The organism is Gluconacetobacter sacchari (assembly GCF_014174255.1).
In the GTDB taxonomy this organism is placed as follows: Bacteria; Pseudomonadota; Alphaproteobacteria; order Acetobacterales; family Acetobacteraceae; genus Gluconacetobacter; species Gluconacetobacter sacchari.
This window is the reverse complement of the sequence record NZ_JABEQJ010000005.1, coordinates 110,351-162,929: the sequence shown is the minus strand read 5'-3', so window position 1 is coordinate 162,929 and position 52,579 is coordinate 110,351. Positions and strand designations below refer to the sequence as shown.

69 protein-coding genes and 1 tRNA gene (1 of these 70 only partly in view) are annotated in these 52,579 nt (G+C 64.5%); 31 read left to right on the top strand and 39 right to left on the bottom strand.

The genetic code is table 11. The annotated features are described in order from the left end of the window. The 29 genes from HLH48_RS05995 to HLH48_RS23755 form a co-directional block, all read right to left on the bottom strand. Positions 1-716 carry the 5' portion of a DNA circularization protein gene (locus tag HLH48_RS05995; protein ID WP_182996579.1) on the bottom strand. 592 nt of this gene lie to the left of the window's left edge, so only the first 716 of its 1,308 coding nucleotides appear in the window; its start codon is at positions 714-716; its stop codon lies beyond the left edge, outside the window. Further along, complete coding sequence (locus tag HLH48_RS05990) at positions 717-2,609, bottom strand: phage tail tape measure protein (RefSeq protein WP_182996578.1); 1,893 nt, start codon at positions 2,607-2,609, stop codon at positions 717-719. It lies immediately after the preceding gene. Positions 2,610-2,726: 117 nt separating this feature from the next. After that, positions 2,727-3,401: a phage tail assembly protein gene (locus tag HLH48_RS05985; protein ID WP_182996577.1), complete on the bottom strand. Its 675-nt coding sequence runs from the start codon at positions 3,399-3,401 to the stop codon at positions 2,727-2,729. Continuing rightward, positions 3,398-3,775, bottom strand: coding sequence for a phage tail tube protein (locus HLH48_RS05980; protein WP_182996576.1), 378 nt, complete (start codon positions 3,773-3,775; stop codon positions 3,398-3,400). The genes HLH48_RS05985 and HLH48_RS05980 overlap by 4 nt, the downstream gene beginning before the upstream one ends. A gap of 9 nt (positions 3,776-3,784) precedes the next feature. After that, a complete protein-coding gene (locus tag HLH48_RS05975; protein ID WP_182996575.1) occupies positions 3,785-5,281 on the bottom strand; it encodes a phage tail sheath subtilisin-like domain-containing protein in 1,497 nt (498 codons plus the stop codon). Beyond that, complete coding sequence (locus HLH48_RS05970; RefSeq protein WP_182996574.1) at positions 5,278-5,460, bottom strand: DUF2635 domain-containing protein; 183 nt, start codon at positions 5,458-5,460, stop codon at positions 5,278-5,280. The genes HLH48_RS05975 and HLH48_RS05970 overlap by 4 nt, the downstream gene beginning before the upstream one ends. Before the next feature lie 12 nt (positions 5,461-5,472). Continuing rightward, positions 5,473-6,003, bottom strand: coding sequence for a hypothetical protein (locus HLH48_RS05965; RefSeq protein WP_182996573.1), 531 nt, complete (start codon positions 6,001-6,003; stop codon positions 5,473-5,475). Continuing rightward, positions 6,000-6,341, bottom strand: a complete 342-nt coding sequence (locus tag HLH48_RS05960; RefSeq protein ID WP_264812427.1) for a head-tail joining protein — start codon at positions 6,339-6,341, stop codon at positions 6,000-6,002. Before HLH48_RS05960 ends, HLH48_RS05965 begins: the two co-directional genes overlap by 4 nt. Positions 6,342-6,344: 3 nt before the next feature. Next, positions 6,345-7,379, bottom strand: coding sequence for a major capsid protein (locus HLH48_RS05955; RefSeq protein WP_182996572.1), 1,035 nt, complete (start codon positions 7,377-7,379; stop codon positions 6,345-6,347). A 95-nt stretch (positions 7,380-7,474) separates the two neighbouring features. Beyond that, positions 7,475-8,188 carry a head decoration protein gene (locus HLH48_RS05950; protein ID WP_182996571.1) on the bottom strand — a complete coding sequence of 238 codons (714 nt, stop codon included), beginning with the start codon at positions 8,186-8,188 and terminating at the stop codon, positions 7,475-7,477. After that, entirely contained in the window at positions 8,143-8,829 is a 687-nt protein-coding gene (locus HLH48_RS05945; protein WP_182996570.1) for a hypothetical protein, read from the bottom strand. Before HLH48_RS05945 ends, HLH48_RS05950 begins: the two co-directional genes overlap by 46 nt. A gap of 30 nt (positions 8,830-8,859) precedes the next feature. Next, positions 8,860-9,717 (bottom strand): S49 family peptidase, encoded by an 858-nt coding sequence (locus HLH48_RS05940; RefSeq protein WP_182996569.1) that lies wholly within the window; start codon positions 9,715-9,717, stop codon positions 8,860-8,862. Continuing rightward, positions 9,714-11,357 (bottom strand): phage portal protein, encoded by a 1,644-nt coding sequence (locus HLH48_RS05935; RefSeq protein WP_182996568.1) that lies wholly within the window; start codon positions 11,355-11,357, stop codon positions 9,714-9,716. The genes HLH48_RS05940 and HLH48_RS05935 overlap by 4 nt, the downstream gene beginning before the upstream one ends. Then, positions 11,354-11,581 carry a gpW family head-tail joining protein gene (gene gpW / locus HLH48_RS05930; RefSeq protein WP_182996567.1) on the bottom strand — a complete coding sequence of 76 codons (228 nt, stop codon included), beginning with the start codon at positions 11,579-11,581 and terminating at the stop codon, positions 11,354-11,356. Before gpW ends, HLH48_RS05935 begins: the two co-directional genes overlap by 4 nt. A 44-nt stretch (positions 11,582-11,625) precedes the next feature. Continuing rightward, positions 11,626-12,378: a hypothetical protein gene (locus HLH48_RS05925; protein WP_182996566.1), complete on the bottom strand. Its 753-nt coding sequence runs from the start codon at positions 12,376-12,378 to the stop codon at positions 11,626-11,628. 21 nt (positions 12,379-12,399) lie between these two features. Continuing rightward, a complete protein-coding gene (locus HLH48_RS05920; protein ID WP_182996565.1) occupies positions 12,400-14,514 on the bottom strand; it encodes a terminase gpA endonuclease subunit in 2,115 nt (704 codons plus the stop codon). After that, complete coding sequence (locus HLH48_RS05915; RefSeq protein WP_343065390.1) at positions 14,480-15,097, bottom strand: terminase small subunit; 618 nt, start codon at positions 15,095-15,097, stop codon at positions 14,480-14,482. Before HLH48_RS05915 ends, HLH48_RS05920 begins: the two co-directional genes overlap by 35 nt. A gap of 268 nt (positions 15,098-15,365) precedes the next feature. Next, positions 15,366-15,860 carry a DUF6362 family protein gene (locus tag HLH48_RS05910; protein ID WP_182996564.1) on the bottom strand — a complete coding sequence of 165 codons (495 nt, stop codon included), beginning with the start codon at positions 15,858-15,860 and terminating at the stop codon, positions 15,366-15,368. Continuing rightward, the gene (locus HLH48_RS05905) at positions 15,857-16,813 is read right to left on the bottom strand and encodes a hypothetical protein (protein WP_182996563.1); all 957 of its coding nucleotides are present in this window, start codon (positions 16,811-16,813) and stop codon (positions 15,857-15,859) included. Before HLH48_RS05905 ends, HLH48_RS05910 begins: the two co-directional genes overlap by 4 nt. A gap of 1 nt (position 16,814) precedes the next feature. Continuing rightward, entirely contained in the window at positions 16,815-17,102 is a 288-nt protein-coding gene (locus HLH48_RS05900) for a hypothetical protein (protein ID WP_182996562.1), read from the bottom strand. Between the two features lies 1 nt (position 17,103). Continuing rightward, entirely contained in the window at positions 17,104-18,648 is a 1,545-nt protein-coding gene (locus HLH48_RS05895) for a replicative DNA helicase (protein WP_182996561.1), read from the bottom strand. Beyond that, positions 18,645-19,094 (bottom strand): hypothetical protein, encoded by a 450-nt coding sequence (locus tag HLH48_RS05890; protein ID WP_182996560.1) that lies wholly within the window; start codon positions 19,092-19,094, stop codon positions 18,645-18,647. Before HLH48_RS05890 ends, HLH48_RS05895 begins: the two co-directional genes overlap by 4 nt. Next, on the bottom strand, positions 19,084-19,380 hold the full coding sequence (locus HLH48_RS05885; RefSeq protein WP_182996559.1) for a hypothetical protein: 297 nt from the start codon (positions 19,378-19,380) through the stop codon (positions 19,084-19,086). The genes HLH48_RS05890 and HLH48_RS05885 overlap by 11 nt, the downstream gene beginning before the upstream one ends. A 44-nt stretch (positions 19,381-19,424) precedes the next feature. Then, the gene (locus tag HLH48_RS05880) at positions 19,425-19,586 is read right to left on the bottom strand and encodes a hypothetical protein (protein ID WP_182996558.1); all 162 of its coding nucleotides are present in this window, start codon (positions 19,584-19,586) and stop codon (positions 19,425-19,427) included. A gap of 51 nt (positions 19,587-19,637) precedes the next feature. Beyond that, positions 19,638-19,898 carry a hypothetical protein gene (locus tag HLH48_RS05875; RefSeq protein WP_182996557.1) on the bottom strand — a complete coding sequence of 87 codons (261 nt, stop codon included), beginning with the start codon at positions 19,896-19,898 and terminating at the stop codon, positions 19,638-19,640. Then, entirely contained in the window at positions 19,895-20,182 is a 288-nt protein-coding gene (locus HLH48_RS05870; protein WP_264812424.1) for a hypothetical protein, read from the bottom strand. The genes HLH48_RS05875 and HLH48_RS05870 overlap by 4 nt, the downstream gene beginning before the upstream one ends. Positions 20,183-20,502: 320 nt before the next feature. Then, positions 20,503-21,171, bottom strand: a complete 669-nt coding sequence (locus tag HLH48_RS05865; RefSeq protein WP_182996556.1) for a hypothetical protein — start codon at positions 21,169-21,171, stop codon at positions 20,503-20,505. Further along, positions 21,168-21,509: a hypothetical protein gene (locus HLH48_RS05860; RefSeq protein ID WP_182996555.1), complete on the bottom strand. Its 342-nt coding sequence runs from the start codon at positions 21,507-21,509 to the stop codon at positions 21,168-21,170. Before HLH48_RS05860 ends, HLH48_RS05865 begins: the two co-directional genes overlap by 4 nt. Further along, entirely contained in the window at positions 21,506-21,742 is a 237-nt protein-coding gene (locus HLH48_RS23755) for a carph-isopro domain-containing protein (RefSeq protein WP_373320204.1), read from the bottom strand. Before HLH48_RS23755 ends, HLH48_RS05860 begins: the two co-directional genes overlap by 4 nt. A 103-nt stretch (positions 21,743-21,845) precedes the next feature. On the opposite strand from HLH48_RS23755, the gene HLH48_RS05855 reads away from it, so the two are divergent. The 4 genes from HLH48_RS05855 to HLH48_RS05840 all read left to right on the top strand — a co-directional run bounded on the left by HLH48_RS05855 (position 21,846) and on the right by HLH48_RS05840 (position 23,643). Beyond that, a complete protein-coding gene (locus tag HLH48_RS05855) occupies positions 21,846-22,463 on the top strand; it encodes a S24 family peptidase (protein WP_182996554.1) in 618 nt (205 codons plus the stop codon). A gap of 31 nt (positions 22,464-22,494) precedes the next feature. After that, on the top strand, positions 22,495-22,779 hold the full coding sequence (locus tag HLH48_RS05850) for a hypothetical protein (protein ID WP_182996553.1): 285 nt from the start codon (positions 22,495-22,497) through the stop codon (positions 22,777-22,779). Positions 22,780-22,867: 88 nt separating this feature from the next. Beyond that, positions 22,868-23,215 (top strand): hypothetical protein, encoded by a 348-nt coding sequence (locus HLH48_RS05845; RefSeq protein ID WP_182996552.1) that lies wholly within the window; start codon positions 22,868-22,870, stop codon positions 23,213-23,215. Between the two features lie 65 nt (positions 23,216-23,280). Beyond that, positions 23,281-23,643 carry a hypothetical protein gene (locus tag HLH48_RS05840; protein ID WP_182996551.1) on the top strand — a complete coding sequence of 121 codons (363 nt, stop codon included), beginning with the start codon at positions 23,281-23,283 and terminating at the stop codon, positions 23,641-23,643. Here HLH48_RS05840 and HLH48_RS05835 read toward each other — a convergent pair. After that, positions 23,622-23,873 carry a hypothetical protein gene (locus tag HLH48_RS05835; RefSeq protein WP_182996550.1) on the bottom strand — a complete coding sequence of 84 codons (252 nt, stop codon included), beginning with the start codon at positions 23,871-23,873 and terminating at the stop codon, positions 23,622-23,624. The genes HLH48_RS05840 and HLH48_RS05835 overlap by 22 nt on opposite strands. Positions 23,874-23,916: 43 nt before the next feature. On the opposite strand from HLH48_RS05835, the gene HLH48_RS05830 reads away from it, so the two are divergent. From HLH48_RS05830 to HLH48_RS23655, 13 genes are all read left to right on the top strand, one after another. Next, positions 23,917-24,165 carry a hypothetical protein gene (locus HLH48_RS05830; protein ID WP_182996549.1) on the top strand — a complete coding sequence of 83 codons (249 nt, stop codon included), beginning with the start codon at positions 23,917-23,919 and terminating at the stop codon, positions 24,163-24,165. Then, a complete protein-coding gene (locus HLH48_RS05825) occupies positions 24,165-24,464 on the top strand; it encodes a hypothetical protein (protein WP_182996548.1) in 300 nt (99 codons plus the stop codon). Before HLH48_RS05830 ends, HLH48_RS05825 begins: the two co-directional genes overlap by 1 nt. Continuing rightward, positions 24,461-24,694, top strand: a complete 234-nt coding sequence (locus HLH48_RS05820) for a hypothetical protein (RefSeq protein ID WP_182996547.1) — start codon at positions 24,461-24,463, stop codon at positions 24,692-24,694. The genes HLH48_RS05825 and HLH48_RS05820 overlap by 4 nt, the downstream gene beginning before the upstream one ends. 12 nt (positions 24,695-24,706) lie before the next feature. Then, a complete protein-coding gene (locus HLH48_RS05815; RefSeq protein WP_182996546.1) occupies positions 24,707-24,967 on the top strand; it encodes a hypothetical protein in 261 nt (86 codons plus the stop codon). Positions 24,968-25,079: 112 nt separating this feature from the next. Next, on the top strand, positions 25,080-25,589 hold the full coding sequence (locus HLH48_RS05810; protein ID WP_182996545.1) for a hypothetical protein: 510 nt from the start codon (positions 25,080-25,082) through the stop codon (positions 25,587-25,589). A 244-nt stretch (positions 25,590-25,833) separates the two neighbouring features. Continuing rightward, positions 25,834-26,385, top strand: a complete 552-nt coding sequence (locus tag HLH48_RS05805) for a helix-turn-helix domain-containing protein (RefSeq protein WP_182996544.1) — start codon at positions 25,834-25,836, stop codon at positions 26,383-26,385. Further along, the gene (locus tag HLH48_RS05800) at positions 26,382-28,046 is read left to right on the top strand and encodes a DNA cytosine methyltransferase (protein WP_182996543.1); all 1,665 of its coding nucleotides are present in this window, start codon (positions 26,382-26,384) and stop codon (positions 28,044-28,046) included. The genes HLH48_RS05805 and HLH48_RS05800 overlap by 4 nt, the downstream gene beginning before the upstream one ends. Beyond that, a complete protein-coding gene (locus tag HLH48_RS05795) occupies positions 28,047-28,268 on the top strand; it encodes a hypothetical protein (RefSeq protein WP_182996542.1) in 222 nt (73 codons plus the stop codon). Then, complete coding sequence (locus tag HLH48_RS23750; RefSeq protein ID WP_182996541.1) at positions 28,265-28,642, top strand: LexA family protein; 378 nt, start codon at positions 28,265-28,267, stop codon at positions 28,640-28,642. The genes HLH48_RS05795 and HLH48_RS23750 overlap by 4 nt, the downstream gene beginning before the upstream one ends. Further along, positions 28,639-29,238: a hypothetical protein gene (locus HLH48_RS05785; protein ID WP_182996540.1), complete on the top strand. Its 600-nt coding sequence runs from the start codon at positions 28,639-28,641 to the stop codon at positions 29,236-29,238. The genes HLH48_RS23750 and HLH48_RS05785 overlap by 4 nt, the downstream gene beginning before the upstream one ends. After that, positions 29,231-29,485 (top strand): hypothetical protein, encoded by a 255-nt coding sequence (locus HLH48_RS05780; RefSeq protein ID WP_182996539.1) that lies wholly within the window; start codon positions 29,231-29,233, stop codon positions 29,483-29,485. Before HLH48_RS05785 ends, HLH48_RS05780 begins: the two co-directional genes overlap by 8 nt. Beyond that, positions 29,475-29,714 (top strand): helix-turn-helix transcriptional regulator, encoded by a 240-nt coding sequence (locus tag HLH48_RS05775; protein ID WP_182996538.1) that lies wholly within the window; start codon positions 29,475-29,477, stop codon positions 29,712-29,714. Before HLH48_RS05780 ends, HLH48_RS05775 begins: the two co-directional genes overlap by 11 nt. Beyond that, positions 29,711-30,775, top strand: a complete 1,065-nt coding sequence (locus HLH48_RS23655) for a site-specific integrase (RefSeq protein WP_264812421.1) — start codon at positions 29,711-29,713, stop codon at positions 30,773-30,775. The genes HLH48_RS05775 and HLH48_RS23655 overlap by 4 nt, the downstream gene beginning before the upstream one ends. Positions 30,776-30,802: 27 nt before the next feature. Here HLH48_RS23655 and HLH48_RS05765 read toward each other — a convergent pair. After that, positions 30,803-30,879, bottom strand: a tRNA-Arg gene (locus HLH48_RS05765). A 52-nt stretch (positions 30,880-30,931) separates the two neighbouring features. After that, the gene (locus HLH48_RS05760) at positions 30,932-32,014 is read right to left on the bottom strand and encodes an alpha/beta fold hydrolase (RefSeq protein ID WP_182996537.1); all 1,083 of its coding nucleotides are present in this window, start codon (positions 32,012-32,014) and stop codon (positions 30,932-30,934) included. Between the two features lie 58 nt (positions 32,015-32,072). Here HLH48_RS05760 and HLH48_RS05755 point away from each other — a divergent pair, with 58 nt between their 5' ends. Genes HLH48_RS05755 through HLH48_RS05720 form a run of 8 tightly spaced genes read left to right on the top strand, consistent with a single transcriptional unit; the run spans position 32,073 to position 41,550 of the window. After that, positions 32,073-32,303 (top strand): zinc-finger domain-containing protein, encoded by a 231-nt coding sequence (locus tag HLH48_RS05755; protein WP_114727402.1) that lies wholly within the window; start codon positions 32,073-32,075, stop codon positions 32,301-32,303. A gap of 23 nt (positions 32,304-32,326) precedes the next feature. Further along, a complete protein-coding gene (polA, locus tag HLH48_RS05750; RefSeq protein ID WP_182996536.1) occupies positions 32,327-35,140 on the top strand; it encodes a DNA polymerase I in 2,814 nt (937 codons plus the stop codon). Continuing rightward, on the top strand, positions 35,140-35,751 hold the full coding sequence (locus HLH48_RS05745; protein ID WP_182996535.1) for an SCO family protein: 612 nt from the start codon (positions 35,140-35,142) through the stop codon (positions 35,749-35,751). The genes polA and HLH48_RS05745 overlap by 1 nt, the downstream gene beginning before the upstream one ends. 33 nt (positions 35,752-35,784) lie before the next feature. After that, positions 35,785-37,479, top strand: coding sequence for an ABC transporter substrate-binding protein (locus HLH48_RS05740; protein ID WP_246386962.1), 1,695 nt, complete (start codon positions 35,785-35,787; stop codon positions 37,477-37,479). 13 nt (positions 37,480-37,492) lie between these two features. Beyond that, positions 37,493-38,515 (top strand): ABC transporter permease, encoded by a 1,023-nt coding sequence (locus tag HLH48_RS05735; RefSeq protein ID WP_182996534.1) that lies wholly within the window; start codon positions 37,493-37,495, stop codon positions 38,513-38,515. Then, complete coding sequence (locus tag HLH48_RS05730) at positions 38,515-39,489, top strand: ABC transporter permease (protein ID WP_182996533.1); 975 nt, start codon at positions 38,515-38,517, stop codon at positions 39,487-39,489. Before HLH48_RS05735 ends, HLH48_RS05730 begins: the two co-directional genes overlap by 1 nt. After that, positions 39,479-40,489, top strand: a complete 1,011-nt coding sequence (locus HLH48_RS05725) for an ABC transporter ATP-binding protein (protein WP_182996532.1) — start codon at positions 39,479-39,481, stop codon at positions 40,487-40,489. Before HLH48_RS05730 ends, HLH48_RS05725 begins: the two co-directional genes overlap by 11 nt. 53 nt (positions 40,490-40,542) lie before the next feature. Next, a complete protein-coding gene (locus HLH48_RS05720) occupies positions 40,543-41,550 on the top strand; it encodes an ABC transporter ATP-binding protein (protein WP_182996615.1) in 1,008 nt (335 codons plus the stop codon). On the opposite strand, the gene HLH48_RS05715 is transcribed toward HLH48_RS05720, so the two are convergent. Beyond that, the gene (locus HLH48_RS05715) at positions 41,489-41,884 is read right to left on the bottom strand and encodes a DUF5367 family protein (RefSeq protein ID WP_246386960.1); all 396 of its coding nucleotides are present in this window, start codon (positions 41,882-41,884) and stop codon (positions 41,489-41,491) included. The two genes, HLH48_RS05720 and HLH48_RS05715, sit on opposite strands and share 62 nt — an antisense overlap. An 88-nt stretch (positions 41,885-41,972) precedes the next feature. Here HLH48_RS05715 and HLH48_RS05710 point away from each other — a divergent pair, with 88 nt between their 5' ends. Continuing rightward, entirely contained in the window at positions 41,973-42,554 is a 582-nt protein-coding gene (locus HLH48_RS05710; protein WP_182996531.1) for a TetR/AcrR family transcriptional regulator, read from the top strand. A 59-nt stretch (positions 42,555-42,613) separates the two neighbouring features. Here the strand turns inward: HLH48_RS05710 and HLH48_RS23650 are convergent, their stop codons facing one another. Next, positions 42,614-45,304: a ligand-binding sensor domain-containing diguanylate cyclase gene (locus HLH48_RS23650; RefSeq protein WP_182996530.1), complete on the bottom strand. Its 2,691-nt coding sequence runs from the start codon at positions 45,302-45,304 to the stop codon at positions 42,614-42,616. A gap of 395 nt (positions 45,305-45,699) precedes the next feature. On the opposite strand from HLH48_RS23650, the gene HLH48_RS05700 reads away from it, so the two are divergent. Together HLH48_RS05700 and dinB are read left to right on the top strand one after the other, a co-directional pair. Beyond that, the gene (locus HLH48_RS05700) at positions 45,700-46,740 is read left to right on the top strand and encodes an alpha/beta hydrolase (protein ID WP_246386957.1); all 1,041 of its coding nucleotides are present in this window, start codon (positions 45,700-45,702) and stop codon (positions 46,738-46,740) included. Positions 46,741-47,014: 274 nt separating this feature from the next. Then, the gene (dinB, locus tag HLH48_RS05695; RefSeq protein ID WP_182996529.1) at positions 47,015-48,127 is read left to right on the top strand and encodes a DNA polymerase IV; all 1,113 of its coding nucleotides are present in this window, start codon (positions 47,015-47,017) and stop codon (positions 48,125-48,127) included. A 97-nt stretch (positions 48,128-48,224) separates the two neighbouring features. On the opposite strand, the gene HLH48_RS05690 is transcribed toward dinB, so the two are convergent. Then, on the bottom strand, positions 48,225-48,632 hold the full coding sequence (locus HLH48_RS05690; protein WP_182996528.1) for a hypothetical protein: 408 nt from the start codon (positions 48,630-48,632) through the stop codon (positions 48,225-48,227). Between the two features lie 218 nt (positions 48,633-48,850). Continuing rightward, complete coding sequence (locus tag HLH48_RS05685) at positions 48,851-49,003, bottom strand: hypothetical protein (RefSeq protein WP_182996527.1); 153 nt, start codon at positions 49,001-49,003, stop codon at positions 48,851-48,853. 268 nt (positions 49,004-49,271) lie between these two features. On the opposite strand from HLH48_RS05685, the gene HLH48_RS05680 reads away from it, so the two are divergent. Continuing rightward, complete coding sequence (locus tag HLH48_RS05680; RefSeq protein WP_182996526.1) at positions 49,272-50,246, top strand: lysophospholipid acyltransferase family protein; 975 nt, start codon at positions 49,272-49,274, stop codon at positions 50,244-50,246. A 16-nt stretch (positions 50,247-50,262) separates the two neighbouring features. On the opposite strand, the gene HLH48_RS05675 is transcribed toward HLH48_RS05680, so the two are convergent. Next, complete coding sequence (locus tag HLH48_RS05675) at positions 50,263-50,490, bottom strand: hypothetical protein (protein WP_182996525.1); 228 nt, start codon at positions 50,488-50,490, stop codon at positions 50,263-50,265. A gap of 301 nt (positions 50,491-50,791) precedes the next feature. Here HLH48_RS05675 and HLH48_RS23525 point away from each other — a divergent pair, with 301 nt between their 5' ends. Both HLH48_RS23525 and HLH48_RS05670 read left to right on the top strand, forming a co-directional pair. Then, on the top strand, positions 50,792-50,926 hold the full coding sequence (locus HLH48_RS23525; RefSeq protein ID WP_264812769.1) for a hypothetical protein: 135 nt from the start codon (positions 50,792-50,794) through the stop codon (positions 50,924-50,926). A gap of 37 nt (positions 50,927-50,963) precedes the next feature. Continuing rightward, the gene (locus HLH48_RS05670; protein ID WP_182996524.1) at positions 50,964-51,386 is read left to right on the top strand and encodes a CHRD domain-containing protein; all 423 of its coding nucleotides are present in this window, start codon (positions 50,964-50,966) and stop codon (positions 51,384-51,386) included. A gap of 75 nt (positions 51,387-51,461) precedes the next feature. On the opposite strand, the gene HLH48_RS05665 is transcribed toward HLH48_RS05670, so the two are convergent. Then, positions 51,462-51,794, bottom strand: a complete 333-nt coding sequence (locus tag HLH48_RS05665; protein ID WP_182996523.1) for a DMT family transporter — start codon at positions 51,792-51,794, stop codon at positions 51,462-51,464. Positions 51,795-51,908: 114 nt separating this feature from the next. After that, entirely contained in the window at positions 51,909-52,061 is a 153-nt protein-coding gene (locus tag HLH48_RS05660; RefSeq protein WP_182996522.1) for a hypothetical protein, read from the bottom strand. Positions 52,062-52,579 lie beyond the last annotated feature (518 nt).

Sequence of the window (52,579 nt, the reverse complement as noted above, 5' to 3'; positions counted from 1 at the left end):
AGGCCTTCCCGGCTGGCTGCCAGCGCCGCCAGCGCGCTGCCAACTGTGGCCGACGGGTCCACGGTGCCAGCATTGAGGCTGGTATATCGCCCATTATTGCCCGGCACCGTCGCCACGGCGGCGGCATAGGCCGCCGGCGACGACAGGGCCGTTACGGCACCTGCCGCCCAGCTGCTGGCAGTGCCGACAGCCGCGCTCACAACAGATGACCCGACTGCCATTTTAGGCGCGGCGATGCTGCCATAATCCGACGATGACGCCGCGTTGAATGCGATCGTCGCCACTCCGATTGCGGCATGCAGCGCCGTGAGAATGGTGGTGCTGAGGTAGTTTTTCTGTTCGAGAAATTCAAATTCCAGATCGATGACGTTGGTATAGCCATCGCGTTCGCGCCACTCGAATCGCAGGCACGCCGCCTGGATCGCCCCGAGGGAGGGGTGGACCAGCAGCCCGTTGCCTTTGGTCTCCGACGCGTTGACCAGGAGATCCCGCTGCGCCTGGCACAATGCGCCGTTCACGAAGCCCCGGATACGGTAGATGCGTCCCTTGCGGCCGATATCCTCAGCCCAGGGCGTATCGCGGTACGGATAGTCATGGACGGCGAACTTCCGGCCCGGCTCTCCGCCAGTCCCCATCACCGCGAACGGGATGCCCCTGAAGGAGCATTGCAGGTATTGGCCGCCGAGGTTCGTCAAGGTGGAGAGTGCGCCCGACATTTACAATCCCCCTCCCGATATATCCGGAGCCATCGCCCGGCTTTGAGTGACCGATGACACCCGCAGCCCCGAACTGGCGGACGTTACGCGCACCTTCGATCCAGGGGGCGCGTTTTCGTGGATGACCTCGACTTTCAGGCCCTGCGGCGCCACGGTGGCCGCTGGCCCGTTGATATTGCCGGGCGGAACAATCGCGGCCGGCGCGGATGCCACGTTCCGGGCGAAAAGGTCAGAATAGGCGGTGCCAGGCGTGCCGTTCGCATCCGTTCCGACCTGCCCCGTCCGCAGGAACGAGAGCGCGCCCCCTGCGCCCTGATTGTGGGCATAGGCCAGGATCTCTCCCTTTCCCTCCGCATCCATGCGCCGGAATGCGCCGCTGTTGGCACTCAAGGTTGCCTGATTGGACGCCGTGTAGGCGCGGAAATACCGCTCCTGCATTGCGGGATCGCTCAGGAAACGGGCCTGAGAAGGGGCATCCTCGTGCAGCCACCGAGCCGCATCGCTGATCGCGCCACGGCCCATCTGATACCGGCCGGCATAGGCTCCGCCGGCGCCCCCCATCTGGTCGTAACGGGAATGTTCGATCGACGCGACACTGCGCGCGTAAACATCGAACAGCCGATCGTTTTTCGTCACGTCCTGTCCGAGCGATCGACGCATCTCCGGCGACAGCGTGTCGTTCGCAGAAGTGTAGGCGGGATGCAGGGCCTCCCATGCTGCGAAACCCACCCCGGCCCGCATAGCCACCCCCGCCAGGCCGGCAGCCGTTCCGACGCCTGTGAGTGCCGTACCGATCGACGTGACGGCTGCCGCGACCTGGAGCAGTCCGGCCACGACCGGCAGCGCATAAAGGGCGGCGATCGCACCGAGCGCGGCGCGACCCGCATTTTCCCAACCGCCCAGTTTGTCGACGACGTTAGACACCTCCAGGTAGGCCGCGTGGACGTTGTCCTTGATCTCCTGCCAGCCGCCGTTGCGTAGCCAGGCCATGAACCGGCCGACATAGCCGGCAATGTCCTGTGCGATCCATTGCCGGTTGGCAGCAATCCATTCGGACATGCCATCGATAACCGGGCGCAGAGCAGGCTCGACGGCCTCGGCAAGGCTGTTGCCAAAGCCCTCTACTGCCAACCCGAGGCCGCTAGTCGACCGTTGCAGGCGCGCCGCCGCGTCGGCGCCGTGCTGATTCATGACGCCGTAGCGTTCCGCCAGGCGGATGTTGGCCTGATACTCGCGTTCCGTCTGCTGGAAGATCGGCAGCAGACCCTGCGCCGCGCCGCCGAAGATCTGCATGGCCGCGATCGTGCGCGCGGCAGGATCGTGAATCGCCCGGATCTTGCTGCCGATCCGTTCGAACATCTTGTCGGGCGCAATGGTCTGCAATTCCTGCAACGAAATGCCGAGCGCCTGGAATTGCGCAGCCGCCTCCGGCGCAAAGCCGTTCGCAGCCTCCCACCGGGTGGTGGACAGCTGCTGGAGCGCATTGCTCATGGCATCACCCGAACCGCCGGCCAACTGGGCGGCATTGCGCATGGCCTGAAGCCTCTGGGGTGCGAGGCCCATCGCACGCGAGGCAGTGCGCAACTGGGTGCCGAACTGGGCCCAGGCGCTCGAAAGCCGGTAGATCCCGGCCACGCTGGCGGCGCCGGTGATCGTGCTCAGGACAGGAACGATCTGGCCCATGGTGCGAAAGGCGCCCAGGGCAGACCGTGCGATGCGCTGCATGCCGTTGTTCAGGGACGCGAAGCCCGAGAGGCGACCCAGGCGCCCGAATGAGGACCGCAGCCGCTCGACCGGTGCGCGCATCCGATCCAGGCGACCATTGATACGGTCGACGATGGATGAGACGCGATCGTTCGCCGAGATCGTGACCTTAGCGCCGACGTTTGCCATTCTCGATCGCCTTCTTCTGCTGTTCGGAAATCCGGTTGGCGCGCTCGGCCCATTCGAGCATTTCGGTTCCGGTCAGCGTTTCAGCATCCGACCGGGTCCAGCCCGTGAAAAACCGGCTCAGCTCGGCCGGGAGATCGGCCCAGTTCGCGGGCCACGAATAAAAAAACCGGTCAGGTAGTCCGCTGCCCGTGCGAAATCGCTGATCGGCATTTTCAGCACCGCAGCCAGCGGCCAGCCGCTTACGTCGGCGACGAGATTGACTTCGGCCTGGAGGAGCGCTTCCGGGGTGGCCCGCTCACGCGCGACGTCGTATCGACGACGTTCCGTCCCCACCGGCTCGCGAAGCACCATTTCGGAGTGGCTTTTTCCCGTCGCTTCAACGGCGACCGTGAGCAAAAGCCGCATTTCCGGTGTCCGCTCGGGTTCAGCGTCCACGGGACGTCGCGCCTCCTCCTCGAAGTCGGTCAGATACATGATGCACCTGTCCTGAACTGAGACCTGAAGCATGCCGACAGCCCCCGAGGGCCAGCCGGAAACGCGTTCTACTAAGTCCAGCTGAGCATCGCGCACCGTAACTTCGGTCGGCCGCTTGCCCATCGCTCTGGTTGAAAACAGCACCTGTGCCACGACCGGCTCCCGCAACCGGAGGCAATCGAATTGCTGCTTTTTCCACTCGATCGGCTCGACCATGACGAGCATGGTATCGCGTTCGGGAGATGAATAGGACTGCGTGGATTGTGTAAAAGCGGCCAGAGCGGCCTCGTCGCTCAGCGGTTCGAATTCCAGCGTCATGCCACCACATCCACGGTTACGGTGTCGCTCTCGCAGTGGAATTCGAACGTGCCCTCCTGCGTGTTCACGTTGATGCGCTCGGTCTGCCACGCATCCACGGCTGTCACGACCTGGCCGTTCGCCTTGAGCAGCACCACGGTCAGTCCGCTGGCGCCCTGGAGCGATCCAGCATCGAAGTCGGGCCGGTCGCGCAGGGTCGCCTGGATAAACCCTTCGCCGGGCATCGACGAAAAACCCTCGACCCGACTCTGGCCTTTCAGGGTCTCGTTCACCGGCCCGGATGCCTGGTGCTGGGCCTCCCCGACGATGTCAAAGGACGATCCGTTGATCGTCAGCGTCGCTTGCCCCGCAAGGGGACCACGATAGACTGTCATGATTTCCCCTTACGATTTCACGAACTGGCAGTTCCCGGCGATCTGCCACAGCTGATTGGCGAAATCGTATGGCATCAGCAGCTTCACCGTTCCGCCGCCGGCATTTTGCGCTACCAGGTTCCGGGCGAAGATGTCCGCGTTCTGGACCCAGTATTGGGTTGCCTGCCATCGGTATCGGGCAACCACGGCCTTGCCGATCAGCTGGGCGGTGGTGAATTTGGCGCCCGCGCCGATCGTGGTGCCGTCTGCGACCAGCCCATAGCCGCCGAACTGGCTGGACAGGTAGGCCTGCATGTCCTGCAGGCACACCTCTGCCGTCAGCAGGGTTTCGATCCCAAGATAGCTGTCGTCCGGTTGCCCTCCCGCATTGGTCTGGTAGGTCGTGATCAGCCGCTCGATCGCAACGGTGCCGCTGTCATCGACCGTGTGCGTCGACATCCCATCCCACAGCAGGCTGTTGCGCTGCGATGCGATGAAACGCCCGGCATCTGTCGGAGGCAGAACGTTCAGGACCCCGGCGACGCCGGTGATCGGCAGTGCCGGATTGGTCCGCATCGACATGGCCGCACGGGCACCGATCTCGGCCGCCCAGTCCATGGGAGACGACGGGCTGTCGGAAATGCCCATGATTGTGGTGTGCGGATCATTCTGGGTCAGCCCAAATGCCGTGGCCTGCCCGTACGTGCCCCGATAGGCGGTGATCCCATGGCCGTAGATCTGTTCGTCGGGCGACCAGCGGCCGGTCAGGTTGTCGAACGCCTGGCGGAACGCCGTGAGGCTGGCCGCATCCGTATAGGGATGGATGAACAGGTCATAGACCCGGTTGCCCAGACCGGACAACGCGCTGGACAGTCCTGTCGGGTTCTGGGTGCCGCCCGTCATCTGCGTCAGCGTGACGGTGATGCCAGATGGCGTCGCCTGCCCGGCGGCCGTACCCAGCACATTGAGCCCGAGGAGGATATCGTTGCCCGCCGCCCCTTTATTGAGGGCCGTGACATTGACCTTGGCCGCCGTGGTCCCGTCCACCGCCAGGCTGACGGCCAACCCCGTGATGCCGCTGGCGGCCAGGACGATGTTGGCCGCGACAGCCGCCGCCGTATCGCCGGATGTGACCAGAACCGGCACCAGAACATCGCCGAAATAGAGCGCCAGTGTCCCGGATGCGGCAGCCGTGCCAGAGACAGTCAACGACCCTTTTGCCGCGACTGATGCCGCGTCATCGGCCAGAGGCAGCACCCAGACCTCGCCCTGGCTATCGAGCAGCATGTAGCGGGTGACCATCAGGGCGCATTGCGACCCGGCCCCGTATTTCTTCACTGCGTCCGACGGGCCGGCCGAGATGCTGGCCGCGCCGGCCGTGGCGGACCCATTGGCCAGCATCTGCCCGACGATCAGCACCCGACGGCCGGCCGTGCCGGAATTCGCTTTCGAATTGTCCAGCGCGAAGCGGATGCCGGGCACACGCGTGTTGGCGGAATAGCCCGGAATGGTGATGCTGTCGCTCATTGCGGGACCTCAGATGCGGCGGCAGGAAGGGGGGGCGGCGGCGAGGCTTCGACGACATCGCCATTTCGCAGGCACAACTGGAAGAACGTGCTGTCCGGCACGGTCTCGCCCACCTCGGACAACAGCCGGCGGGCTCCGGGAATGCGCACGGCACGGCCCGGGGCGGGTTTTACGAACATTTCGGGGAATCCTCAGGATTGAGGGGAATTGACGTTCATGCCGGCGAAGGTGGAATTGCCGCCAGACTGCATGGATCCGGCGATCGCGACCGGTGCGGCACCTGCCGACTGCATCGGGTAGGTCTCGATCCACTCCATGGTGAAATCCATCCGTGCCTCCCCGATCACCGGACTGGTTTCGGCGTTGACGCGGATGCCAGTTTCGAGGCTGCTGACCTGGGTGATCATCCGCATGAGCGGCCCGTTGGTCAGGATCGCCAACTCGATCTGTTCGGTCAGGATATCCAGAGCGACCTCCGCCTCCGGGCCGCTGGCGGCAGAAACGCGGGCGATCACCACGATCAGACCTGTCCGCACGAACTGTGGCGGTCCGCGGTTGAGGCTTTCCGCCCGATCGGTCGGAGACTGCACATAGATGTTGGGCAAGTCAGCCGGTCGGCTGGGCATCGTGCAGGCAGTGAAAACGCGCTGCCCTGCCATCGTGGCAGCATCGACGAGCGCTTTCGCCGCAGCCTCCCGCAGTTCGACACGATAAAGCGTCATCCACACACCTCGATGAGCTGGAGATGCGCGCCGCCCTTGCCGTCGGGCTGCACCTCGTTGACCTGGTAGACCTGTCCCCCGACCGTTACCGTGTCGCCCTGCATGGGCGGCGCGGGGAACTGGCTGAGCTGCACGCCGAGGATCGGCGTGCTGGCGGTGATATGGTCGGGGGCCATGCCGCCATCGCCGCCCTCGACCATCAGGGCGCGAAACCCGTTGTCGAAGATGGCCGTAATGGTGACCGGCTGGGCCCCTGGCTCGGCAGACGTCCAGATGACGGTGTCATCCCCGAACGCCTGCATGCACGGCCCGATGACCAGGCCGTCCCAGTCGATCACGGATCAGGCGCCAATTCGCCCGGACTGGAGAATTTCCGGCCGGGTGCAGATGTGCAGCGGGTAGGAGTACGTCTCCATCCGCCACCAGAAATTGCGGTCGCGATCGAAGATCGGGATGACGTAAATCGGCTTGCCGAGGGTGTTCACCCACTGGGCGGCCTCCGCCGGCGCCAGGGCGCGCTGGAAGACTCCGGGCGCACCCTGGGGGAAAAACTTCACCTTGTCCGGCGGCACCGCGACAGTCGTGTTGTCGTTCGACCCGCGATAGTTGAACCAGCTGATGCCGCCGAAATCCATGGCTTCGAAGGCGGTGCCCTTCCGGAGTTCGCGCGCCGCTTCCCAGTTGAAGTACGTGGTCAGCACGTCCTTGTGCGTGATCAGCGCGTCCCAGAAATCGTCACCACACATCGCCATGACGCGGGTGGACGGCAACCATGCCCCCTGGGCCGCACGCATCATCGCGCGGACGATCTTGTTGCATTGGATGCGGAGGCTGCCGAGCACGGGGTCGGCGGCGGTGAGGTTGAAACCGATCTCGGCCGGCCGCTCGATCTCGAATTCCTGGGCCCAGTCGTACAGCACGGTCCCGTCGGCATCGAGCAGCTTGCCCTGGATCGCCCCGAGGCGGTGCAGTTCCCAGGTATATTCCATGTTGCTTGTCAGGCCGGTCGGGCCGACGAGGCGCCGGCTGACTTCGTCCTGCACCTGCATCAGTTCGGTCTGGGTGCCGAACGCGCGCACGTTCTGCAATTCGGTTGCATAAATCGTATCGCCATGCGCCAGGCGCGGGACCTGGAAGAAGCGCGCCTTGCGCTTCTCCGTGTCACGTTCGGTTGCCGGCGCGCCGCGCGGCGACGTGGGGATGACCACGAGCTTCTGGTCACGCTCCTCGACCATCAGGAACGAGGTGCGGATCGGCAGGTCCTCGAACAGGCCGAGATCGCCGATACCGGTCGGGTTGAAGGGGACCTTGTCGACGTAGCTGGTCAGCTCCATCGTCGTGAACGGGTCACGATTGAAGACGTTCAGCGAAACCATATCTGGATTCCATGCGTGCGCAGTCGCGCCCCCTGGCCGGAAGCCTGGAGGCACGCATGCTGTCGTTGTTCAGAAAGGCGCGACTGCGCCGGGAATTATCGGGCGACGATGCCGGCTGCCGCCAGGCTGGCGAGAGCCTGCGCCTGGAGCGTGGTAGCATTCGCCGCGCCCGTCACCGAAGCATCCCACTGAAGCTCGGCACCGTTGACCTCGGCCATGCGCTTCACGATGGTCACCTTGCGGTATGATAGGCTGGGAACCGTGGTCAGGTTGAAGAGGATACCGACCGCCGCCGTCGCCCCGGTATACGGCACGTATTGCGCGTCATTCGCCACGACGACGATCGTGAAGCCATCGCCGGCAACGAATGCCGTCGTGCCCGCCGCAATGGTGAATGCCAGCCCTCCGCCCGAGAATGCGGTGCCTGTCGTGCCGGCCCCGATCTCGTTCCCGGAGAAATCGGAGACCGTGAAGGCTGTCGGCGCCGTGAAGGCGACCACATAGTTGCCCGGAACCGTGCCGCTCGCGACGGTTACTGCGCCAGCGGTGCCATTGCCCGTGTTCTCCACTCCGGTGACGACATCGGCCCGGGCCGTCCCACCGGCGCTGACCACCAGGCCGCCTTCGAAGGTCACATCGGATTCCGTGGCATTGACGATTTCCCCCAGATCCCGCGAGAGGAATCCGTTGGCCTCGCGGACCAGAAATGCGCCGTCATAAAAATGTTCGTTCAGGACTGGGCTGACCATTTCCCCGATCTCCTTCAGGATTTCAGCTTGATGCCGGCCCGCGCCGCCGAGGCTTCCCAACTGCGGGACGCACCGACGGATTCGTCAGGCGCGGCCCGGTCCATTCCCACGCGGGCATCGCCGAAGGCGCGCATGCGCGCGGAGAGGCCGGTGTCGCCGGACCGAGACCGGCCACCCGCCGCGCTGGCGCGCAGCAGGTCCACGGCCTGGTTGCGGGGCAGCCGGGTGTTGAATGCCAGATGCGCGGCCAGATCCGGGCGCCGGGCTGCCGCCTTGGAGCGAAAGATCGCCGCGCATCGCGCGCGCTCGCGCGACCGGGCGGCCGAGGCCTGCGGATCGTCCTCGTCCGTCTCGTCGTCGGCCGAGGCGTCATCGTCGTCGCCGTCATCCGCCCGGCGGCGCGATGCCCGGCGCCCCGCCGGCTCGCCATCGCCGGCCTCGCCGTCGTCATCATTATCGGCGCGCCGGGCCCGTCGCCCCGCCGGGCGATCGTCGTCATCGTCGCCGCTGTCATCGTCGGCACCGCGTGCGCGGCGGCCTGCCGGATGGCTGTCGTCGTCTTCGGCGTCCGCGCCGTCGCGGCCGTCGTCCTCGTCGGTATCGACGCGATTGTCGTCCTCCTCCGCGCGGCGCCCGCGCGACAGGGTGGTGGAGCCCAGCAGATGGGCGAACGACAGCGCCCCATTGGCACGATTTGCCATTGGCCTGTTCCCTTTCAGTTGTCTGATTGATCAGAGCGACGACAGCAGCTCGGCGAATGCGTCGCTCGGCGCGCGCACGGCGTCGGCCAATCCGGCCTGTACTCCCGCCGCGCCCAAGAAGGTTCCGCCCTCGTATGACCGGACAAGGGTGGATTTGATGTCGCGATTGCGCGCGACCGTATCGCAGAACAGACCGCCCATCTGATCGATATCCGCCTGCATTCTGGCTCTGGCGCCGTCAGACAAAGGTTCCAGTTCCGAACCCTCGGCTTTGCGGGCGCCATAGCGGATCAGCGTCACGACCACCCCCTGCTTGTCGAGGGCGCGCGACAGGTCCGTGTGCATGCAGATGACACCAACCGACCCGGTGCCGCCGGTGCGCGGTACCGTGATCCTGTCGGCGGCCGACGCCAAGGCATACGCCGCGCTGAATGCGTTCTCGTTCAGGATCGCCCAGATCGGCTTTCTGCCGCGATTGGCATAAATCAGGTCGACCAGGTCGAAACAGCCGGCGACCTCACCGCCGGGGCTATCGATATCCAGGACAATCGCCTTCACATCCGCGTCGAGCAACGCAGTCATGAAATTGATCCGGACCCCGTCATACCCGGTCATGCCCGAATAGGGCCGGAGGCTGCCCAGCTTCTGGACCAGCGTGCCGACCACGGGAATGACAGCGACCCCGCCGACGACATCATAGCCGGTATCGGGCGCCGGGCCTTCATCGGACAGACCCGACGCATCGAGGGCGATCGTCTTGCCGCCGTGAAACAGGTGGGTGACACCGAGCCGGTCGGCCAGCGCACAGACCACGACCTCCGCTTTCTGCGGGTGGATCGCAATCGGCACGTTGAACAGGCGCTGGGCGAGGAATGGAAAGCGGCTCATTGTGCATCCGGCTTCTTGGTTGCGTCATTGGCCGGGACACCGACCGCCCATTCCGGGAAGGGCAGTTCGCGTTCCGTCATCATGCGCCGTTCGATCTGGCGCTGATCCAGGACCTCCTCATAGTCCAGCCCCTGTTCGGCACACTCGCGTTCCAGCGTGCCGAAGCCGGCATCGAGGCCGAGGACGGCGCCCTGGCGCTCCGCCACCGGATCGACCCAGCCTCGGCCGGGGCCGATCCAGTTGCAGCGGGCATAGGCCGCGCGCGCTTCCAGAAAAGTCGGGGCATTGCGAGGCAGTGGCACACGCTTACGGTCGAACTGTTCTTCCAGTTGCGCCACATAGACCGGTGTGGCCGTATCGATTGAGAAATCGCGGCGCCGGCGCAGCATCGTTTTCCACGTTTCCAGCATGGACGAGCGCGACGAACTGTAATTCGTCTGACTGTAATCCATGCTCATCTGCTCTGCCGACACCCCCATGGCTGCGCTGAAGTTGCGCAGGAAGGCATGCTGGAAGTCCTGGAAGCCGCTATAGGGGCGAGTTGCCGAGACCGTCCCGATTTTCTCACCAGGGGCGAGGGATGGAACGCGAACGCCTCCGATCGAGATCGGATTTTCTCGGTGGAACCGCGCCCTTTCTGCCTGGTAGGGCGACATCTCGTCGCTGCCGCCCATGATGAGGGCGGCATCCTCCGGGTCATACGGGCTTTCGAAAAAAATGCCATGGATCGTCTGGATCAGAGCCTGCTGCAACTCGGCCTGGTCATAGCGTCCCAGCATCCGGAACCGGTTCATGACGGGCGTGAACGCGCTGACCCCCCGGTGCTGATCGGCGTCATCCGAATCATGGGAGTGGATGCAGACAGGGCGTCCCCAGGAAGTATAGCGGGGCAGGCGGTCCCAGATCATGCTCTCAACAGCATCGAAATAGTCGAACTGGTGCGCGCGACGGATGTGGTAGGCGATCGCCGCTCCATCATCGTTCAGTTCCACGCCGCCACGCAGTTTATGCGTATCCATCTGCTGATATGGGTTGGATAAGCGGTCGGGATGGACGAGGCGCACCGTCGTCGCAGAATTCGATCCCATGTCGATCCGGTCATCATCCCACCCCATGACGATGACCGAATCTCCATCCTTCAGCCGATGCAGGAAGGCGAGGCCGAAGATCTGCATGACGGTCATTTTTTGGACCGCGTCGCATAGGAAAAGCGGATCTTCCGAAAAAGTCCGCCATTCAGCTTCGACGGCACGCCGGTAATCATGCGCCCACTCGCCGTCAAAGGCCGGTCCATAGCGCCGCGCCAGGGCCCGATGATCGGGCGTTGCGACCAGGCGGAACTGTGCGCCGACGACATTATCCCTGATGCGGGTAATGCCGCCGCGCGCCCAGCCGTCGTTGCGATAAAGATCGTTCGCCCGCGCTGCCATTCGGTCGCGGTTGATATTGATCGCGTTGTCCGGCGAGCGGAGGAGGGGGTTCCATTCCGCATTTTCTTCACCGAACAGGTTGGCCGCATCATAAGCGAACGCGCCGCCCATGCCGCCCATGAAATTGCCTGGTAGCGTCGAAGGAACATGGATCGGGCCGTCGCCAGCGACTGCCTGCCACATGCGACCGAGGAAGCCGGGTTTTTTCATCGGAAATATGGCCTCATCGCTCGCCTCGGGGCCGCAACGCCGAGGAGAATGTTGAATTCACGAATATTCTGCCGCAACTCCGCCTGGGTGGCGGCCGCGAAGCTGACGCCTCGGCTGCCGTCGCCTTGCGCATAATTCACCGACTGGGGGCGCTTGCCGCTCATCAGCTGGATCAAGGCCTGCTGCGCGCCATTGCGCGCGGCGGTCACCTGGGCTTCCGTCATGCCCGCCCACGGGCCACGAGGGACGGGGAAAACGGATTTGGCCATCAAAGTCCTCTCTGGCGCAGCACCCGACGGAGCGCCGCTGCTACGACCCGGTCCTGTCGCGCATTGAACGCCTGCTGGACGATCTGTTCGACCGGTAGGCGGACACGGTAAGTGGGTGCGCGCGGGGTGAAGATCAGTACCGCCGAAACCTTCCCCGGCCCGACAAGCTTGTAGATTCCTTTCGGACGCCCGTTCCCGCGCTCGCGGCCCACGAAATATTCGCTGCGCTGCCCCTTCGCGACCTTGCCCTGGCGGCCCAGCCGCCGAGCCGTCTTATCAGTCATGTTCGATGATGCATCGTTCATGAGGCCGAGCCTCGACAAAATGCGCGTCATCTCGCCCGGGCGGATGTTGCCGTGTTGATCGAGGGGGGCACCTGGGCCCGGCAGCCAGTATTGGCCTCCGGAAATTCGAGAAAGAGCCTTTTCAGACCGTTTCATGTCGCGCGCGCCACCGTGGATCTGGGGGCCGAGATATTTGATCGCGGGCCTCCCGTTGGGCGCGAAATCCTTGCTGGCAACCCAGGCCGTGAGAGTCTCCGACGTTGCCGGCCGAACGAAAAAGCCATTTAGCGTGAAGTTATTTGGTCGATCGAACGCCTCCTTCATCCGGTCCACGACCGCTGCTTTCCCGTTGGCGGCAAGCATGTTCATGGCAAATGCGGTGGCTGTCCGAATCTCGCCTTGTGATAACTTGGCCAGATCCTTCTGAAGACTTCCTTTGTCCAAAGATACTCGCAGGTCCAGCGCCATTGGATGTGGCCCCTTTTTCCGCTATGTGGCCCACCGGCTGCGGCCGGCCGTAGAGGGGCGGGGGGCACGTGCTGGCACCTCGGCCACCAGAGGCGCCCCCGGCGACTTGACCGGATTGACGACTATCGGCTTCACCATGGAATTCGTGTCCCACCGTGCGGCCCAGGCAGGCGGTCGGTCCCATTCGATGCGGTTCAACCCCATGATTCTGGCCATGACGGTCGTCATTGTGAGCATGTCCAGGACCTCATTTCGAGACGAAGCCGTTTTCTTCGCCCATTTCCCGTCGCGACCTCGATTTTCCGCAACGATCTGTTCAAAAAACGGATGCGGAGGAGCCGAGGCCCGCAGCGCTGCGGGGAAATGGATGATGGGCGAGCCCGGATCGATGCTCAAAAGGGACGCATGAAGATCATCTTTCAAGCGGTTGGAATTGAACACACCCAGCGGAATTTCGCCCCGTGCGCCCGCCATCCGGTCCTTCCGCTGGCTGTCCGGATAGGAGATCGTGATTGATGGCGCATCCAGCCTCCCTGTCCCCTTGAGAGGCAGAAGGCTCCATGCTTCCCGGCCGCCGATCACACCATATTTCCGCGCGACGTTCCGACGTTTCGCCCTGCGCCATGCCTCATATGCCTGGAGAGTGACACCCGGCTCACCGCCGCTGTCATAGCCCAGGGCCATGACGCGCATGCCGCGCGTGGGGTCATCGGCCAGCGGATATTGGCGCGATAAGGCCTCATCGATCATCTCGTCCCAATCACGCGCCGAAGTCGCCGGATCCGCCACGATGATCTGATAGTCGATGATCCAACTTTCGCCTTCTGCTCCCCAGGCGCGCGTCAGCCGTTCGAAGCGCCCGGCCTGGACATCGACAGATTCCGTGAGGAACCTGGTGCCATGCGGCACGATGCCCAGCATCAGGTCGCTTTCCGCGCGGTCGGCCAGGACGGTGCTGTCCAATTGGGCAGCCGCCGAGGGGGGATCAAAGGGCAGACCCCACCGCTTGACGGTGACGTCCTTGAGGTTCTGTTCGGCGTCTTCGTCTCCGCGCTCGACAGCCCTTCGGGCTTCCGCCATGGCGCGCGCCAGGCCGCCAATGCCGCCGATCACGAAGGGCGACATCATGCCCGTGATCCAGAACCCGGCCGTATCGGTCGGGATCAGTTCACCCGTTACGTCGCCCTCGACGCTGATCGTCTGGCCCAGGCCGACCCATACCCCGTCGCGATTCATGGCGCGTCGCCATTTGTCCTCGATCAGCACCCCGCAGCAGGGGCACGTCATCCGGGCCGCGTCACGGATTTCGTCTAGTGGCGCGTCGTCGGGCCAGTCCAGTGTCATGACCCGCGCACCGGTCGGGTTCGGGGACGAGAAGCCGTTGCAGTACGGGCAAGGCCAATACCAGATGCGCCGGTCGCTATCGGCGTAAAGCCGCATGATCCCGGACGTCCATTTCTCCGGAGCCAGCCCATCGGCCTGGTCCGGATGACTTTCGGCCAACACCATGGATTCGTAGCCGAATGTCTGGCGCCGCAGGTCGGCAAGCTTGAACGGGTCGCCGTCTTTACTGTCGCAGGCGTCCAGTTCCGTAATAATGATCCGTCCGGCAGATTTATTGATCAGGTTATTGTATGTTGCGACCAGAAATTGCACCCACATCGACCGAAAATTCTTGAACGCCATGGAGCGATCTTTGGGTTTCTTACCCAACGCCTGCGCAAGAACGGCATGCAGATCAATCATCGGCTCGACTTCGGCTTTGACGTAAGCCTCGATCATGCCTTCGGTCGCGCCATAAACCAGCATATCCGCCGGATCGTTGCCGACGGACTGGAGCATCCAGTTCTGCCCCACAGTGGTTTTTCCCGACCGTCCTGGACCGACAATGGCAGTTGTCAGATGCATCCGGCTCGTCAGGGACTGCATCGGTCCGATCAGATAGGGCGCCTCGTCGTGACTCCATTTCCCGACGAAGCCGCCCCCGCGATTGTTCAGATAACGTTCCGCCGCAGCATAATCGGCGACATCGATCCGCTCGGCGGGCAGGAACTCCCGCAGGGCGCGCGCGACGATCGCGCGCGGGTCAGCGAACTGAACCTCAGTCAGCGAGGCGAAGCTGGGCACCTCCGTCATCAGCGGGATCTGGCTCCAATGATTTCAGCGCGCCGGCGACTGCCTGGCGCTGCATTTCGGCAAATCGTGTTTCGGCTTGGCGGACCATGGCGTCCGGCCAGCCCTGATCGCGGCCCAGTTGGCGTAAGAATGTCCCCATATCGCGCGAGAGGCGTGACATGGCGCCGACGAACAGGTCCATGACCTCTTCGGCGTTCACCAGCTTTCCTGCCCGTTCAGCCTGCTTCATTTGCAGGTCGCGCAGGCGCGCCAGGTCGATCTGTTCCTTGACGGGGATCCGCGAGGATGGCGCGGGATCAGGGTCAGCAGCAGGCCACAGTGCGTCGAACGACAACTGGAGCTTCATCAGCTCTTCGTCGCGACTTGCATCGTGTTCGGCTTCTTCTCGTTTGCGCTCCGACAGGAACGCGAAGACAGCAGCAGGATCGAACGCGTAAGCGACGCCGTTTCGGCCGCCGGCCGCAACCGGAAATTCCGGCCACCGGTCCAGCCAGTTAGTAAGCGTCGGCAGCGATATGCGCAGCAGGCTGGCCATCTTGCGCTTGTTGACCGTCGGTGCGCTGGGCAGATCTGACTGATCCACACTGACCTCCGACAACAACACCAACAGAAACACCAACCCGTTGATAAATTTTATAAAAGAGTCTGTCTGACCGGGGTGCGAATAGCTCCCGGTAGGGGACCCCTCCGAGAGGGACCCAAGAGATATGCATGGGGGGGGTCTAGAAGACCGAGAGCATGCGGTTCGCGCATGGCTCGCGAGGGCAGGCGCGACCCTAGGCTGCCCTCAACCTTCGTCGCAATCCCCCGACGAAAAACGGCGCGCACCCCGTTGGATGCACGCCGCCTCATCATATAAATTCCTCTATGGCTTTTTGGGGAATTTGGGAAGCGGAAAAATCAGGGCATGCAATTTTTCTCGTGATCGCGCTCACACCCCGCTCGTGCCACGACTGGGCCGTCTTGTGGTCGACGCCCAGCTTGCGCCCCACTGCGCGCCACGCCCAGCGATGGCGATGTGAGATCGGATGGACCACCAGGCGCAGGCAAATGGACCGGCGCCAGTTCGCTCGCTCATTACCGATCAGCGCCAGCCACCCCAGCGCTTCGTCCATCCGGGCGATGGCCTTTGCCGTGGGGCGCGGCATGCGGCCGCTATCGTCCGGCATCGCATCGATCCAGCTCGCATCCGCATCGGCCACCATCTCCGGCCACGCCACGCGGACGTTGGCCGGCCGAAGTCCGTGCATGGGCAGAACCGCCAGCGTGCAACCGGCCTCGAACAGCCGGCGGGAAATCACGTCTGCCCACGACAGCCCGTCTCCGAGCGAGGCTGGTCGCATCATGCCGCGCTCCGAGCTTTGGCCAGGAAATCTTCGCGGCGCGGCTGCGGCTGAAGGTCGCCATTCTTCGCTGCTCGCACCCACGCCTTATGCGCTTCGCGGAACCGGGCATCGGCTTCATAGTCCATCGCCGACGACAGCACCGGCGCTGGCATGTCCCGCCGCGCGATCGCCTCAGGCACAGAGTTTTTGAAATACAGCAGCGAACGCACGGTTTTCCCGCTCGCCGCGGCACGTTGCGCCGCAGATTGGACCGTCGACAGGATCGCCCGTTCGGCCTGGTCAACCGTGAGCCCGGCCTTTGCCGCATCTGCCAGCCACTGGCGCACGATGCCATAGTCTGCAAGCGATCGCGCCGGATCGAAACCGGCGGCGTCCAGCGCGGCCCGGCCGATACGGTGAAAATCAGCATCACTGACGACAAGGCTAGCTATAGCTTCAGAGCTATTATTAGCTTCTAGCTTAGCTATACGCGTGCGCGAGGCGTCTTGGGTTTCCTGCTGGGTTTCGTTTCGCATGCTCAGGCCTCCGGAAAAGGGCATGATCGCGTGGCGTTGACGCGGATCATTGCGGGGTATCAGGTTGGAGTTTTTTGGCGGCCTTCCGCCCTTTTTCCCGTTCTCACGGGACGCGGCCGCGCGCCGCGAAGGCATCAGCGTGGCGGGCAGGCCGATCACGCCGTGGGTTTCGTCCCAGGTTATCAGACGGGTTTCCGCGTAGGTTTCCAGGTAGGTTTTCAGCTGGGTTTCGCTGAGGCGGAACCGGAACTCGGCGAGGCCCGCGAGGGTCGGGTTGCCGTCACAACCGGCAACGAACAACCCGTCCGTGCCGCACTCGATCACGAACGCCACCAGGCGCACCCACAGCATCGCCAGCGTGTCGCCCAGCTCCATCAAGCGGATATCGGTGGCGGCCATGGCGAGCATGCGCCGTTCGATTGATGCGGATCGCGCCATGTCAGTATGCCTTGAGCCGAAAGCCATCCTGGTAGGGCTCCAGGATGCCGGTTGTGACCAGATGAAGAATTGCGCCGTCGACGCCGCCCGCGTCGGCTCCGACAAGCCGGGCGATCTCGTCCGCCCTCGCGTATCGGGCGCGGGAGGGTGCGCGCAGATACGGCAGCGTGTCCGCCACATCGCAGAGGTCGATCCAGAGCGCGCGGGCCGCCAGCGGCAGCACCCGCCATCGCGTATCCCCCATGACCGCCCGCGCGTGCCGTCCGGGACGTTGTCTTGCAGCCGACATGTCAGAACTCCGGACCGGTATTCACCCAGGCGGCGGAACGAGGGTCTTCGCCCGCGTCCCGGAACCAGGTGGTGGTGTTGTCGAATTGCATGCGGCAGAGTCCCGTCGGGCCATGCCGGTTCTTGGCCAGGATCAGCTCGGCTTTGCCCTTGCTCTCATGGGCGCGCCGCACCAGATCCTCGCACCGCGCGCGATAGACCTCTTCGCTCTCGTTCATGCGTCGCGGGATTTCGTCGCCGGAAATCGCCTTTTCCAGGTAGTAATGCTCGCGATGCAGGAAAACGACCGTCGCCGCGTCCTGCTCCAGGGCCCCCGTCTCGCGCAGATCTGTCAGCTCGGGGCGCTTGTCGTCGCGTTTGGCCGCCTCGCGGCTCAACTGCGCCAGAGCGAGAATGGGAATTTCCAATTCGGCAGCGAGATTTTTCAGGTCGGCGCTGATTTCGGTCATCGCCTCCCGTAGCCCGAAGCGGCGCGTGGTCTCCGATGCGCGCAGCAGCCCGACATAATCCGCCACGATCAGATCAAGGCCGCGCTTCTGGCGTTTCATGCGCCGGGCCCGCGCGCGCAGCTGCGCGACCGTGATCCCCGGCCGGTCGTCGATGAATAACGGCAGATCCGATGCGGCCCGCTCGCCTTCGGCCAGCGCGCGCCAGTGATAATCTTCCAGCACTGGACGCGGCCCGTCAGCGATTTCCTCGTCCACGTCGTACCTGCGGCCCGTGAACACCGAGAGCGTGGAGATCCCCGCCCAGGCGGCACCAGCGCGAGCGCCCAACTGCGCCGCCCGCATCTCTCCCGACCAGAACAGAACGCTATTTCCTGCCGCCGCCGACCGCGCCGCGATGCCCAGGCCCAAGGCCGTCTTGCCCATGGCGGGTCGCGCGCCAAGCAGCGTGAGGTCCGATCGATGCAGCCCGCCGGTCATGCGGTCCATCCCGCGATAGCCCCAGGTCACGCCCGCCAGCCCGTCTTGCCGCTCGGCGGCCGCGCGCGCGTTCTGGATCGCCTGGCCGACCGCCGCCCCGATCTGCACGACCGGCTGGCTCTCGCCGCACCCCTGGGCGATCCGCAGCAGCCCGTTCTCGACATAGTCCCGGACGTCCTCGGCACTTTTCTGGCCGGGCCGGCTGCACAGGTCGCCCGCCTCAACACACACGTCGAAAATCGACCGCATGAGCCAGGCCTCGCGCACCGCGCGCGCGTAATCCGGCAGGCAGGGCAGGCCAACAAAGGCCGATAGCAACCCGGCCAGAACCTGCCCGATATCCTCGCCGTTCAGGGCATCGTGATGCCGAAATTTCGGCGCGACGACGGGCGGGTCCGCGACCCCGCCGGCCTGAACCAGCCGCCGAATTTCGCCGTAGATCTGGCCATTCAACGGAACATAAAAATGCTCCGGCTCTACGAGGTCCTCGACCAGCGGCAGACCCTTGACGCTATTCATCAAGAGACCACCCAGCAGCGCCGTCTCGGCCGCCACATTTGCCGGCCGCTCGCGCAGAACGCCCCCAAACGGCGAATGCGTAGGGGAGGGGATGTGGTTCATACGGACTGCTCCCGCGCGATGCGGCGATACCGGTAGACGCGGCGCCAACCCATGAGGGCCAGAGATGCGTCAGATCCGTTCCGCGCGCCGGATTGAATGTTGGATACGGCCTGCGGCGACAGCAGATGGCCGCGCGCGTAATCGGTGATGCCGCCCGCGTTGCGGACGGCACTATTCAGTTCTGAATAAAATTCCCGGAGCGACAGCCACGGGCAGTCGGTATCACCCGCCGCATCCCGCGCGATGCGCTGAAAGCGCGCGACCAATTGCCAGCCCATGGCAGCGAGGCTGGCGGCATTGCCCATGCGGCGCGCCGACTGAATGTTCGCGACCACCTGCACAGGCAGGTCGCAACGCTGTGCGAACGCCGACACGCTGCCCGCTTCGCGAATGTCCTTATTCAGTTCCGAATAAAATTCCCGGAGTGAAAGCAGGTCATCGGGCATGGCCGAAACTCCCGCCCCAGCCGGGCGGCAAGGTCATCCGGCCCTCACGCGCATAGGTCGTTCCCGACGAGACCACGCGAACCGTAATGCTCGGGCTACTCTTCGGCGTGTCCGCCAGCGGCTTTTGCGCGCCGACTTTCTGGCGCGCTCTTGGACCGCCGAGGCGCCGCACCCGCAAGTGCCCGAGACCCAGCTTGGTGATTCGCCCATAGATTGTCGAAAACGGCAGCGCGAAACGCGCCGCGATCTCGTTATCCGTGAACCCGCCACGCATCAGTCCAGGCAATTGCGGATCAATCCACCGCCAATCACGAGGAATTCCCCTGGGCATCACGCCGCCTCGGCGATTTCGGGCGCCTGCCGCTCGATGAACCCACGCACCGCGCCACGCGACAGCCCGAGCTGCGCTGCAATCCGCGCCGGCGATACTCCGTCGCGCACCAGGCGCGACACCACAGGACTGAGCCGCTGCCAATCAATCTGCTGGGCCATCTTTCCCTCACACGATGAGGGGGCGCGAGCGCGGGCGCGACGCCCGCAGCGTCACACGCCCCCGAACCACTCCCGGCTACGCCGGGCCAGAATGGCCTCGCGTCGCCGCAAATCCTCTACGAACGCCAGGGCGCGCGCTTTCCGCGCGTCTAGCCGCCGTACGCTCCAGTCATATCGGGCAACCCGATATTCGAGCACGACCCATGCCCCGACCAGACGCACGCGCGCCCGAAGGCGCGCCGGCGCGCAGACATAGACCAGCAGCGCGCATGGCGCCGTGCCGGCCAGCAGGATGCACAGCTCGCCCGTCACGCTATGTCCTCACAGCCCAGTTCCAGAGCCAATCCGGCGATCTCGCGCGCTATCTCCTCATGGCGGCCCCGCAGCGCAGCGACGCGATGGGCGCGCACCGCCAGCAGTTCCTGCGCCGATACCGAGCGGATCTCGCCATGCCATGCCGCGCGCACCCGTCGTTCAGTCAGGCCAAAGAAGCGCGCCGCCTCAGCAAACGCGCCCTTCAGGCCGCGACCGCGCCGTGCCTCGACTTCAGCCCGGATCGCCCCGCAGAATTCTTCCTGGTAGACGCTACCGGACACCGGACGTCTCTCCGGCGATCCGCCCTTGGGTGAAATACCCACGCGCTTGGACGAAATACCCAACATCTTGGGCGCCCTCTCTGCCATTGTCCCGATTGTCAGGTCGGGAACAGAAACGGCAGGGAGGAGCGGGGCACCCGGACATTGCACAGCGACACACGGACGTGCGGGTGCCACTGATCTGGCGCCCGGCGTCGATCGCGGACAGCGCGTCCGCCAGGACATCGCGGAAGGGACGCATCCCGCCAACCATCACGCGAAACCGCCAACGGCCGGGGCCCGACTGTCAGCAGTCCGGCTGGAAATTGCGGCCACTTCGTTCATACCGGATCTCCATCCGGAGACGACGTCACCACCAACTCGGGCTGCAACGGAATCGCTCCCGCCTGCATCAACGCGATGCGAACGCGGCCATCGATCGCACAGCGCAGGGCAAACTCCGCCTGCTGGAAGGAATTTTCCGTTGTCAACATCGACGCAAACGCGAGGAATGCCGTCAGAGGCCCCTTCGAGATTTGCGTATTCAGGAATTCGGCCGAGAGCCGCTCGGGAGCAAATGTAGCGCAGTCGCGAAACTCGGGGGGCGACGACGGCGCGCTGACAGCGCCGTCGTCATCGTCCATCCTGCTGTCGTTCACACAACCAGGAGACGATTCATCATGGCCTTCAACCCGCCCGCTGACGCGGAACTCGCGCTCACCAGAGAGGGGCTCATCCGTCTCGTTTATGCCGAGATCCTCGAAGCATCCGTTTCGGGGCGAAACGGGGCCCGGTTCACGCGCGAGGAAATCCTCGACCTGTACGCAGATGCGGTCGAGGTCGTCGACGGGAAGCGTGCCACCCGATAGATATTCCGCGAAAATCCTAGCCGCCGCGACGATCTGCGCGGCGGCATCCGCCGGTGCGCAGGTCGCACCGGTTCGCAATTGCATCGCACACGCCAACGCCCGCTCGCGCACTCGCGCGCGCATGGTGTTCGTCATCATCATGCCGCGCCCTCTTCCGCTTTCTGGGCAATCCGACGCACACGGAACACGTCACGACGTATCACCGCCCATCCGAGACACGACAAAACAGCCAGAGGAATGACCCATGAATGATTTCGACGCGCGCAAGGCGATCGGGGCGCTTTCGTATTTTGTCGGCCAAGTGAGGCGCGGTGAATCTCAAGAGTAGAGAGCCCATGCTCCAGGCCAAGAATTGGGGTGACGATCATGCTCTGCTCACCTTCCGCGTTCTCACCGACCCGGCGTGCCTGGAACGCCTCGACCTCTATGCGCCGCTGATCGATGATTTCGTCCCAGTCCGACGTATCGCGGGCCGTCATGCTGCGACGCCTTCCCGCGGCGCGCAGTCGGCGGGCAACTCAATGCTCAAGCGCGTAGCGGTGGAATGTATCTCGTGCCATCGCCACGGAGGGATTCTCCCCGATTTGCACCACCCATAGACGGTGGTGTGGCCGCGATGCCCCAGAGCCGCAGCCATTGGAGCAATGCCCCCGAATGCGCGAGCAATGCGCCACGGGAGGTTGTTTCGGTCACCAGTTCGGGTCGTCTCCATGCGCGCACGTTACGATAATCGAAACGCCTAAAGCAAGAGGGAGCGTTTCGAATTTCGAAAAACGCGAGAGACAGGACAAACTCGCGAGGAATACTTTAGCAGCATGAGCAGTCCGGTAGACAAATCATGGTTTCGTACCGCAATCGAGCGTGCTGGCTATAAGAGCCAAGGAGCATTCGCGACGGATGTGGGGCTGACATCCGTAAAAATTACCAATATAATTAAGGGAATCCGTAGGGTTCAACCGGAAGAGATAAATCTATTTTCCGAGAAATTGCGGGAATCTCCATCTAATATTATGGCCGCCCTCGGAATGAAGCCCAGGCCCGAGCAGGAGATGCCAATTTCTGGCTATGTAGCGGCGGCAGATCGGGTCGTCTTTTACGAAAATGGAGATGCCGAGCTCGCCAATGAACCGGTGAGGGTGCCATTTTTTTTCTACCCTGGACTTCTTCTCACCATAAAAGGTGACTCGATGCTCCCGCGATATAAGCCTGGCGAGAAAGTCGGTATCAGGACGCCCGGTATTAAGAGCGTGCCCCTGAAATTTCTCGGATGCGACGTCGTCGTTAGCTTAACAAATGGTCAACTCTTGCTTAAGACAATATACAAAGGAACATCTCAAGATAGATTTACTTTGGTTTCTGTGAATCCGACCGTTGAGCCAATAGTTGATGCTGATATCGATTGGGTTGCTCCAATAGATTTTCATATGGTTTAGAACGTTAAATATCGTCGTAGGATATTTTGAGATGCTGCCGGAAGAGAAATGCCCCTTTTGCCATACAATCGTACCTGCCGGCGCGACCGTTTGTACGGGATGCCATGCGGAGCGCGTTGTGGGGATCCAACAGGACGCGATGAAAGGATGGGGCATCGTCGCTGCCGTCGGCGCCGGCGTGCTAGCCAATCACGAGGGAACTTCCCTGCTTAATGCGCTGGGGTGGGGACTTGGCGCGATGTTCGGGGCCATGGTGCTCGCATCTGTTGCCTTTAGAAATCAGATCACTTGGCGCCGCCTGAAACTGCCGAATTAAAGGAATTTCGATTTTCGAAATTTTAGTGTTGCGATTTTCGAAAAAGTAACGATGATCCCCTCCATCGCACCCCGCGATGGAGGTTTTCATGTCACTTCGCCCTACCAAACGTTCCCAATCTGCCTCAGCCGGAAAACCGGCTGCGGCCGTCGTTACGGCGCACCCGGCGAAGGTCGCCACAACAGAGGTCGATGCGGCCGCTTCGGAAGCGCCCGTACGCGCCTCGGATCTCTCCCCCAGTGAGCCTGTCTGCCTCGGCCTGACCTATCGCGACCGCATCACCGGATTCACGGGGATTGCGACCGGTCATGCGACCTATCTGACCAGTTCTCCAAGCGTCCTGCTGTCGCCCCGGGTCGGGGATAGCGGAGGGGGTCTCGATCCTCGCTGGTTCGATGAAGCGTCCCTGGTCCGCATTCCCGACAACCTTCGCTGATTGACGATCCCGGCACAGATTCTGTGCCGGGATGTCCGCCGCCGCACCCCGCGATGGAGGATCCCTTGCTCACCCACCCCACTCAGACGCCTTATGGCGACAGGCACCCGGCAGATAGCCTGCTGCCCTGTCGCCACGGCCTCGCGCTTGCCCGCACTGATCTGCTGCTGATTGTCGCGTCCCTGACGGGCGCCTCGGATGCCCGAGGCAATGCGAAACAGGTCCGTGGCTGGCTTGATGCCGCGCAGAGCCGTACGGCTTGCCGCACGGAAGCGAAATTCCTGGTCGTTCACGCTGTAGCGCGGGCGGTCGTTCCCGGCCATGCCCGCTTTGGCCTGGTTGCCAATCTCCACGAGATGGACAGCTTCGTGCGCGAGGCGATCGCCTCTCTGCCTGTGAGCGCAGGTCAGGGCTCGTACGGCCAATGATCTCCTTGGACGTGGCTATGCCACTCACGTTCCAACTGGTCGAGAATACTGCTCCAGATCGTCGTCATGTAGCTCGCTGCCCAGAGCTCAAGACGTTGGATGCTCTGCTGCTCCGGCGGCTGAAGTGGCAGCAGGCGCTCCCGCATTTCCAGATGCTTTTCCGTCAGGCGCGTGGCCGCGCGGATCAACTCCAGGCGCACGGCCTCGGATGGCTCTTCATGACGAAACATCTTGTCTCTCTTCATAAATTCTAGGGGATGAATGATGGATTCAATGCCTCTCCATGACAATGGCGCCCCCTACGGCGCCCCAGCGGCCACCCATTGCCGCAACCACCTGTCGGCCGCGATCGCCACGCGCTGGCATAACAGCCGCACGCTGGCCATCCTGCTGACGGCCACCCCCGAAAACATCCTCATCACGCCCGAAACCCGCCGCCAGTTCCGCCGCGAAATGGCCGCGCTGGATAGCGCGCTGACGATCGAGGCGAACGCCGTGATGGCTTTAGGGGCGGTGCTGTGATGGGCGCACGCCGCCCCAGCCCCGCGCCGGAAACCGTAACGATCCCCCGCGTCGAACTGGCCACGCAAGCCGCGCTGCTGGCCCTGGCCGATCGCGCCCTCGGCCTGGTGATGGATGCTGGCCCGCATGGCGAGATGGCGCTTCTCGACCTGGAGCGATCGTTCATCCTCGCCCGCACCGCGATCCGCAATGAGATTGCCAGACGACCGGGAGGTAGCGCGGCACCGTCGCCCGCATGCAACCGTCCGATACCCGATCCTCCACCCCGACCGCCACGGACATGGGGGAGCGCAGGATGACCTTCGCCGAAGAAATCGAATTGCTGGTCGATATCGTCCTGGGCGATCCGCCGACCGATAACGCCGACATCCTAGCCGGCGCGACGGCGCTGGAGCGCGACGCGGACGAGATGGAGGAAGCCTGCCCGGCTGACGCCAAAGTGGCACGGGTTCAGGCCCGGCGTCTGCGCGACTTCGTTGCCACGCGCCAGGCGCGAATGGACGGCACTCCCGATCCCTTGTTGCACTGAGGAAATCGAACAATGCAGATCATTCCTGCTGCGGTTTTGTATAGGCGCTGCATTCCGGAGCTTCAGCAAAGAGTCGACTGGACCCTGCGCACTGCGCGGAACCTGCGCGCCCAGGCGTCACAGGATGCGCGGGCGGGCAGGACTGCCCAGGCGAAGCAGCTCACGAAGAACGCCGATGATTTTCAGCTCATCGCGGAAAACATCCTGCTGCAGGCGGTCGACTGGCCGGAGCTGGGCATTCCGCCGTCGCCGGCGCAGACCGGGCGGGTATGATGAGCGGTACCGAAAGGCCGGATGCCGGTCCGTTCCGTGCGATCCTGATCGCGATCTGTGCCGGCATGCTGTTCTGGCTGGCCGTCACCGTGACGGTCCTGTGGGGGCTATCATGAGCTACGCCACGATGGACCACGCGGCCTGGGTCGAAAGCAACATCGCTGCGGCAAAGAGCATGATGACGCGCAAGCCGCGCAAGGACTGCCGCAAGGGATGGGGTGGGGCACCTGACAAGCTCAACCCGTTCCAGGCAACCTGCATGCAGATCCTCGGCATTGTTGGCGACGGCATCTACAATGCGCCAATCAGTTGGGAAACTATCGAATGGGGCGGTGACCAGTGGCTGGTTGTCGCATGGAGGCGCGAACTCGCCACCTTCGACAGTGCAGCCTTGAGCAAGCTGGTCTTCCTCGCCCATGAGTGCTGCATCCGCGTTTCGATTTCCGCACGGACGTTCAGGCACGTCGAAATCATGTTCCATCGTCGGGAACGTGGGGACTGCACGGCGACCCGCCATCCCGACATGGCCGGAATGGTCGAGACCATGCAGCGGTATATCCACGACGGATCACCGGTTTGGCGCGATCGGGATGCAATGCTGGCCGAGCGGGTGGCATCATGACCTGCTGGCTCGCCATTATCATCTCCCTGCGTGCCTGCCGCGACTGCGCAGGCCGGGGCTGGATTCGCACCACCTGGAGCGGTGGACAGGATATTTTCACATTCCGCGTCGTCGAGTCCCTGGCGATTTGCGCCGGGTGTGACGGTGACGCGCGACAGGCCTGGGCGCGGGGCGGTCTATGGCCTTGGAAGAGGCTGAACCGTCATCGGCCAGCCATCCGTCGTGAGCAGTTGGGAGCGGCAGCATGACCAAGCAGCGATATGCCTGGGTGCCGTCCGAAGCTGGCGACGAGATAACGCTGATCGTGGACGGCAAGCGCGCGGGCGCACTGATCCTGTGGGAAGACAAAGAGGACCGTAGCCAAGGCTGGACCTGTGTTGCGGTGACGGAAGACGGTGACGACCGGGAGCTTATGACGCCCGACGCATTTTGGACGCCTCTTGAAAAAGCGCAGCGGTTTTTGTTGGACGCAGTCGGGTTGGGGACAGCGGACGAACAGGCATCGGAGACACCGCCGGCACAGGTGGCCAATCGGTTGGAGCCGGGGCGCGAGGTCGCGCTGACGTGCTCGATCGCTGCGATGCTACGCCGGGAGCGCGGGAGAAGCGGCATGAGCCAGCAGGATCTGGCTCGGGCGGTCGGAGTCAGAACTGATAGCGTAAAGGACTGGGAGGCGGCCCTGCGTCAGCCTCGCCTGGCGCAGTTGCTTGATGTCTTGTCGGTTCTTGGCGCCCTGCCTCGTGCGATGCACGAGATTCTTGCAGAAAATGCAAAGAATTGGGGAGAAGCGGCATGAACGTGCTCGCCCCAATCGGCCGCCTGACGCCGATGCAGTGGAGCCTAGACACTGCCATCAACGTCGTGCTGTTCGCCGGCCTCGGCGGCGCCTGCGCGGGGCTGGAGGATGCAGGCCTGCCGGTCCACGTCGCCAACAACCACGATCCGGTGGCGCTGGCTGCGCACGCGGCGCTGTTCCCCCACACCCGGCATGTCGCCGGCGACATCTTCGACGTGGACCCGCTGGTCGCGACCGGCGGGCGGCCCGTGAACGTCCTCTGGGCGTCGCCGGATTGCCGTGACCATTCGGTGGCCAAGGGCGGCGCGCCGCGATCGGCACGGGTCCGATCTCTGCCGTGGCAGGTCTGTCGCTGGGCCGGGAAAACCAAGCCTCTGATCATCATGATGGAGAATGTCCGGGAAATCCGTGGCTGGGGGCCGCTGATCGCCAAACGGGACAAAGTGACGGGGCGCGTCCTGAAGCTGGACGGCACCGTGGCCAAACGTGGCGAGCGCGTGCCGCGTCACCAGCAGCAGCTCGTTCGCGACAAGCGCTATCTCGGCCGGACCTACCGGGCGTTCGTCGCGCACATCAAGCGGCTGATGAGGGATTACCAGGACCGGGATCTGTGCTGCGCCGATTACAAAATTCCGACACAGCGGCGGCGCTGGTTTGCAGTTGCACGGCGAGACGGCCAGCCGATCGAATGGCCGGAGCAGACGCATGCACCCATGGACAAAGCCAAGGCTCTCGGCCTGCGGCCATGGGTCGGCACGTACACCATCATCGACTGGTCGATCCCGATGCAGTCGATTTTCGACCGGACGAAGCCTCTGGCGGCGAACACCAATCACCGGATCGCCGTCGGTCTGCGGAAATTCGTCTTGGAATCGCCTCGGCCGTTCATCGTCCCGGTCTGTCATTCATCGAATATTACGGCGCACGATGGCCTTGAGCCGCTGCGGACGATCACGACCGAGCGCGGCGGCGGGTTCGCTGTCGTGGCGCCAGCGTTCACGATGCCGCTAACCCATCATGGCGCCCAGCGGGGCAATGACCTTCGCGCTCCGCTGCCGACCATCACGACCGCGCACCGGGGGGAGATGTCCCTGGTCGCTGCCTGGATGGTCCAGCACAATTTTACCGTGGCGGAGGGCGTGATCGGTGCCGGCATGGACCAGCCGCTTTCGACGCTGGTGACGCGCGGCACGCAAAAATACATCGCGGCGGCCAGCTTGGCGAAATTGCGCGGCACCAGCACGGCCGCAGATATTCGGGAGCCGGTGCCGACCCTGTCTGCCGGCGGCAACCATGTCGCGGCCGTAGCGGCGTTTCTAACCAAATATTACGGGCAGGGCGGCGTCGCCCAAGGCGCGGATGATCCTCTGCACTCTCTGACGACCCTGGCCCGCTTCGGCGTTGTCACCGTCCAGATGCAAGGCCAGCCGTACGCGCTGACCGATATCCGGATGCGGATGCTGGCACCGTCCGAGGCGGCCGCTGCGCATGAACTGACGCTGCCGGACTGGATCGAGATCGACGGCAAGCGCCGGCAGCTCACCAAATCGGAGAGCATGCGCCTGATCGGCAACAGCGTTCCCAAACGAATGGCCACCCTGCTGGCCCAGGCAAACCGCGTCACTGCCCTCGATCGGGCGGCGGTGATCGCTGCGGAGTGAATGATGATGGGACAACCAGTCAACGACACGCATAGAGCGGCCTTTTTTGCGATGCTCGATACGCATGTGACCTCCATCAAAGTCGGGATGCGCCCCGATGCGAAAGTCACGATCATCGTGCGCGCGCCCGAGGCGCTGCCTCATGAGGCGATGATCTCCACCAACGATGATCTGTTCGTTGTGCGCGCGGCGGTGGCTCATTTTGCAGGGGTGAAGGAATGAGCAGCGGAACCACAGAATGGGAATCCGTTGCTGAGGCTGCGATCCGGCGGGGCCAGTTTGCAGCATCAGCAGGCGTCGGCATTCATCTGTCACGGGATGAGGCACATGCGCTGTTCGGCATTGGCCCGCTCTGCCAGGCTATCCCCTCCGGCGAAAGAGGCTCTACGGCCCGGCATCCAAAGCTGACGGCGACCCAGAGGCGGATTCTGGGCGTCGTTATGCCGAGTTCGGGAGGCTTCGACCCGCGTACGGATCAGGTGGCCCATAGCCTTGGCGTTTCCACCAGCACCGTGTGGGGACATCTCAGAGCATTGGAGCGCAAGGGGATCATCACCCGATCGCATAATGCCCCGATCCGTTGGAGGAAAGTATGACCCACCACGGGACGCGGGAAGAGATCCGCAGCGACATCATGGGCTCACTGGCGCAGATCGTCCGCGACGGCCGGGAGCGGTCGGCGTTGGCAGATGGCTGGTTCGCGGGGATCAGCAGGCTGGCCACGGCAGAACTCCGGGCCGAGAACGAGCGGTTGCGGGAGGCGCTGGAGCTTCTGGTCGCGGATTGTAAACAATATCCAGCATGGGAACGTCCGTGCTTTGCACTGGACGTTGCCGAGGCAGGATTGCGCGGGGAGGATCATTCGCCCGAACGGACGCTGCCGGACAATGTCGCAGCCACCCTCTCTGCCATACCCCAGGCGCCGGACGGCCGCACGGATCGGGATATCAGCGGCGGCCTGAAGGCCGATATGTTCTGGGAGGCGGCTGACCCAGAAGGCAGCGCGGACAGCGCCGAAGTCGTGATAGAGCGCTGCGATCCGTTCGTGCCAGTCCAAATGGAGACAGCATTCATGGGCCCGAATATTTGGGGCTTCCATGACGGCACCAGAAACTTCGTTTTCGCAACGGAGGCGGAGTGCGTGGCGGCCATCGACGCGGCCATGGACCGGGAGGGCCGGGGCAATGGCTGACCACCCGATGCTGGCCCATCCCTGTCTGTCCGACCTGGTGATTGGCAAGGCGGTCTACACGACGCGCCTGCACGGTGACGGACGGGGAAACTACGTCGGCGCCACCCGCGAGACTATCAGTGGCTGTGCGATTGCCCACGTTGGGCGCCTGGTTGTGCGCGACGGTGAGCGCGTGCTGGAGCTGACGGGGTATCTGACGGTGCCTCGGCGCGATCGCGGAGCCACAGGAGGCGCTGATGGGACGTGACGTGGTCGTCACCATTACTCCCCGAGCGCTCTCCGAGAAGGATGCGGCGCGCTACCTATCCCTTTCGGTCAGCGGATTTCGCAGCCTGGTTGCGACGGCAATCCGTTCGATCAAGCTTGGTCAACGTCGAAAGGCCTATCTGCGCGAGGACCTCGATCGCTGGCTCGACCATCAGGCCGGCATTGCGCCGACACCGACGCTCGCGAACCCGTGGGATAAGTTTAAGTGACTGTTATCAGGCTGAAATACGTTCATAGATTTACTGACCGCTACGGGAAAATACGGTATTATTTGAGGCGGCCCGGCGAGAAGCAGCGTCCGCTTCCCGATCCGTCCAGCCCCGATTTCATGACGGCATATTATGGGCTCATGGCGAGTGAGCCCCGGAAGGAACGGACGCAACGCGCGCCGTCCGGCAGCGTGTCCGACCTGATCAGCCGCTGGTACCAGACTGCGGAATTTGCGGCGTTGAAAGACAGCACGAAGGCGGTTTATCGCCGCCTGCTCGAACGCATGAGATCAGCGGAATATGGCGAGCTGCCGGTAGCCGGCATGGAGGCCGCCAATGTGCGCTACCTGGTGCGCGAACAGTCCAATAGCCCTACGACGGCGAATCGCATGCTGCGGCTATGGGGCACGCTGATGCAGTTTGCGATTGATATTGGATGGAGGGATACGGACCCGAGCGTGGGCATCAAGCGGCTGCGCATCAAGAGCAAAGGCATTCACTCCTGGACCGACGCTGAAATCGCGCAATTCGAAACGCACTGGCCGTCAGGGTCGCGGCCCCGCCTGGCATTGGCGCTTCTGCTTTATACAGGACAGCGCCGCAGTGACGTCGTGGCAATGGGACCGCGTGCGGTGACGGGCGAGAGGATACGGGTAAATCAGATTAAGACTGGAGCCGAACTACAGATTCCGATTCATCCGGCGCTTCGGGTCGAGCTGAATGCGATACAGGATCAGGTGGCTGCGACGTTCCTAATCACGGAGCGGGGCCGCGCGTTTTCCGTGAACGGATTTTACAACCAGTTTATCGGATGGTGCGAAGGGGCAGGGCTGCCGGCGGGGTGCAGCCCGCATGGATTGCGCAAGGCTGCCGCCAGACGGCTGGCGGAAGCGGGATGCACGCCACACCAGATCGCATCGATTACCGGACACCGGTCACTGGCTGAGGTGGAGCGTTATACCCGGGCGGTCGAGCAGGTGCAGCTTGCCGAGATTGCCATGTCCAGATTGGATGGAATTGGCAAACTCAAAAAAAAGAATGGCAAACTTCCATCTAAATAGATGATATGCCTATTTAATTTTACGGAATGGCGGACCCGAAAGGATTCGAACCTTCGACCTTCGCCTTCGGAGGGCGACGCTCTATCCAGCTGAGCTACGGGTCCAGTGAGGCCTCCATACCCCGAACCGTTTCGGGACGCCAGTCCCGCCGGGTAATTATTTGCCGGGCAGGGCCTCCAGGGGGGCGAGGATCGGAAGTGGCGCGTCGCTGCCGTCATGGGGCAGGGCCTGCCATGCGGCCGCGGCGATGTCGCCCCCCGAGGGCAGGGGGCGGTCGGGGTCGGTGATCCATTGCGCGATGTCGGCGGTGGCGGCCTGTCTGCTGCGGCCGCGCAGGAGCAGGTGATAGCCCTGCGGAATGTAATCGCGGCGCGTGCCGGGCGGGAGGTTGCGCCACAGGGCGGCCATTGCGGGCGGGGGGACAAGCTGGTCGTGCCCGCCATAGATGACCATGGTCGGGCCGTGCAGGCGTGGGGCGGCTTCCGCGGCCTGGCGCATCAGGGCAGCGAGGCCCGCGACGGCGCGCATCCGGCTGGCGCGCAGGGTCAGCGGGTCGAAATAGAGTCGCCGCATCGCCGCCATGTCGTCGCCCGCCACGACGTGGACCGGCAGTTCGTGGCCCGTCAGGCGCCAGTCGGGGGCCGTCGCGGCCAGCAGGCGCAGCACCGTCTCGGGGACGGCGCCCAGCTTCCAGACCGCCGGGGCCAACAGGATGGTGCCCGCCACCGGTGGCGCGTCCGGGCGGGCCATCAGGCATGTCAGGATCGCGCCGCCCATGCTCTCGCCCATGAGATAGAGCGGCACGCCGGGGTGGCGGCGGGCGATTTGCAGGGCCTCGTTCCGCGCATCCGCGACCATCTGGTCCGTCCCGGCCCATAGGCCGCGATCGGCCATCCCGCCGAAGCCGCGTAGATCGGGGGCGTAGAGCGTGATGCCTTGTGCCACGAGCGCGGGGGCCGCGAATTCCCATGCATCGCGGCTGTCGTCGAATCCATGCAGTGCCAGCATGACCGCCCGGACCCGCCCGCGGGCGGGCCAGATCCGGGTGGGGACGCGGGTGCCGTCGGGCAGGCGCAGGACCGTGTCGGGCGGCACCAGTCGGCCGTCCGCCGCCCATATGGCTGGCGGCCGGGGCGCCGGCGGGTCCCGCATGGCGCACCCCGCCAGCAGCAGGAAGGGGGTCAGATAGCGCAGGCGTGACAGGCGGAGGTTTGAAAGCACGGTGATCCTGCGTATCATCCCCCGTCCATCCTGACCACCGGCCGACAGGGCCATCATCACGAGGCGGAGCGAACATATGCAGGTCCAGACCCTTCCGGCCCAATCCGGCGATCCGGTACCCCATCCGCGCCTCGGTCATGTCGAGACGGTGATCGTGCAATCGCGGGTCCTGTCCTGCGACGGTGGGCTGGGGGCGCTGGGCCATCCGCGCGTGTGGCTGCGTATCGCGGGTCATCAGACCTTCTGCCCCTATTGCTCGCGCCTGTTCGTGCTGAGTCCGGATGCCGGGGAAGACAGCGCGCACTGATCCGCCCCCCGATGTCAGGCCCCATGTCCGGCGACGCCCCGATTCACCTGATCCTCGTTGACGGGTCGGGGTTCATCTTTCGTGCCTTCCATGCCTTGCCGCCGATGACCGCGCCCGACGGCACGCCGGTCAATGCCGTCTTCGGCTTTACCAACATGTTGGCGCGCCTGCTGCGCGACCATGCGGGCACGCATCTGGCGGTGATTTTCGATGCGGGGCGGCTGACCTTCCGCAACGACCTCTATGACCAGTACAAGGCTCACCGGCCGGAGCCGCCCGAGGATCTGCGCCCGCAATTCGCCCTGGTGCGGGACGCGACCGCGGCCTTTGGCGTGCCTGGGATCGAGGAGGCGGGTTGGGAGGCGGACGATCTGATCGCGGCCTATGCGCGGCGCGTGACCGACGCCGGTGGGCGTTGTACCATCGTTTCGTCCGACAAGGACCTGATGCAGTTGATTCGGCCGGGCGTGGAGATGCAGGATCCGATCCGCCAGAAGCCGATCGGGCCGGCGGAGGTCGAGGCTAAATTCGGCGTGACGCCCGACAAGGTGATCGACGTGCAGGCGCTGATCGGCGATTCGGTGGATAACGTGCCGGGCGTGCCGGGGATCGGGCCCAGGACCGCGTCGGCCCTGATCGCGGAATTCGGCTCGCTGGATGCGATCCTGGCGGCGGCCCCCGCGATGAAGGCGTCGAAGCGGCGCGATAATCTGATCGAACATGCCGAGCGTGCCCGCCTGTCGCGCGAACTGGTGACGCTGCGCGAGGATGCGCCCTGCCCGCTGGCGCTGGAGGAACTGGTCTGCCGCGCGCCGGATGAGGAACGGCTGGGGGCGTGGCTGGGGCGGATGGGCTTCCGCTCGCTGGTGCATCGGATGGGGTTGAAGGAAACGGCGGCGGCCGTTGGGGTGGCCCGGCATGCGCCGCCACCGGCGGCTGGCTCGTCCGCGGATACGGCACCGGCCGCGCCCGATCGGGCGGCTTTTGGTCCTTATGAGACCGTGCGGACGGCGGAGGCGTTGACGGAATGGGTCGCCGAGGCGCGGCGGGTCGGGTTCTGCGCCGTCGATACCGAGACCGATGGGCTGGACCCGCTGCGCGCCGGGCTGGTCGGGATCTCGCTGGCGGTGGCGCCGGGGCGGGCCTGCTATATCCCGCTGGCGCATGAAGGGGCGCCGGCCCAGGCGCAGCTTCTGCCGGAGGAGGTGGAGGATGAGGACCCCGTCGGTCTCCAGATGCCGGTCGCCGTCGCACTGGAGATCCTGGGGCCGCTGTTCGTCGACCCGTCGGTATTGAAGATCTTTCAGAACGCCAAGTTCGACCTGCTGGTGCTGACCCGCGCCGGCGCGCCGCAGCCGGCGCCGATCGACGACACCATGTTGATCGCCTACGCCCAGTATGCCGGGCGGCATGGGCAGGGCATGGACGAATTGTCGCGGCTGTATCTGGGTCATACGCCGATTTCGTATGACGAGGTGACGGGGACCGGGCGCAACCGCGTGCCCTTCGCGCGGGTCGATGTGGCGCGGGCCACGGCTTACGCGGCCGAGGATACGGACGTGACGCTGCGGCTGTGGCTGGTGCTGCATCCGACATTGCGGCCCAACCGTGCGCTGGCGCTGTACGAGGAACTGGAACGGCCGCTGGTGGCGGTGCTGGCCGACATGGAGCGGGCGGGCATCGCGGTCGATGTGACCGAATTGCGGCGCCTGTCGGCGGATTTCGCAGGGCGAATGGGGGAGATGGAGGAGGACATCCACCGTCTGGCCGGCCGGTCGTTCAATGTCGGCTCGCCCAAGCAACTGGGCGAAATCCTGTTCGACGAAATGGGACTGCCCGGCGGCAAGCGGATGAAATCGGGCGCCTGGGGCACCGATTCGTCGGTGTTGCAGGATCTGGCCGACCAGGGGCACGACCTGCCGGCGCGCATCCTGTCGTGGCGGCAGTTGGCCAAGTTGAAATCGACCTATGCCGACGCGCTGGTCGGGCAGGCCGATCCGGGGACGGAGCGGGTGCATACCTCGTTCCAGATGGCCATCACCTCGACGGGGCGCCTGTCGTCCAACGAGCCGAACCTACAGAATATTCCCATCCGCACCGAGGAAGGCGGCCGCATCCGCCGCGCCTTCGTCGCGGCGCCGGGTTGCGTGCTGTTGTCGGCGGATTATTCGCAGATCGAACTGCGGCTGCTGGCCCACGTGGCCAACATTCCCGCGCTGCGCGAAGCCTTTGCGCTGGGGCAGGATATTCATGCCCGCACGGCGTCCGAGGTTTTCGGCCTGCCGATCGAGGGGATGGACGCGCTGACGCGGCGGCGGGCCAAGGCGATCAATTTCGGTATCATCTACGGTATCAGCGCCTTCGGGCTGGGGCGGCAGCTCGGGATTTCGCCGGGCGAGGCGCGGTCCTATATCGACGCCTATTTCGCGCGCTATCCGGGGATCCGCGACTATATGGACCGGATGAAGGAAGAGGCGAAGGCCAACGGTTATGTCACCACGCCGTTCGGCCGGCGCTGCTGGGTGCCGGGCATCAGCGACCGCAACGCGGCCCGTCGGTCCTATGCCGAACGCCAGGCGATCAATGCGCCGTTGCAGGGTGGTGCTGCCGACATCATCAAGCGCGCGATGGTGCGCCTGCCGCGCGCGGTGGCCGATGCCGGGCTTGACGGACGGCTGCTGCTTCAGGTCCATGACGAACTTGTGTTCGAGGTACGGCAGGGCCAGGAGGGCGATCTGTCCGGCCTCGTGAAACAGGTCATGGAATCCGCCGCCGAGCTGTCGGTGAAGCTGGTGGTGGAGACCGGAACCGGAACGAACTGGGCGGACGCACACTGATGCAGGAACGGGACAAGCGCCGGTTGGCGATCGGGGCGATCATCGTCGCCCTGTCGGCTGCCGGAGGATATGGCGGCTATCGCGCGATGGAGCGGGCGGGGCCGATGCTGTCCACTTATGGCAACGAGGTCGGCGGGTCGTTCCGGCTGGTCAGCGCGGCCGAGGGCGCGGTGTCGGACAGCGATTTCCGGGGCCGCTGGATGCTGGTCTATTTCGGCTATACCCATTGTCCCGATACGCAATGCGGCGCGACGTTGAAAGCGATGGCCGGGGCGATGGACCTGCTGGGCCCGCGCTACCGCAAGGTGGCGCCGCTGTTCATCTCGCTGGACCCGATGCGCGATACGGCCGAGGCGATGCGGGCCTATACGCTGCGGTTCGGGCCGCGGATCTTCGCGATGACCGGCGCGCCGAACATGCTTCGGGCAGTGACCGCCGAATATCATGCGCCCTATGTCCGCCATGAGGGCAAGGATGGTGATTACAGCATGGAGCCGTCGCCGCGCATCGTCATCATGTCGCCCGAAGGGCGATATGCCGGGACCATCCAGTCCGATGCCTCGGCCGAAGAGATCGCGAAGCGCCTGAATGATCTGATGGCGGCGCGGTAGGTGGCGGCCGGCCATCCGCTTGCCGGATTGACGATGAGTCTGGCGGTGATGGTGGGTGTGTCCTGCCAGGCCGCCCGTGCGCAGGATTCGGCGCCGCCCGGGAGCGCCCGGCCGGTCGGCGACGGGCAGACGCTGGGCAGCCCGCATCGGGGGGGCACGCTGCGGCTGACAGCATCGTCCTCGGGCGGGACGCTCGATCCGCAGATCAATTATACCTCGGAATATGCGCAGATTTTCGCGGTTCTGTATGACGGGCTGCTGAGCTTTCGCAAGGCGGACGACCAGAGCAGCGATGAGGTGGTGCCCGACCTGGCCGAAACCGTGCCGCAGCCCGAGGATGGCGGGCGGACCTGGCGTTTCGTCCTGCGGCGCGGGGTGCGGTTTTCAACCGGGCGGGACCTCACGGTGGCGGATGTCGCGGCCTCGATCCGCCGTCTGTTTCGCGTCGGCAGTCCGACGGCTGGGTCGTTCTACGGCGCCATCATCGGGGCGGATGCCTGTCTGCGCGATCCGGCGCGATGCACGCTGGCGGGTGGGTTGGAGGTCGATCCGGCGACGCGGACTGTCGTCTTTCACCTAAGTCAACCGGATGCCGAATTCCCGCAGAAGCTGGCCTTCCCGCATGCTTCGATTCTGCCGGCGGACATGCCGGACCACGATCTGGGCAATGTGGCCGCGCCGACCACGGGGCCGTATCGGTTCGTCAGCTACGATCCGGACCGGGGCGCGGTGCTGGAGCGGAATCCGTTCTTTCACGTCTGGAGCGCCGACGCCCAGCCCGACGGTTATGTCGACCATATCCGCTATGATTTCGGCCTGCCGGACGAAGCGGCGGTGACGGCGGTGGAAAACGGCCAGTATGACTGGATGTTCGATATGAAGCCGCTGGACCGGCTGGGCGAACTGGGCGCGCGCTATCCCAGGCAGGTCCATCTGCGCGCGCTGTACGGCATGTATTATGTGCCGATGAACGTCAATCTTCCGCCGTTCAACAACCGCCTGGCGCGCCAGGCGGTAAATCGGGCGCTGGACCGGCGTGCGATGACCATCCTGTACGGCGGCTCTGCCGTGGCCGCGCCGCTCTGCACCATCGTGCCGCCCGGCATCCCCGGTGCGCTGGAGGAATGTGCCCATACGATCGGGGCGGACCCCGACCATCCGGCATCCTCCTGGCGTGGGCCCGATCTGGAGGGAGCGCGCCGGATGGTGGCCGCCAGCGGCACCGCCGGGCAGAAGGTGACGGTGGTGGTGCAGAACACCGCCGTCGAGATGAGCATGGGCGTGTGGCTGCGCAACATGCTCCAGGCCATCGGCTATGACGCCAGCGTCAAGCCATTGGCGCATGCGGTGCAGTTCAACTACATACAGAATACGTCGAACCACGTGCAGATCAGCGTAACAGACTGGTTCGCCGATTATCCCTCGGCCTCCAATTTTCTGGATGCTCTGTTCGGATGCGAGAATTTTCATCCCGGCAGTGACAATTCAATCAATATCGCCGGCTATTGCGACAAGGACGCTCAGGCGGCGATGGACGCGGCCAAGCAGGCGACCGATCCGGCGCGGGCCGCCGAGCTTTGGGCACGGGCAGGGCGGATCGTCACCCGTGATTCCCCGGCCGCGCCGGCCATTCGGATCAATTATATCGATCTGGTATCGTCCAGGCTGGGGAATTATTTCTATACGGACCTGTATCACATGACCTTCTCGCAGGTTTGGGTCCGTTGAGGAGATTCCCTTCATGACCGCGCCGACCGCGACCTCCCCTTTTGCGTCCAAGCCTGTCGGGCCATGGCGGCGTGCGGGGCGCAGGCTGGCGCGCGACCGCGCGGCGATGACGGCGCTGCTGGTGTTGCTGGTGGTGACGGTTGGTTGCCTGCTGGCGCCGCTTTATGCGCGCGATGTGGCGCATACCGATCCGTTCACTTCCAACGTCGCGGGATCGGTGATGATCGACGGGCGCCCTGTCGACATCATGCAGCCCAACGACAATCCGCTGCATCTGGGCCTGTCGCCGATCGGGCCGACCTGGCGCGCTTCGGCGGATCTTCTCGGGGCGGACAGCCAGGGGCGCGATCTGGCGGCACGCCTGCTGTATGGCGGGCGGACGTCGCTGATGATTTCCTTCTGCGCCGCCGCGCTATGCATCGTGCTGGCGGGGATGGTGGGGATCGTCGCGGGCTATGTCGGAGGTGTGGTCGATGCGGTGCTGTCGCGCGTCATGGACATCATGTGGGCGGTGCCGGTCTATCTGTTCGCGATCTCGCTTTCCATCGTCACAGTCAGCCAGGGATTGACGCTGGGGCCGATCACGATCGGCAGCGACAATCTGCTGATCCCGATCTGCATCATCGCACTGGTCTATGTGCCTTATGCGGCGCGGCCGGTGCGCGGGCGGGTGATGACGCTGCGGCGGGCGGAATTCGTCACCGCGGCGCGGGCGCTGGGCGTGCCGGGATATCGCATCGTGCTGCGAGACATCCTGCCCAATGTTACCGGGACGCTGGTCGTGCTGGCGCCGCTGATGATGGCGCTGGCGATGATGGTGGAATCGGCGTTGTCGTTCCTGTCGATCGGGGTGCAGGCACCGGGCGCGTCATGGGGCACGATTATCCAGGATGGCGAGGGACTGATCTATACCCGCCCGATGGTGGCTGTTGCGCCGGGGTTGGCGATCGTCATCGTGGTACTGTCGTTGAACGTGCTGGGGGACGGGATGCGCGACGCGCTGGACGTGCGCGACAGCGGACGGGAGCGCGTGTGATGGTGACGAGTGTCCTGTGGCGTCTGGGCCAGATGCTGTTCGTGCTCGTCGGGATTTCGGTACTGGTGTTTCTGGTCTTCTTCGCCACGCCGGGGGCGGACCCGACGGCGCGCATTGCCGGGCGCAATGCCTCGCCCGAGACGATGGCACGGGTGCGTGTGGAATACGGGTTCGACCGGCCCTTGCCGGTGCAATATGCGCGGATGATGGAAAAGCTGTTCGTCACGCGGGATCTGACATCCTACGTCAATCGTGGACAGAAAGTGGTGCCCGAGATCCTGGAGGCGGCGCCGGTCACGGTGTCTCTGGTCTCGGGGGCCGCCGTGATCTGGGTGGTGCTGTCGGTGGTCATGGGCGTGATCGCGGCGGCGCTGCGCGGCAGTTGGGTGGATCGCGGCCTGATGATGCTGGGGCTGGTCGGGATTTCCACGCCGGTCTTCTGGCTGGGACAGGTGGTCAATCTGGTGACGCAGAGCCGTTATCACGAAAGCTGGCTGTTTTCCTGGGTTCCGGGGCTGGGATACGTGCCGCTGACCGAGGATCCGCTGGGCTGGTTTCGCGTGCTGCTGCTGCCGTGGCTGACGTTGGCGGTGCTGTTCGTGGGTATCTACAGCCGTGTGCTGCGTGCCGATCTGGTCGCGGTACAGAGCGAGGATTTCATGCGTACCGCCCGTGCCAAGGGCTTGTCGCCGGTGCGGGTGCTGCTGGTTCACGGGCTGCGCACCTCGATGATCACCTTCGTATCGCTGTTCGGTCTGGATTTCGCGCAACTGGTCGGGGGCGGTGCATTGCTGACCGAGGTGGTGTTCGGTTTGCAGGGGGTGGGACGGTTGACCTACCAGGGGCTGTCGAATCTGGACCTGCCGCTGATCATGGCCACGGTGATGTATTCGGCGGTGTTCGTCGTGGTCGCCAATGCGGCGGTCGACATGGTGTATGCGGTGCTTGACCCGAGAGTGCGCGATGGAGGGTGACACGCTGCTGGCGGTGCGTGACCTGACGGTGGCGCTGCCCATCGGCGGGCGGTTGGTGCCGATCGTCGAATCCGTATCCTTTACGCTGGGCGCTCGGGAAATCTTGGGCATCGTGGGCGAGTCCGGATCGGGCAAGAGTGTGACCTCGCTGGCGATCATGGGGTTGATCGATGTGCCGGGTGCGCGCGTCAGCGGGTCGGTGCGTTTTCGCGGGCGCGAACTGGTGGGGCTGGCGCCACGGACCTATCGCGCCCTGCGCGGTCGCGAGATCGCGATGATCTTCCAGGACCCGATGACCGCCTTTACCCCAGTCTATACGGTAGGGTGGCAGATTGACGAACAGATCCGCGCGCATCAAAAAATTTCTCGAAAGGAGGCACGGTCGCGCACGGTGCGCCTGCTGGGTGACATGGGAGTGCCCGACCCGGAGCAGGTGGCTGGACGATATCCGCATCAATTATCCGGTGGTCTGCGCCAGCGGGCGATGATCGCGATGGCGCTATCGTGCAATCCGGCGCTGCTGATCGCCGACGAACCGACGACGGCGCTGGATGTGACGGTGCAGGCGCAGATCCTGGACCTGTTGCGCGGGCTGCGGCGGGATTACGGCTCCTCGGTGCTGCTGATCACCCATGATATGGGCGTGGTGGCCGAGACCTGCGATCGGACGCTGGTGCTGTATAGCGGGCTGGTGGCCGAACGCGGGCCGACCGGGGCGCTGTTCGCGCGGCCGGGGCATCCTTACACCGCGGCGCTGCTGGATTCGATTCCGCCGCTGCATGGTCCGCGCCCGAAGCGTCTGCCGTCCATTTCGGGCAGTCCGCCGACGCCGGACGAGCGGCCCGCTGGCTGCCCTTTTGCGCTACGCTGTACCCATGTCCATGAGGCCTGTGCCGTGCGGCCGCCGCTGGTTGCCTGCGGAGAACAGGACGTTGCCTGTGTTCTGCCGACCGAAGGGCGCCCTTTGCCGCCACGTTTCGTTCCGGAGTTTTGCGCGTGACCCCTCTGCCGGTCGAAACGTCATCTCCGCTGATCGAGACGCATGATTTGCGTATGACCTATCGCGTGGGGCGCGGGCGGGTGCTGCGTGCGCTGGATGGCGTGTCGCTTGCGGTGCAGGCCGGTGAGGTGCTGGGCCTGGTCGGCGAATCCGGCTGTGGCAAATCGACCCTGGGCCGATGCATGCTGCGGCTGGTCAGGCCGAGTGGGGGGAGGGTGGTCTTCGATGGCATCGATATCACCGCGATGCCGGAGAGGCGGTTGCGCCCGTTGCGGCAAGACATGCAGATGGTATTCCAGGATTCCTATGCCGCGTTGAACCCGCGTCGGCCGGTCGGCGATCTGGTGGCCGAGCCGTTGCGCGTGCATTCCGCCCCCGGCGGCGGGCGGCGCAACGGCGTGGAGATCGCGCGTCGGCTGGTGGAACTGATGGATCTGGTGGGTCTGCCGCAGGCGGCGCTGGCGCGCTATCCGCATGAATTTTCGGGCGGCCAGCGGCAACGGATCAATATTGCCCGTGCCCTGGCGTTGTCGCCTCGTCTGGTGGTGGCCGACGAACCGGTGGCGGCGCTGGACGTGTCGATCCAGGCGCAGATCGTGAATCTGTTCATGGATCTGCGTGACCGGATGGGGCTGACCTATGTCTTCGTTGCCCATGATCTGGCGGTGGTGCGGCAGATTTCGACCCGGGTCGCGGTGATGTATCTGGGTGCGATCGTCGAACTGGGCGAAGCCGACGCCGTGCTGCATCACCCGGCCCACCCCTATACCGCCGCCCTGATCGCCGCGGTGCCGGAGCCGGTGGCGCGCACGGATGGGTTGCCGCCGCCGTTGCGTGGCGACGTGCCCAGCCCGATCGCGCCGCCGCCCGGCTGCCGGTTTCATCCTCGATGTCCTGCGATGCGCGACCGTTGCAGTGTCGATCCTCCAGTGTTGCGGCGCCTGCCGGATGGACGTGAGGTGGCGTGTCATTACCCGGTGCTGGGGGCGGAGCCCGACCTCATGCCCGGGCTGCCTGCCTTTCTCGCCACAGGCCCAGCAGCAGGGCGCCCCAGGCACTGATGCCGTAGCCCCAAAGCAGCCACGCGGAGGCCAGGCGGCAGGTGTGGTCGTCGGCTGCGTAGAGCGCCGGGAACCAGCGTAGGGCGACGGCATCGTACAGCATGGCGTCGGCCATGATGAACAGGCAGCCGGACAGGATCTGGTTGCCTTCCAGCCGTGCCAGGCGGCAAACAAGCCAGACACTGAGCAGTGCGACCGGGATGCTGGTCAAGAAGCCGATATCGCCGCGCATGCCATACAGGCTACCGGGCGCGGTATGGACGAACAGGGTGGCCAGAGCCCAGAAAAGGAATGCCACGACGGAGCAAATGATGATCTGATTCAAGCGGAGCATTGGTGTCTCACCTTCTATGAAGCGCCTGTTACACTATCGTTCTGTAGCGGCCGCTTCAATACGGAATCGCATTTTTTGAGAGAATTTCATGAGCGATGATTCCGCGGCGCCGGATCGGCTGGGGCGGCGCAACGCCCTGGCGGACGCGGCGGCCGAACTCGTGCTGCGCGAGGGACTGGGCACGATGGGTTTGCGCGGACTGGCCCGGCGGCTGGGTACCAGCGATCGGATGCTGATCTATTATTTCGGGAGCAAGGACGCGCTGGTTACCGGAATCCTGGCCCGGATCGGCGAGAAGCTGTCCGTGCTGCTCCAGGCCTACAGCGTGGGGCCGCCGGTTTCGCCGGGCGCATTCCTGGGCGAGGTCCTGGCGCTGGGGCGGGATCCGGTGATGATGCCGTTCATGCGGGTATGGACCGACGTGATCGCCCGCGCCGCCGCCGGCGAAGCGCCGTACGACACGGTCGCGAAGGCGGTGGTCGCGGATTGGACGGCGTGGATCGGCACACGGCTGATCCCGGACCCGGATCATCCCTGTCCGCCCGCGGCTCTGCTGTCGATCGTCGAGGGGGTGACGCTGCTGGAAATGGCCTGTCCGGGCAGCACGGCTGCGGCCGGACCCTGGCTGGCGGAGGCATTGGCGCGGGTGGACGGTCGGACAGCAGGCTGAATGGCGACGCGGGACTGCGCCATGGGCCAGGATCAGGGGCCAGGGTCCAGGGGGCAGCGTCAGGGGGCCTCGATCACCCGGTTCCGTCCCTCGGCCTTGGCGCGATAGAGTGCGGCGTCGGCGCGGGCGATCAGACTCTGCCATGTCTCTTCCCGGCGTGCCATGGCGATGCCGGCGCTGACCGTGACCACAAGGTCCGGCTTGCCGACCGGGGCCGGCATCCCGCCCAGCGAGCGGCAGAGGGCCTGGACGCGGGACGCCGTCGCGGTCTCACCGGTCAGTACGATCAGGAATTCCTCGCCGCCATAGCGGCCCGCCGCGTCACCGACGTTCAGCCCCTGCCGCAGGCGGCTGCCGATTTCGACCAGGACTTCATCGCCGGTCAGGTGACCCCAGCCGTCATTGATCCGTTTGAAATGATCGACGTCGATCAAGACCGCCATCAGGACGGTGTCGGCTGGCCGGTCGGCCAGGCTGGATTGCAGCAGGGACTGGATCGCGCCCCGGTTGAGCAATCCGGTCAGGCTGTCCAGACGCGATTGTTCAATCAGGGCCTGATGGGCGGTGCGGATCTGGTCGGTCTGGCTGTCAACGATCTCCTGGAGTTTACGGCGTTGATTGAGCAGCAGCCCGACCCGGATCCGCCAGGCCATGTAGAGGGCCAGCAACAGGCACGCTGCCTCCAGGCATCGTACGGGCCAGCGATCCCACCAGGGATAGGCCATGGTGACGGTGGCGGTCACGAGCGCGGATTGCCGATGGCGGTCCGGATCGAGGGCCACCAGCATGAAGCGGTGGGTACCGGGCGGCATCGAGGGATAGCGGACTGATCCTTCGGTGGTCTCGTTCCAACCTTCGTCCGCGCCTTCCAGCCGGTAGCGGAACCGCAGGCGCGGTGCGTCGCGGTAATCCAAGGTGCCGAATGTCACGCGCAGGGGCGCGCGGCTGAAGGCCGCATGCTCGCCATGATACGGGTTCTGGCCGAGTTCCATGCCGGTGATGACCGGTTGCGGGGAGATGTCGGTCAGCAGCGCCTCCGGCCGGAGAAGATGAGACAGGCCGCGGCTGGTACCCAGCCAGATCGATCCGTCCGCGTCCTCCAGCAGGCTGTCCTGGTCGAGGTCGTTGGAGGCCAGTCCGTCCGCCTCGGTGATGGTGACCCAGCGTCGGCCGTCGAAGACGTTCACGCCGCGATCCGACCCGGCCCAGATGCGGCCATCGCGGTCAACCAGCAGGCTGTACAGGATGTCGTTGCCGACCGTCATCGGGTCGTAGAATGTCAGATCGTCGACCCGGTCGCCGTCATGCGTCAGCCGATAGACGCCACCCTGGCCACTGAACCACAGGCGGTGCTCGTCCTGAATGGCGATCGCGTAGGGGGCGAAGGTCGCCAGGGGCCATTTGGCCAGCACGACGCTGATGGTGCCGTCGGGGTGCCGGGCGACCAGCCGCCCTCTTTCGAGCAGCCAGGCCGTTCCGGCCGCATCGATCTGCCCCGTGACATAGGAATGGTCCAGGCCGGGAATGGCGACGGGGTCCTGGTCGCGCCGGGCGGCATCGGCCAGCCATGCTCCGTGATCGGACAGCAGCCAGATATCGTCGCCCGTGCCGATCAGGACATGGTTGACCCGCTTGATCGCATAGTCGCGCTGCCACTCCGATTGCGCGTCGTGGACGCTCACACCTTCCGATCCTGCCTGCCAGATGCCGTTGTGGCGGTCGGCCGCGATATGGAAGCCGGCCTGGCCGATGGTGCGGACGACGCGATTGGTGCGGGTGTCCAATGCGCTGATGCCGGTGTCGGTATCGACCCAGATCGGGCCCGCGGGCTGGCGGGCCATCTGCCATATGACGTCGCTGGCCAGACCGTCGCGTCGTCCGAATGTCTCGAAGATGCCGAATCCCCCGGCGCGCAGGAGGCCGTAGCCCATCTTGCCGATCCATAGGGCCCCCTGCTGGTCGAATAGCAGGGCGCTCAGCGGCGAGTTGGATTGTTCGCCGGCCAGGGTGACGGTCGTCCAGTTCTCCCTGGTCCGGATCGCCAGTTCGCTGTCGTCGGTCTGGGTGATCAGGGCGCCTTGCGGAGACCAGGAAAGGGTCAGCAGATGCTGGTAATTATCATATTGGGAGCCGGCATGGGGAATCGTTTCGACATGCGCGGCTACGGGATCGCGGGGAACGACGAGGAGTTCATGCAGGGTACGGATAAACAGCGTGCCGTCATGGTCCTGGATGATGGCATCGATGCGGCGTGGCTCGGCCATGGGTGGCAGGGACGGGCAGCGTAGGGTGGGGCCGGATACGGCGCACAGGCGACCGTCGCTGGTGCCGATCCATAACGTATCGCCATCCGCGCGCAGGGCCGACACGTCGGTCAGCGGATCGCCGTGCATGGCCAGCATCCGGGCCAGAAGGGTGATGTGTTCGCCAGTGCCGTCGTCATGGACGAACAGCAGGCGATCACGGTCGGTCACGACGAGGCCGCCGCGCCAGGGCGTGATCTTGCGATGGCCGTCATGCCCCAGCGCGTGTCCGCTATCGACAGGCTGGAAATAGAGCCGGTCGGGCGAGGCGGCGCCTGCCGGATCGTGCGCGACATAGATCATGTCGGCATAGACCAGGATCAGGTTCCCATGGCTGGTCAGCGCGGCGCTGACGCCGACGCCGCCGGTCGGCAGGCCCTGTCGCGGCCCGAAGGGGGTGAAGTGCCGCCCGTCGAAAAGGAAAAATCCGTGCTGGGTCGCTACCACGATCTGCCTTGTCGGCAATTGGAGCACCGATATGACTGAAATATTCGCAAGACCGCTTGTGCTATCGTAGAGCGTGGCGGGCACCGTCTGACCTTGCGCGGAAAAGGCATCCGTCATGAGCGCAAAAAAGCAGGGAAGACAGGTTAGCCGGGTCAGGATCTTGCGGTAGCGCACGAACGGGCGACGCGTCTTTCCCGGTGGACCATGCGTGATGAACAAAATATCGAGATCCTGGCCAGCTAACGACCCCGTGTTGCCGTTCTGCGGCATGCGGGGTGATGGAGAGAAAGTTGGGCAATATTTGTGATTATAAGAACGAGGATCTATTTTCTCAAACATAATTCGGTATAGGGGTATAGGGTACGTACGTTGGGATATCGGGCAGGAAGGCGGCGATGATGTGGCGACGCCTTGGTTTGTTGGCGGGAATGCTGGCGTTGGGTGTGATGCTGGGGCCGCGCGTGCGCCCATGGAACGGCACCTTGGCCCTGCCGGACGTACCAGCCTCGCCCGCCGCTCTGGAGGCCGGAATCGCGGCCGGCGAAGCGGCCGCTGGTCCGCTGCGGCCCGGAACCAGGGCCAGGATTGTATGGGCTGATCCGGCGCATCCCGCGCGTACCGCCTGCGCTATCGTTTATCTGCATGGCTTTACTGCCAGCCAGGGCGAGGGGGCGCCGGTCCATGCGGATCTGGCGCGTTTGTTCGGGTGCAATCTCTATCTGGCGCGCCTGCCGGGCCATGGCCTACAGGCGCCCGACGCGATGCGCGGCCTGACCGCGGAGCGTCTGGCGCAGGGGGCGGCCCGGGCGCTGGCAATCGGCAACGCGATCGGCGACCGGGTGGTGGTGATCGGCACTTCGACCGGCGGTGCCCTGGCGCTGGACCTGGCGGCCCGCTTTCCGCGAGCGGTCGCGGGGCTGGTCCTATGGTCGCCGCTGGTGCGCGAACGGGGCAACCAGCTTGATCCGCTGTTCTGGCCGTGGGGGCTGCAAATGATGTGGCTGATCCATAATCATGCCCATGACGTCACGCATGAGGCTGCGCTGGGGCCGGTGTGGACAGGGGATGTGCATGTCGACGGTTATGTCGCCCTGGCCGAACTGACGCGTGGGCGAATGGTCGCGCCGGTCTTTCGCCAGGTCGTGGCACCGGTCTTTCTGGGGTATTACGACCGCGATCCGGCGCATACCGACCCGACGGTCGAGGTGCCGGCGATGATGTGGATGTTCGGGCAGTTGAGCACGCCGGCCTCCTTGCGGCGGCAGGTGGATTTTCCGCAGGCGGACAGCCATGTCATTGCCTCGCCGCTGCGCTCGCGCACTCCCGATGCCGTGTGCCGGGCCACCCGCGATTTCCTGCATGACGTGCTGGGGCTGGCCTACGCGCCCGATGGCGATCCGGCGGTGTGCGACACAGTGCGTCCGCTCGCGGGCTAGCCAGCAGGGAGAGGAAGCGGATAAAATGCTTTGGGCACCCGGGAGGCATGCGCGCTCCGGATGTCGCATGCAAGGAAGTGAGACCGATGGCTGAATGTCCGACGAAATGTAAGATCAAATCCCCCTGTGTGAAGGGTATCGTGACGATTGGATTGATTGCCGCGCTGGCCTTTGTGGTCAAAAAAGTGTTTTGCAACAAGAACTAGACATGGGGATTCCGTCCTGGCCGCGTGCCGGGACGGTCCCTTGGGCAATCTCGGGCGCGCAGGGGTGAATGGCCTTGGCGCGGCAGGAAGCCGGTGAAGCTGTTATCCGGCGGATTATTCATGTCGATATGGATGCTTTCTATGCATCGGTCGAGCAGCGAGACAATCTGGCTTTGAGGGGGCGCCCGGTGGCCGTCGGCGGCAGCCGGCAGCGCGGGGTGGTCGCAGCCGCAAGTTACGAAGCTCGGCGACATGGCGTGCGTTCTGCCATGCCGTCGGTCACCGCGCGGCGAAAATGTCCGGACCTGGTGTTCGTGCCGCCGCGTTTTGAGGTTTATCGGGCGGTTTCGGCTCAGATCCATGCCATTTTTGCTCGCTATACAACGCTGATTCAGCCGCTTTCGCTTGACGAAGCCTATCTGGACGTGACCGAACCGCTGATCGAGCATCCATCCGCTACCGCGATCGCGCAGGAGATCCGCTCCGCGATCAGGGCCGAAACCGGGCTGACGGCGTCGGCCGGAGTGTCATACAACAAATTCCTGGCCAAGTTGGCGTCGGATTATCGCAAACCCGATGGGCTGTATGTCATCACGCCCCGCATGGGGCCGCGCTTTGTCGAAACCTTGCCGGTCGAGCGTTTTCACGGCATCGGCCCCGCGACGGCCCAGCGCATGCATGCGCTGGGCATCCGCACCGGTTTGGATCTGCGTGGGTGGGAGATGGACCGGTTGGCGTGCCATTTCGGCCGGGCCGCGGTTTTCTATCACGGCATTGCGCGCGGATTGGACGGTCGGCCGGTCGAGCCTGACCGGAAACGCAAATCCATCGGTGCCGAACGCACCCTGGAGCAGGATATCCACCATTGGCATCAGGCGCAGGCGGTGCTGGAGATGCTGGTCGACCAGGTGTGGGAGGCCTGTAGCAAGCGTGGGCTCGGTGGACGCACGGTGAGGGTGAAAATCCGGTATGCCGATTTTCGGCATACCGGCCGGGCGCGCTCGGTGCTCGTGCCGGTGCCTTCTCGGGCTGCGTTGCGGGAGATGGCGGTGAGCCTGATGCGCCCCTTCTTCCCGCCTGACATGGGAGTGCGCCTGCTTGGACTGACTGTGTCCAATCTCGATAATGCCGACATGCGGGCTTCCGGCACGCAGTTCACCCTGGAACTGGACGCGTCCTGATGGGGTGGGTATTCGACGCGAATGCCCCGGCAGGGTCGGTCGCGGGATGGAATGCCATGGCTTTGTGTCGCCGAATTTCATCAGGTCAGGCGGTTGCCTATCGGCGGACCGGATCCTCGCCATGGCAGCCCGTATGACCGAAACGGTTGAATCGCTGCCGCGTGCTGTACCGCCGCACGGCGAGGGGCAGTTCGGTCGTCAGGGCCGCCAGGACCTCATCCTCGGATGACGCCATCTCGGCGGTGACGGCCGCCAGTATGTCTGGCGGGAGCAGGAGACGTACCGTCATCCGATCGATCGGCATCGGGTTGTCGGTCATGCTCCAGGTGCGTACCACGTCGTACAGCCCGATATCGGCCGCGCGATGCAGCAGGATTTCGTAGCCGGAACGCGGCTCGCCTCCAGCGAGGAACGCGGCAAGGGAGGCTGCCCACTCGGGCGTGCTATCCGGTACTGGAGAGGTGACCCCTGGACCGGGGGGGAGGCCGGATTGTACTGTCATCATGGTGACTCTGCCTTTTTTCCATCTTTTCATCCGGGGCGACCTGTGAGGTCGCCCTCAACGCGGGTTGACCGCTGGCTGCGCGAGATGACGGAGACCAGAAGGGCGGGCGGGATCCTGTCCATGACATGGGGATCGGGACGGTCCAGGCGCAGGGGGTGTGACATCACGAACAGGGGATATTCCGAGGGGCCCCGTCCTGGTTCGCTCCTGCCGGCCTTTCAGTTCGAAGCGGTGCGGCCGGAGGACGACGGGTCGCTGGCCGGGAAGCTGTCTCGCAGATCTTCGTCCAGGTTGGCGTCCTCATGCTCGGTGACCGGATCCGGTTTCTTTTCGTCCGGCTTTGGCGGTGTCGGTTTCGTGCCGTTCGACATGATGACCCTCCGATAACGGTGCGTGTGAATCCGTAACGCGCGATCGGCCGGCTGTTTGCGGCCTGTCGGCCATGTGATGACGACGGGAACGGCCGGCCTTCATTGACATGCTGGCCGATTGGTGATGCATGACCCCTGCGGATGGCGGCCATCCGGACCCGCCGCGCGCGACTTTTGGTACAGACTCCCAACCGGGTTATGATCGGCACATGACGTTTGCTTCTCGCTGTATCCGGTGCTGCCTTGTTCCCGACGGGGCGGGTGGTCCATGAGCGCGCGCCGGACAGCGCCGTCCCAGGGCTTCACACGGCTCGATCTATCCCGCGCCGACGCGGAGGAAAAACTTCCTCTTCCGTCGGGAAGCCGCCTGTCGGCGCTGTTGCGGGCGACGGTGCGCCTGATCGCGATCGCGTTCTGGGTGCCGTCGTCGGTCTCGTTCGAGGCGCTGCTGCTTCTGGTACCCGGCACGGCGAAGATCCGTTGGACCCGCGTGATCTGGGGCGTGTTGTGCCGCCTGCTGTCGATGAAGATCCGGTTGATCGGCACCCGGGCGGGGACGGTGGGTGGCGCGCGCGCGCGCGCGCGGGGCGAACGTCCGGTGATTTATGTGTCAAACCATTGTTCCTGGCTGGATGTTCCAGTCTTGGGCACAGTGCTGCCGTCAGTTTTCGTCGCGAAGGGCGATATCAGCGCGTGGCCGGTCATGGGCACCGTCTCGCGCATCGGACGGACGATCTTTGTCAGCCGGCAGCGCAGCACCACCGGCCGCGAGCGTGACGAAATGGTCAGCCGCCTGATCGGAGGCGACAATCTGGTCCTGTTCCCCGAAGGAACGTCGTCGGACGGGATGCGTGTACTGCCCTTCATGTCGGCCTTCTTTGCGATCGCCAAGATGCCGCCTGTGCGCAAGGGCGCTGAAACCGATCCGCCGATGCTGACTTATGCGCCCGGCATGACGCCGCTGATCCAGCCGGTGTCGCTGGTCTATGACCAACTGGACGGGTTGAACGTCAATCGCCACCGCCGGCCCGTCTTTTCCTGGTACGGCGACATGGACCTGGCCCCGCATGTCTGGAAACTGGCGCAATGGCGTTCGATGCGTGCCAGCGTGATCCTGCATCCGCCGCTCGACCCCGATGCGTTCCCCAGCCGGAAGGCGCTGGCTCAGGCGGCATGGACCGCGGTGGCGGAGGGCGCGGCGCAGCTGCGTCGGAATGCCGAGACCGTCGGTCCGAAAGCCTGACAGTTCGGGATTATGCTCAGCCGCGTGCGCGGCGGCGCGTGCGGGGATGGTCGGGCCACTCCCTCAGGACATTTTCCACCGCCTGCGGGTCGGTGCGGTCGGCTTCGGCGAACAGGTCGTCGGCACGGGCCTGATCGCCCTCATTCTCCGCCTTCAGGGCGGCTTCGGCCAAGCGGCGTGCCTGTTCATGCTTGCCGGCGTCGGTGTCGGCTGGACGATCATCATCATAGACAAAACGGGACATGGCTGGGGTTTCCTTGATATGGCTGCCTTCAACAGTGGGATGGGGGTAGGCCTCTGTCCAGTCGCCCGCGGATGGAACAAGGCGCGGAAGAGCGGCGCAACCTTTCACCCTTGGCGGACGTTCGCGTCTTATTAAGTTAACGGGATTACCTGTTCGCCTGCGTATAGACGTATGCGAGGACGCAGTTCGGTCCGTGCGGGCGGGAAACGATGCTGAAAAAAAGCCTGCCTCCTGCCATGATTCGGGCACAAGGGGCGGTCATTGCAGACACGATCGGATTGGTTTCCATCAGGAGGGCATAATGGTCTATCTGGGAATGATAAGCCTGGCGTCGGGTCTGTTGATTGCCTGTGGCATCCATCTCGCGCGATTTGTTGATACGCGGATCGATCCGGACCTGTCGGCGCTTAACCGTTCGGCTGGTCTGGATATCTGACGCTCAGCGCCACCCTGTTTCACAAAGGACCCCGAGCATGCGCCGTTCCTTGCTGTTCTTCAGCCTGCTGACGGCTGCGCCGCTTGCCGCCATGCCTCCGGCCGTGGCCCGCACCGTCCAGATAGTCGGTCATTTCGTGCCCGGCGCGGGTGTGACCACCAAGCCGGCTGGTACTGTGACAGGCACGTTGAATGAAAAGCGGAACCTCGTGCTCTTCAGCATGAGTTGGAGCGGCCTCAGCGGTCCGGTCATGGCGGCTCACTTTCATGGGCCCGCCGCCCCGGGTCAGGATGCAGGGGTCATGGTGCCGATCAAGGGACCCTATTCCAGCCCGTTACATGGCGCGGTGATCATGACGCCCGAGCAGGTCGCGGCCCTGCGGGCGGGGCGGGTCTATATCAACCTGCATACGTCCGCTTATCCAGACGGGGAGGCACGGGCCCAACTCCAGATTCAATGATCAGCAAGAACTCGGAGACTGCATGCAAAGTCGCACGCCACTTGAGGTGTAGCAGGCTGACTTTTCAGGCAGCCTTTAATGCCCGGCCGTGCGGGAAAACAGATTGATGATGACGACACCGAGCAGGATGAGGGCGATGCCCACGAGTGCGGCGGCGTCAAGCCGCTGTTTCAGCCACATCCAGTTGATCGCGGAAATCAGGACGATGCCCGCCCCAGACCATATGGCGTAGGCGACGCCCGTGGGCATGGCCCGCAGGACCAGAGACAGGAAGAAGAACGCGACTCCGTACCCGCCAAACGTCAGCAGCGTCGGCACGAGCCGGGTAAATTGGTCAGTATATTTCAGGAACGACGTCGCAAAAACCTCGGCAATGATGGCCATGGCAAGACACAGATAAGCCGTCACGGGTCGAACGAATCCTCGGTCGGAGTTCCGGCGGGTTCCGGTTCGACCAATCATGCCTGAACCGGAACCCGCTTGGGAAGCCGCGTCGCTATTCCTGCCGCCTGCTCGGGTGGCTTAGTGCCCGGGTATGATCGTCGGCGACAGCATGATGCTGGCGATGATCGCCACGACCAGCACTGCTACCACCGCGATGCCGCCGATCACCTGCCGGGTCGTATTCGATAATCCATGATCGCCGGGTATTCCGGCCAGACGTTTGTCGTCCATGACCTGCTTTTCCTTCCAGCTCTTTCCGGCGCGAGAATCCTGTGCGCCTGGAAGGGATCTGGGACGGCGTGAGGCCGGCACAAGTCGGAGAATGCGTGATTGCGGAGGCGATCATGCGTATGTGATGGGTCTGCCCTGCAGCATGGTTGGCCGACTTGTTGCAAGGCCAGACAGTCAAGCTGAATGGCCGCCGCGGCTGCGGTCACCGGAGCCGCCGGATGATCGCCCCGACGCGACGATCCAGGCCGGCGGTCGCCAGCAAGCCCCACCGGCAAACAGGTAGACACCGAGCGTGGATGAGCTTCACCGGGTTCGGTGGGCCCAACGGAGTGGCAACCGGTGCCATCGAGTGGAACGGGGATGCGTTGATGCCCCGTCGCACGTTCATATCCGCCCGGAATCCGCGCTGCCGGCAGGCCGCGATGGTGGTGTCGCCGATCCCCCTTTTCTCCGGGCGAAGCAGATCGTTACCGGATTCGATCATCGCGTAACCAGTTGTGACCATATTCAGGAATGCC

What these genes read in the sequence shown, in the direction of transcription:
- HLH48_RS05990 (WP_182996578.1), bottom strand. Translation starts at nt 2,609, where the DNA reads ATGGCAAACGTCGGCGCTAAGGTCACGATCTCGGCGAACGATCGCGTC.
- HLH48_RS05985 (WP_182996577.1), bottom strand. Translation starts at nt 3,401, where the DNA reads ATGACGCTGGAATTCGAACCGCTGAGCGACGAGGCCGCTCTGGCCGCT.
- HLH48_RS05980 (WP_182996576.1), bottom strand. Translation starts at nt 3,775, where the DNA reads ATGACAGTCTATCGTGGTCCCCTTGCGGGGCAAGCGACGCTGACGATC.
- HLH48_RS05975 (WP_182996575.1), bottom strand. Translation starts at nt 5,281, where the DNA reads ATGAGCGACAGCATCACCATTCCGGGCTATTCCGCCAACACGCGTGTG.
- HLH48_RS05970 (WP_182996574.1), bottom strand. Translation starts at nt 5,460, where the DNA reads ATGTTCGTAAAACCCGCCCCGGGCCGTGCCGTGCGCATTCCCGGAGCC.
- HLH48_RS05965 (WP_182996573.1), bottom strand. Translation starts at nt 6,003, where the DNA reads ATGACGCTTTATCGTGTCGAACTGCGGGAGGCTGCGGCGAAAGCGCTC.
- HLH48_RS05955 (WP_182996572.1), bottom strand. Translation starts at nt 7,379, where the DNA reads ATGGTTTCGCTGAACGTCTTCAATCGTGACCCGTTCACGACGATGGAG.
- HLH48_RS05945 (WP_182996570.1), bottom strand. Translation starts at nt 8,829, where the DNA reads ATGGCAAATCGTGCCAATGGGGCGCTGTCGTTCGCCCATCTGCTGGGC.
- HLH48_RS05940 (WP_182996569.1), bottom strand. Translation starts at nt 9,717, where the DNA reads ATGAGCCGCTTTCCATTCCTCGCCCAGCGCCTGTTCAACGTGCCGATT.
- HLH48_RS05935 (WP_182996568.1), bottom strand. Translation starts at nt 11,357, where the DNA reads ATGAAAAAACCCGGCTTCCTCGGTCGCATGTGGCAGGCAGTCGCTGGC.
- gpW (WP_182996567.1), bottom strand. Translation starts at nt 11,581, where the DNA reads ATGACGGAAGCCCAGGTGACCGCCGCGCGCAATGGCGCGCAGCAGGCC.
- HLH48_RS05925 (WP_182996566.1), bottom strand. Translation starts at nt 12,378, where the DNA reads ATGGCGCTGGACCTGCGAGTATCTTTGGACAAAGGAAGTCTTCAGAAG.
- HLH48_RS05920 (WP_182996565.1), bottom strand. Translation starts at nt 14,514, where the DNA reads ATGACGGAGGTGCCCAGCTTCGCCTCGCTGACTGAGGTTCAGTTCGCT.
- HLH48_RS05910 (WP_182996564.1), bottom strand. Translation starts at nt 15,860, where the DNA reads ATGATGCGACCAGCCTCGCTCGGAGACGGGCTGTCGTGGGCAGACGTG.
- HLH48_RS05905 (WP_182996563.1), bottom strand. Translation starts at nt 16,813, where the DNA reads ATGGCGCGATCCGCATCAATCGAACGGCGCATGCTCGCCATGGCCGCC.
- HLH48_RS05900 (WP_182996562.1), bottom strand. Translation starts at nt 17,102, where the DNA reads ATGTCGGCTGCAAGACAACGTCCCGGACGGCACGCGCGGGCGGTCATG.
- HLH48_RS05895 (WP_182996561.1), bottom strand. Translation starts at nt 18,648, where the DNA reads ATGAACCACATCCCCTCCCCTACGCATTCGCCGTTTGGGGGCGTTCTG.
- HLH48_RS05890 (WP_182996560.1), bottom strand. Translation starts at nt 19,094, where the DNA reads ATGCCCGATGACCTGCTTTCACTCCGGGAATTTTATTCGGAACTGAAT.
- HLH48_RS05880 (WP_182996558.1), bottom strand. Translation starts at nt 19,586, where the DNA reads ATGGCCCAGCAGATTGATTGGCAGCGGCTCAGTCCTGTGGTGTCGCGC.
- HLH48_RS05865 (WP_182996556.1), bottom strand. Translation starts at nt 21,171, where the DNA reads ATGATGATGACGAACACCATGCGCGCGCGAGTGCGCGAGCGGGCGTTG.
- HLH48_RS05860 (WP_182996555.1), bottom strand. Translation starts at nt 21,509, where the DNA reads ATGACGGCCCGCGATACGTCGGACTGGGACGAAATCATCGATCAGCGG.
- HLH48_RS23755 (WP_373320204.1), bottom strand. Translation starts at nt 21,742, where the DNA reads ATGGAGACGACCCGAACTGGTGACCGAAACAACCTCCCGTGGCGCATT.
- HLH48_RS05855 (WP_182996554.1), top strand. Translation starts at nt 21,846, where the DNA reads ATGAGCAGTCCGGTAGACAAATCATGGTTTCGTACCGCAATCGAGCGT.
- HLH48_RS05850 (WP_182996553.1), top strand. Translation starts at nt 22,495, where the DNA reads ATGCTGCCGGAAGAGAAATGCCCCTTTTGCCATACAATCGTACCTGCC.
- HLH48_RS05845 (WP_182996552.1), top strand. Translation starts at nt 22,868, where the DNA reads ATGTCACTTCGCCCTACCAAACGTTCCCAATCTGCCTCAGCCGGAAAA.
- HLH48_RS05835 (WP_182996550.1), bottom strand. Translation starts at nt 23,873, where the DNA reads ATGTTTCGTCATGAAGAGCCATCCGAGGCCGTGCGCCTGGAGTTGATC.
- HLH48_RS05830 (WP_182996549.1), top strand. Translation starts at nt 23,917, where the DNA reads ATGCCTCTCCATGACAATGGCGCCCCCTACGGCGCCCCAGCGGCCACC.
- HLH48_RS05825 (WP_182996548.1), top strand. Translation starts at nt 24,165, where the DNA reads ATGGGCGCACGCCGCCCCAGCCCCGCGCCGGAAACCGTAACGATCCCC.
- HLH48_RS05820 (WP_182996547.1), top strand. Translation starts at nt 24,461, where the DNA reads ATGACCTTCGCCGAAGAAATCGAATTGCTGGTCGATATCGTCCTGGGC.
- HLH48_RS05815 (WP_182996546.1), top strand. Translation starts at nt 24,707, where the DNA reads ATGCAGATCATTCCTGCTGCGGTTTTGTATAGGCGCTGCATTCCGGAG.
- HLH48_RS05810 (WP_182996545.1), top strand. Translation starts at nt 25,080, where the DNA reads ATGAGCTACGCCACGATGGACCACGCGGCCTGGGTCGAAAGCAACATC.
- HLH48_RS05805 (WP_182996544.1), top strand. Translation starts at nt 25,834, where the DNA reads ATGACCAAGCAGCGATATGCCTGGGTGCCGTCCGAAGCTGGCGACGAG.
- HLH48_RS05800 (WP_182996543.1), top strand. Translation starts at nt 26,382, where the DNA reads ATGAACGTGCTCGCCCCAATCGGCCGCCTGACGCCGATGCAGTGGAGC.
- HLH48_RS05795 (WP_182996542.1), top strand. Translation starts at nt 28,047, where the DNA reads ATGATGATGGGACAACCAGTCAACGACACGCATAGAGCGGCCTTTTTT.
- HLH48_RS23750 (WP_182996541.1), top strand. Translation starts at nt 28,265, where the DNA reads ATGAGCAGCGGAACCACAGAATGGGAATCCGTTGCTGAGGCTGCGATC.
- HLH48_RS05785 (WP_182996540.1), top strand. Translation starts at nt 28,639, where the DNA reads ATGACCCACCACGGGACGCGGGAAGAGATCCGCAGCGACATCATGGGC.
- HLH48_RS05780 (WP_182996539.1), top strand. Translation starts at nt 29,231, where the DNA reads ATGGCTGACCACCCGATGCTGGCCCATCCCTGTCTGTCCGACCTGGTG.
- HLH48_RS05775 (WP_182996538.1), top strand. Translation starts at nt 29,475, where the DNA reads ATGGGACGTGACGTGGTCGTCACCATTACTCCCCGAGCGCTCTCCGAG.
- HLH48_RS05760 (WP_182996537.1), bottom strand. Translation starts at nt 32,014, where the DNA reads ATGATACGCAGGATCACCGTGCTTTCAAACCTCCGCCTGTCACGCCTG.
- HLH48_RS05755 (WP_114727402.1), top strand. Translation starts at nt 32,073, where the DNA reads ATGCAGGTCCAGACCCTTCCGGCCCAATCCGGCGATCCGGTACCCCAT.
- polA (WP_182996536.1), top strand. Translation starts at nt 32,327, where the DNA reads ATGTCCGGCGACGCCCCGATTCACCTGATCCTCGTTGACGGGTCGGGG.
- HLH48_RS05745 (WP_182996535.1), top strand. Translation starts at nt 35,140, where the DNA reads ATGCAGGAACGGGACAAGCGCCGGTTGGCGATCGGGGCGATCATCGTC.
- HLH48_RS05740 (WP_246386962.1), top strand. Translation starts at nt 35,785, where the DNA reads ATGAGTCTGGCGGTGATGGTGGGTGTGTCCTGCCAGGCCGCCCGTGCG.
- HLH48_RS05735 (WP_182996534.1), top strand. Translation starts at nt 37,493, where the DNA reads ATGACCGCGCCGACCGCGACCTCCCCTTTTGCGTCCAAGCCTGTCGGG.
- HLH48_RS05730 (WP_182996533.1), top strand. Translation starts at nt 38,515, where the DNA reads ATGGTGACGAGTGTCCTGTGGCGTCTGGGCCAGATGCTGTTCGTGCTC.
- HLH48_RS05725 (WP_182996532.1), top strand. Translation starts at nt 39,479, where the DNA reads ATGGAGGGTGACACGCTGCTGGCGGTGCGTGACCTGACGGTGGCGCTG.
- HLH48_RS05720 (WP_182996615.1), top strand. Translation starts at nt 40,543, where the DNA reads ATGACCTATCGCGTGGGGCGCGGGCGGGTGCTGCGTGCGCTGGATGGC.
- HLH48_RS05715 (WP_246386960.1), bottom strand. Translation starts at nt 41,884, where the DNA reads ATGCTCCGCTTGAATCAGATCATCATTTGCTCCGTCGTGGCATTCCTT.
- HLH48_RS05710 (WP_182996531.1), top strand. Translation starts at nt 41,973, where the DNA reads ATGAGCGATGATTCCGCGGCGCCGGATCGGCTGGGGCGGCGCAACGCC.
- HLH48_RS05700 (WP_246386957.1), top strand. Translation starts at nt 45,700, where the DNA reads ATGATGTGGCGACGCCTTGGTTTGTTGGCGGGAATGCTGGCGTTGGGT.
- dinB (WP_182996529.1), top strand. Translation starts at nt 47,015, where the DNA reads ATGGCCTTGGCGCGGCAGGAAGCCGGTGAAGCTGTTATCCGGCGGATT.
- HLH48_RS05690 (WP_182996528.1), bottom strand. Translation starts at nt 48,632, where the DNA reads ATGATGACAGTACAATCCGGCCTCCCCCCCGGTCCAGGGGTCACCTCT.
- HLH48_RS05685 (WP_182996527.1), bottom strand. Translation starts at nt 49,003, where the DNA reads ATGTCGAACGGCACGAAACCGACACCGCCAAAGCCGGACGAAAAGAAA.
- HLH48_RS05680 (WP_182996526.1), top strand. Translation starts at nt 49,272, where the DNA reads ATGAGCGCGCGCCGGACAGCGCCGTCCCAGGGCTTCACACGGCTCGAT.
- HLH48_RS05675 (WP_182996525.1), bottom strand. Translation starts at nt 50,490, where the DNA reads ATGTCCCGTTTTGTCTATGATGATGATCGTCCAGCCGACACCGACGCC.
- HLH48_RS23525 (WP_264812769.1), top strand. Translation starts at nt 50,792, where the DNA reads ATGGTCTATCTGGGAATGATAAGCCTGGCGTCGGGTCTGTTGATTGCC.
- HLH48_RS05670 (WP_182996524.1), top strand. Translation starts at nt 50,964, where the DNA reads ATGCGCCGTTCCTTGCTGTTCTTCAGCCTGCTGACGGCTGCGCCGCTT.
- HLH48_RS05660 (WP_182996522.1), bottom strand. Translation starts at nt 52,061, where the DNA reads ATGGACGACAAACGTCTGGCCGGAATACCCGGCGATCATGGATTATCG.